This window comes from Sphaerisporangium perillae (assembly GCF_023276435.1).
In the GTDB taxonomy this organism is placed as follows: domain Bacteria; phylum Actinomycetota; class Actinomycetes; order Streptosporangiales; family Streptosporangiaceae; genus Sphaerisporangium; species Sphaerisporangium perillae.
Genome location: NZ_JALLPO010000002.1, coordinates 112,748 through 168,270 on the forward strand (window position 1 = coordinate 112,748; position 55,523 = coordinate 168,270).

The window sequence follows — 55,523 nt, forward strand, 5'->3', positions numbered from 1 at the left end:
GGTAGCGCTGAACCCCGGGATCGACGTCTTGGAGATCCGCGTGACCGATGAGGGCCGCCGCGCCGCCCCAGGTGATGACCCCGCGGACCCGCACCTACCGGCCCAGCATCCGACCAGCACCGGCAGCTCGGCCATGCCCGGCCGCGGGATCCCCGGAATGCGCGAGCGCTGTCAACTGCTGGGCGGAGAACTCGACGCCGGGCCGCTTCCGGGCGGCGGGTTCGAAGTCAAGGCACGACTGCCCCTCACGCCGACCGGGTCGCGCCTATGAACGCAGCGGCCGCGTCACCGTTGACCAACGCTCCGATCAAGGTGCTGCTCGCCGACGACGAGGGTCTCGTGCGATCCGGGTTCAAGGTCCTGCTCGAACTCGAAGAGGACATCACGGTGGTGGGAGAAGCCACCAACGGCGCCGAAGCCGTCGAGCGGGCCCGCGCCACCCGCCCCAACGTCGTCCTCATGGACATCCGCATGCCAAAGCTGGACGGGATTCAAGCCACCGCCCAGATCGCCGAGACGCACGGGTTGGAGCAGGTCCGAGTCCTCATCCTCACCACCTACGACACCGACGAGTACGTCTTCGACGCATTGCAAGCCGGCGCCAGCGGCTTCCTGCTCAAAGACGCCGGCCCGGCCGAGCTCCTGCAGGCCATCCGGGTGATCGCCGCCGGAGACGCGCTGCTCGCGCCGCGGATCACCCGACGCCTCATCGGCCAGTTCACTGCGCAATATAAAGCCGCCCAGGCCGCGGAGGACCGGCTCGCGGTGCTGACCGAGCGCGAGCGCGAAGTGCTAACCCTGGTGGGACAGGGCCTGAGCAACGACGAGATCGGTGCCGGGTTGTTCGTCAGCCCGGCCACCGTGCGCACCCATGTCAGCCACGCGATGGCGAAACTGGGTGCGCGCGACCGTGCGCAACTGGTCGTCATCGCATACCAAACAGGACTGGTCAGCCCCTGATAAGCGGGAACACCGCCGATCCAAATTACATCAAACCAGTTTGATGTATTGTGATGTAGGTGACGACTACTACCACCTGAATCTGGAGCGCTGTGCGCACGAGCTGGACGCCGTCGGCACCGCCCTGCACCCCGCGCTCCGTCTGGCCTCCGACCAGCCGGCGATCCCAGCCGACGACTCGCCGGGACTCTCCGTGCTGTTCCCGTGCACCGGCAACAGCGCCCGTTCACCCATCGCAGAGGCCCTGCCGCGGTCAGACCCGGCGCAGGCCGCGGATCGGCCGGATGAGCAGGAGGGCGGCGCAGACGGCGGCGGTGACGCCGGTCGAGACGAACAGCAGGTCCCGGGGTTCGACGATCGAGGAGACCGGGCCGACGAGGGCCTGGCCTACGGCCACGCCCGAGACCGAGCCCGCGACCTCGTAGGCGGTCACCCGGTTGAGGACGTCCGGGGCCACCTGCGTCTGGACGCTCGTCGACCACATCACCGACCAGAACGCCCAGGAGGCGCCGCCGATCAGATGGCCCGCCATCAGCGGGGGAAGCGGAAGCTCCAGGGCGGCCGACAGCGGGATGCAGGTGAAGCCGATCATGGCGACCGCGCCCGCGGCCAAGGGGCGGGCGGGGCGGAAGCGGATCGCGACCAGGCCGCCGATCACGGTGCCGCCGCCGAGGGCGGCCATCGCCCAGCCGTAGGCGGCGTCGCCCAGGCGGTCGCCGATCAGCCGGGAGCCGAGCGGGATGTAGGGGCCGAAAACGAGCATGCCGAAGAAGACCCAGACCAGGATCACCGACCACATCCAGCTGCGGGAGCGGAACTCCGCCCAGCCGCGCCGCAGGTCGAGCAGGACCGTCGAGGGCTCCGCGGCCTTGGCGGCGGGGGCGAGCCTGATCAGGGCAAGGCACAGGCCGCTGACCACGAAGGTGCCCGCGTCGAAGGCGTAGACGGCGCCCGCGCCGGTCAGCGCCATCAGCAGCCCGGCCAGGACCGGGCCGCCGAGCTGGGTGGCCGCGTCAGCGATCTTGAGGGTGCCGTTGGCCCGCTGGGGGTCCCTGGCGACCAGCGGGACCATGCCGTTGACGCCGGGCTGGAACATCGCGGCGGCCGTGCCGGACAGCGCGGAGGCGACCAGCAGCAGCCACAGCGGCGGGGCGCCGGCGAAGAACGCGACGGCGAGCACGCCCTGGGTGAAGATCCGCACCAGGTCCGCGCCGACCATCATCGCGCGTGCGCCGATCCGGTCGGCGAAGACCCCGCCGAACAGAACGAACAGCACGAAGGGCGCCGTCCAGACGGCAAGAACGTACCCCACGCCCGAAACCCCGTAGATGGCGCCGACCGCCAGCGCCGCCGCGACCGGCATCATGGCGTCGCCCAGCAGCGACACCACCCGGGCTGCGAAGTAGAACGAGAAATCCCTGGTCCAGAGCGTGGCCGGGACGCTCGGGGCACCTTCACGATCCAGGGTCGCGGTCATGTGACGATCTCCATGACCACCTATTCTGGACATCCGCGCGCAGCGCGACAGACGTCCGCAATGACATCATTGGGTACATTCTTGCCATGAAGCATCGCGTGGTCGCCCTGCTCGGCCCGACGCAGGAGATGTACCCGGTGACCTGCGCCTCCGCCGTGTTCGGCTACCACGGCCCCGACATCCCCCACCGCTACGACTTCCGGCTCTGCGCCGAGCGTCCCGGTCCGATCCCGACCACGATGGGCGCCGACATCGTCGTCAACGACGGCCTGGAGGCCCTGGCGGAGGCCGACACGATCCTCATCGCGGGCTGGTGCCCGGGCCCGGAGGGCTCCACCGAGCTCGGCGAGGCGGTCCTGGCCGCCCACGGCCGCGGCGCGCGGATCGTCGCGATCTGCTCGGGCATATACGTCCCGGCGAGCCTGGGCCTGCTGGACGGCCGCAGCGCCGCGGCCCACTGGGAGCTCACCTGCGAGCTCGGCCGGCGCTACCCGAGGGTCCGCGCCGACGCGACCGTCCTGTACGTCGACCACGGCGACGTCGCGACGGCGGGCGCCTCGGCCACCACCGTCGACCTGTGCCTCAACCAGGTCAGACGCGACCACGGCGCGGCCCTGGCCATGCGGATCGGCCGGCAGCTGTCGGCGGCCCCGCACCGGGAGGGCCGCCAGCGCCAGTACCCCGCGCTGCCGACGACCGGGCCGGTCCCCGACTCCCTGGCCCCGCTGCTCGACTGGATCACCGCCAACCTCGACCGGCCGCTGACCCTGGAGGACATGGCGGCCCGGTCGGGGATGTCGCCGCGCACCCTCAGCCGCCACTTCGCCGAGCAGCTCGGCATCTCCCCCGGCCGCTGGCTGCTCGACCGGCGCATCGCCAGCACCCGCGCCCTGCTGGAGGAGACCGACCTTCCGGTGGAGACGATCGCCCAGCGCGTGGGCCTGTCCTCGGCGGTCAACCTGCGCCGCCGCTTCCACAACGCGCTGAGCACCACCCCGGCCGCCTACCGGCGTTCGTTCCGCTGACCATAGGGTGTGGAACCGGACAGGCCGGAGATCGTCTTGTCCAGGCGGGCCGCGCGCCCGGCCGGGGTCCGGGCCTTGAGCAGCGGCAGGATCATCAGGTAACGCGCGGTCTTGCCGAGCGCTTCGAAGCGCGCGGCGGCCCGCGGGTGGGCCACGAGCGCGGCGGCCAGGTCGGGCGGGACGGCGGCGTTGCGCTGTGCGGCGTAGGCCACCGCCCAGCGGCCGTCCGCCTGGGCGGCGGCGACCTCCGCCAGGCCGGGCGCGCGCATCCGCCCGGCGGCGATCAGGGCCTCCACGCGCTCTACGTTCATCCGCGACCAGGGGCTGCCCGTGCGGCGGCGCGAATACCGCTGCGAGTAGAAGTGCTCGTCATGGGACTTGCGCTGACTGTCGATCCAGCCGTAGCACAGCGCGACCTCCAGCGCCTGCGCGATCGTGATCGACGCGACAGGCGAACCCTTCTTGGCGATCCGCAGCCAGACTCCGCCCTCGGTCTCGTGGTGCCCGGCCAGCCATGCCTCCCACTCCGCGGCGTCCTGGAAGTGCATCATCGGCCCAGGACCTCGAGGTAGTGCCGGTTGTACATGACGCCGAGGACGTTGCCGAAGGGATCGACCACGGACGCGGTGACGAAGCCGGGGCCGCGCTCGATCGGCTTCTGGTGTGCCGTGGCGCCCAGGGACAGCAGCCGCTCGAAGGCGGCCTCGATGTCGTCCACGTGCCAGTAGGTCACCGCGCCGTCGGCCGCCTCCGGACGAGGGCAGGGAGCGAAACGGCTGTCGACGATACCGAGCTCGTGCTGGTAGTCGCCGATGCGGAACTCGACGTAGGCGGGCGGCCCCTCGATCGGGCGCGTGAAGTACGGCTCGACGCCGAGCAGTTCGGTGTACCAGCGGGCGGCGGCGGTGACGTCGTGGGCGAAGAAGCTGACGGTTGTGAGGCCTCGCAGCATCGGTGGTTCCTTCCTCAGTGGGTGACACCATCCATGCTCCGATCCAAAGTGCTCACCTTCTGCGCACTTTGCGGGAGAATCTGGTGCCATGCGCGCTGACCGTCTCGTGGCCGTCCTGCTGCTGATGCAGACCCGTGGCCGAGTGACCGCGGCCGAGCTGGCCGCCGAACTCGAGGTGTCCGTCGCCACGGCCCGCCGGGATCTGGAGGCCCTGTCGGCGGCGGGCGTCCCGGTCTATCCGCAGCCCGGACGCGGAGGCGGCTGGTCCCTCGTCGGCGGTGCCCGCACCGACCTCAGCGGCCTGACGGCGGCCGAGGCGCAAGCGCTGTTCCTGCTCGTCGGCCCCGCCGCGTCCGTCTCGGCCGAGGCCAGAGCGGCGCTCCGCAAGCTCGTGCGCGCCCTGCCCCGCACGTTCCGGGCCGACGCCGAGGCCGCCACCGACGCCACGATGATCGACCCCACCCGGTGGGGCGAACGCGACCGTCCCCGGCCCGCGATGGTCGACCTGCTGCAGACCGCCGTGGTCCGCCGCCGCAAGGTCCGCCTCACCTACGCCGGCCGCGCCCGGGAACGGACGGAACGGCTCGTCGACCCGTGGGGCCTGATCGACAAGGACGACATCTGGTACCTCCTCGCCGGAACCGACCGAGGACGGCGAACCTTCCGCGTCGACCGGATCGTCGAGGCCGAACCGACCGGCCAGCCCGCCGAACGCCCCGACGACTTCACCCTCGCCACCGCCTGGCAGGAGATCGTCGACGAGATCGAGCAGCGCCGCTCCCGCACCTGGGCGACCGTGCTCATCGAGGAGCGGTTCGTGCCGATCCTGCGCGACCAGTTCGGACGGCACTGCCACACCGACGGCGAATCCGGCCCGGGGCGCGTCCGGGTCCGCCTCGCCGCCCCGACCCCCCTGGACATCGCCCGCCACCTCGCCGGCTGGGGCACGATGATCGAAGTCATCGAACCGCGCTCCGTCCGGAACGAACTCGCCCGCATCGGCGCCGAACTCGCCGGCCGCTACATCAGCGGATATTGACGTGGAACGGACTCGTGACGCAGAACCCGAGCGGCTTTACAAAGTAAGTTTCATTCGGCGACGTGGGCCGCGGCCACCGGCCGCAGGCGCATGCCCAGACGTTCGTACAGGCTGATCGCCGCAACACCGTCAGGAAGTCGTCCCCGCACGCGGTGACCACCTCGCCGAACCGGGCCGGCTCACAGATCACAAGATGGCGCCGGGACGGTAACCGGCCGCCTGCGGATGGCGGGCGGTCACCGCGCCGACTCGCGCGACGACCTCGGAGACCTGCGCCGCCGCGGCCCCGGTGAACGGCGCCGGGTCGGCCAGCAGGGCCTCCAGCGCGGCGCGGTCCAGCGGGAACCGCTCGTCGGAGCCCAGGCGCTCCAGCAGCGGGTTGGCCGACCCGCTCTCGCGCATCGCCAGCGCCGACGACACCGCGTGCTGCTTGATCAGCTCATGGGCCGTCTCGCGGCCCACCCCGGCCCGCACCGCCGCCATGAGCATCTTGGTCGTCGCCAGGAACGGCAGGTAGCGGTCCAGCTCCGCCCCGATGACCGCGGGGAACGCCCCGAACTCCGCCAGCACCGTGAGCATGGTCTCCACCAGCCCGTCGAAGGCGAAGAACGCGTCCGGCAGCGCCACCCGGCGCACCACCGAGCACGACACGTCGCCCTCGTTCCACTGGTCGCCCGCCAGCTCGCCGGCCATCGAGGAGTACCCGCGCAGGATGACCGTGAGACCGTTGACCCGCTCGCAGGAGCGGGTGTTCATCTTGTGCGGCATGGCGCTGGAGCCGACCTGGCCCTCCTTGAAGCCCTCGGTGACCAGCTCGTGCCCGGCCATCAGCCGGATCGTCTTGGCCAGGCTCGAGGGCGCCGCCGCCAGCTGCACCAGGGCCGTCAGCACCTCGTAGTCCAGGGACCGCGGGTACACCTGGCCGACGCTGGTGAGGCGCGTCGCGAAGCCCAGATGCCGCGCCACCCGCTCCTCCAGCTCGGCGAGCTTGGCCTGGTCGCCGCCGAGCAGGTCGAGCATGTCCTGCGCGGTGCCCACCGGGCCCTTGATCCCGCGCAGCGGGTAGCGGCCGATGAGCTCCTCCAGCCGGGCGAACGCCACCAGCAGCTCGTCGGCCGCCGTGGCGAACCGCTTGCCCAGGGTGGTGGCCTGCGCGGCCACGTTGTGGGAGCGTCCGGCCATCACCAGGCCGGCGTTCCCGGCCGCCAGCTCGGCGAGGCGTGCCAGCAGCGCCACGCACCGGTCCCTGACCAGCAGCAGGCTGTCGCGGCTCTGCAGCTGCTCGACGTTCTCGGTCAGGTCGCGCGAGGTCATGCCCTTGTGCACGTGCTCGTGCCCGGCCAGGTCGTTGAACTCCTCGATGCGCGCCTTGACGTCGTGGCGGGTGAGGCGCTCGCGCTCGGCGATGGAGCCGAGGTCGACCTTCTCGGCCACCGCCTCGTAGTCGGCGACGACTCCCGGCGGCACGGGCACGCCGAGCTCGGCCTGTGCGCGCAGCACGGCCAGCCACAGCTGCCGCTCGGCCACCACCTTGTGCTCGGGCGACCACAGGCGGGCCAGCTCCGGCGAGGCGTAACGGGCGGCGAGGACGTTGGGGATACGCGGCTTGGCGGTCACGTTGCCTCAGTCTATGGGGGCCGGAGGCGGCGCCCGTACCCGGTCGGCTCCCCGCGCGGCGCCGCCCCCGGCCCTGGCCTACCGGCTGGCCAGGGCCTGCTCGTCGTACACCGTCACCGGCGCGTCGGGGGCCCCGCCGCGGCGACGGCGGAAGCGCTCCTTGGTGGCCTCGACGATGGTGTACAGGGTCGGCACCAGCACGAGTGTCAGCAGGGTGGAGGACACCAGGCCGCCGATCACCACGACCGCCAGGGGCTGGGAGATGAACCCGCCCGACCCGGTGAGCCCGACCGCCATCGGGGTCAGGGCGCAGATGGTCGCGATGGCGGTCATCAGGATGGGCCGCAGGCGGCGCCGGCCGCCCTCCACGACGGCCTCCACCACGCCCATGCCCTGCTCGCGGTACTGGTTGATCAGGTCGATCAGCACGATGGCGTTGGTGACCACGATGCCGATCAGCATCAGCATGCCGATCAGCGCCGGGACGCCGAGCGGCGTGTCGGTAACCCGCAGCAGCCCGATGGCGCCGGTCGCCGCGAAGGGGATGGACACCAGCAGGATCATCGGCTGGGCGAAGCTGCGGAAGGTCGCCACCATGATCATGAAGACGATGGCGATGGCCGCCAGCATGGCCAGGCCCAGCTGCGAGAACGCCTCACTCTGGTCGGCGCTCACCCCGCCGATGCTGTAGCTCACCCCGGCGGGCAGCGTCAGCCCCTTCATCCTCTCGGTGATCTTGGCCGTGACGCTGCCGAGGTCGCTGGCCGTCGCCGCGGCCGACACCGACGCCGTGCGGTCGCCGTCCTTGCGGGTGATCTGCGTGGGGCCGGCGACCTGCCGCACCTCGGCCACGCTGGACAGCTTCACCAGCCCGGAGGCCGCCGGAAGCTGCAGCGCGCGCACCGCCGCCAGGTCATCGGGCGTCTTGGCGCCGGTCCGCAGGATGATGTCGCTGACCTGCCCGTCCAGGGAGACCTGGCCGAGCGGCGCCCCGCGGAAGGCCTGGGCGACGCTCTGGCCGATGCCCGCCTCGGTCAGCCCCTTGGCGGCCGCCTTCTTCCTGTCGACCCTGACCTCGATGCGGGGCGCGCTGGCCTCCAGGTTGGAGGTCACGTCGCGCAGTCCGTCGATCTGGCGCATCGCCGCCAGCACGGTGCCGGCGCCCGACTGCAGCGCCTGCAGGTCCGGTCCCTGGAGGATGACCTCGGCGCGGTCGGAGGCGAATCCGCCGCCGCCCTGCCCGCCGACGGTCACCTCGCCCACCTCGCGCAGCGCGGCCAGGCGGTCGCGCAGCGTCCGTTCCAGTGCCGGGGTGTCGGTGCCCTCCGCGACCGTCACCGAGTAGGAGGCCCGGTCGGCCGAGCCTCCGACGCCGCCGGAGAAGGTGCCGCCGGAGCCGACGTTGACCTGGTAGGAGGCGATGCCGCCGATCGAGGCGAGCACCTGCTCGACCTTCTTGGCCGCCGCGTCGGTGGTCGCCAGGTCGGTGCCGGCCGGCATCTTCTGGGTGACCGAGATGGTGTCGTTGCCCGAGGAGTCGATGAAGTTGGTCTTCAGGCCCGGCGCCAGCGCCAGCGTCCCGGCGAACACCGCGAATCCGATGAGCAGGGTCACCAGCCGGCGCCGCGTCGCGAACCGCAGCACGGGCAGGTAGATCCGCTGGAGGGGGCTGCGCAGCTCCTTGGCCTCGGCCCGGGCGCGCACCGCCCGCGCCTCCTCCGGCGACAGGTGCGGGGCCTTGAGGAACCAGTACGCCAGCACCGGGATCACCGTCAGGGAGACCAGCAGCGACGCCAGCAGCGCCACCGTAACGGTGATCGCGAACGGCGCGAACAGCTGGCCGATCATGCCGCCGACGAAGGCGATGGGCAGGAAGACCGCCACCGTGGTGAGCGTGGAGGCGGTGACCGCGCCGCTCACCTCGCGCACCGCCGCCAGCACCGCCGCGCGTTTGGCCTCGCCGTACCCGAGGTGCCGCTTGATGTTCTCCAGCACCACGATCGAGTCGTCGACCACCCGGCCGATCGCGATCGTCAGCGCGCCGAGCGTCAGCAGGTTCAGCGAGTAGTCCCCCGCCCACAGCGCGATGAGCGCGATGATCACCGACAGCGGGATCGACACCGCGGTCACGATCGTCGAGCGCAGCGACAGCAGGAACAGCAGGATGACGATCACCGCGAAGATCAGGCCGAGCAGGCCCTCGGTGGACAGGTCCTCGATCGAGCGCTCGACGTAGGGCGCCTGGTCGAACACCACGGTGATCTCCGAGGCGTCGCCCAGCGCCCGGGTCAGCCCGGACAGCTTGTCGCGCACGTCGTGGGAGATCTGGACGGCGTTCCCGTCGGGGGTCATCGTGATCGACATGCCGAGGCTCGGGGTGCCGTTGGTCCGGGTGATCGTGGTGGCGTCGGCCGGCTTCTCCTCGATCGTGGCGACGTCGCCGAGCTTCACCGGCTTGGGCGCCGGCGGGACCGCCCGGGCCTGGCCCGCCGTACCCGAGGACGCCGTGCCCTGCCCCTGGCCTCGGGCTTGTCCCTGGCCCTGCGCCGCCTGGCCGCTCTGCCCGGGCGAGGAGCTCTGCGGCCGGGAGGCGTTCTGGGACTGCGCCGCGGGGGCCTGCGGCGTGAGGTAGAGGTTCCGCAGGTCCTCCACCGAGGAGATCCGCCGGCCGATCTGCACGGTCAGCGTCTTGCCGTCCTCGGTGAGGCTGCCGGCCGGGATCGGCGTGCCGTTGGACCGCAGCACCTCGGGGATCGACGCCGGCGACAGCCCGAGCAGGGCCATCCGCACCAGGTCGGGGGTGATCACCACTGTCTGCTCGCGCGCCCCGGTGACCGACACATCCCGCACACCGGTGACGCCGCCGAGCTCGGGGACCGCGATGCGCTCCAGCTTGTCCAGCATGTCGCGCTGGTCGCCGCCGTCGCCCACCGCCAGCACCATCACCGGGATGTCGTCGGTGTTGCCCGCCACCACCGTGGGCTCCACGCCCGCGGGCAGGCGGGCGCCGAGCCGGGTGATCGCCTGCTGCAGCTTGCCGACCGCGGCCTCCACGTCGGTGCCGTACTCGAACGACACCTGGACCTGCGCCACGCCCTCCCGGGAGGTGGAGGTCACCTCGGTGACCCCGGCGATGCCCTGCAGGCCGCTCTCGATAGGCTTGGTGACCTGCTCCTCGACGATGTCGGGAGAAGCGCCGGTGTAGGGCGCCACCACGAAGGCCCCGGGGAACGACAGCGAAGGCAGCAGCTGCTGCTTCAGCGAGGGGATCGCGAAGGCACCGAACGCGCTGATCACAACCGCGATCATGATGACGAGGCTGCGATTGGCGAGGCTGAGCCTGGCCAGAGCGGTCATAGACGTGGACCTTCCGGGAGCGCGTGAAGCCAAGAGTTTCGGGCAATGCTAACACTTCGCGTAATACGAATATTTAGCGTTGTCTTGAACAACTGGTAACCTGACCACGCCCGGGCGGAAGGTGGACGTGGACGAAAGACAAGAGCTCATCGCCCGGATCGGCGAGGCGCAGCACACCCTCGGGCGGTTGTTCTCCCACGACCGCTCGATGCCCCTGCTCGCCCTCAACCTGACGATGCAGCAGCTCAAGGTGGCCCTCATCCTCGCAGGCCGGGGCTCGGTCCCCGGCCAGGAGCTCGCCACCGCCCTCGGCACCGGCCTCGGCACCGTCACCGGCATCGTCGACCGCCTCGTCGCCCAAGGGCTGGTCGCCCGCCGCGAGGACCCCAGCGACCGCCGCATCCGCCGCGTCGAGCTCACCGACGCCGGACGGCGGATGACCGAGGAGCTCATCGACGCCGGCATGACCGGCTACCGCCGGCTGCTGGACCGGCTGGACACCGGCACCCTGCGCGACCTCGACGAGGTCATGGGCAAGCTGTGCGCCGCCGCCGCCGAGCTCTACGGCCCCTGCTGATAATTTCGGTCCCCATGCACCCGCAGGACACCCCCGCCCCCACTAACCCCGCGCAGAACGGCAGCCTCCAGGAGCTGTTCTCCCTGTCCGGCCGCACCGCCCTGGTCACCGGCGGCAGCTCGGGCATCGGACAGGCCATGGCCGAGGCGATCGGCCGCGCCGGCGCCGCCGTCGTCATCGTCGCCCGCAGGCAGTCCGAGCTCGACCGCGCCACCGGCCGCCTGCGCGACCTCGGGGTGCGCGCGGCCTCCATCGCCGGCGACCTCGGCGAGGCGGCCGACGTGCGGCGGGTGTGCGACCAGGCCGCCGCCCTCTTCGGCGAGATCGACATCCTGGTCAACGTGGCCGCCAACAACATCCGCCGGCCCATGGGCGAGCTCACCCCCGAGGACTACGACCTCACCATGCGGGTCAACATCACCGCCCCGTACACACTCGGCCAGCACTTCGGGCCGCGCATGGCCGAGCGCGGGTGGGGCCGCATCATCAACGTCGGATCCCAGCAGTCCATCAGCGCGTTCGGCGACAGCGGCGCCTACGGCGTCAGCAAGGCCGCCATCACCGGCCTCAGCCGCTCCCAGGCCGAGGCGTGGTCGCGCCACGGGGTGTGCAGCAACACCGTCGTGCCGGGCTTCGTGCTCACCCCGCTCACCGCGCCCGCCCAGGCCATCCCCGGCCGCGTGGAGGCGCTCGCCGCCCGCTCGATGGCCGGCCGCAACGGCCTGCCCGCCGACTTCGCCGGCATCGCCGTCATGCTCGCCGGCGACGCCTCGGCCTACATCACCGGCCAGACCATCTGCGTCGACGGCGGCTTCTCGGTCCACTGACCGCCCTCAGCATCGAGCGCGACCGCATCCTGACCGACGTCTCGCTGTACTGGCTGACAGGCACGGCCGGATCGGCGGCGCAGTGCCGGGCTCGTGGGTGCTCGGTTTGGAACGAGCAGGCCCCGAGGTGACAGCGGTCTCGCTGAAATCCCGCACCCGGCCGAGCGGCTTTACAAAGTAAGTTCACTGGGTGCGTTTGACTTGGAGCGCACTCCAAGGGCGAGACTGAAGGCCATGGACGAGGGCATCACCATCGCCGAGGTCGCTCACCGCACCGGCCTCACGGCGCACACGCTCCGCTACTACGAGCGTGCCGGGCTGCTGCCCTCCCCGCCCCCACGGGGAACCGGCGGCCACCGGTCCTGCACCAAGCGCGACCTCGACTGGGTCGTGCTGCCGTCCCGGCTGCGGACCACCGGCATGTCGATCGCCGACATGCGCCGGTACGCCGAGCCGGCCCGGGACAGCATGCCGGCCGCCGCCCAGCGCCTGGAGCTGCCGCTCGTCCACCGCGCGCAGGTCGCCGCCCGCATCGAGCAGTTGCGGGGCGACCTGGCGCTCATCGACCGCAAGATCCAGACCTACCGCGAAAGCATCGAGGAGCACACCCGATGAAGCAGCGAACCCTCGGTCAGGGCCTGACCGTCTCCGCTCTCGGACTCGGCTGCATGGGCATGAGCGAGTTCTACGGCACCGGCGACGAGGCCGAGTCCACCGCGACCCTGCACCGGGCCCTGGACCTCGGCGTCACCTTCCTGGACACCGCCGACATATACGGGCCGTTCACCAACGAGCAGCTGGTCGGCAAGGCGATCGCCGGGCGCAGGGACGAGGTCGTCCTGGCCACCAAGTTCGGCATCGAGCGCAGGCCCGACGGCACCCGCGTCGGCGTCAACGGCCGTCCGGACTACCTGCGCCAGGCCTGCGACGCCTCCCTGCGGCGGCTGGGGGTCGACCACATCGACCTGTACTACCAGCACCGCGTCGACTCCTCGGTACCGATCGAGGACACCTGGGGCGCGCTGGCCGAGCTGGTCGCCGCCGGAAAGGTGCGCCACCTCGGCATCTCCGAGGCCACGCCCGACGCCGTGCGCCGCGCCCACGCGGTCCACCCGATCACCGCGGGCCAGTACGAGTACTCCCTGTTCACCCGGGACCCCGAGGAGCAGATCCTGCCCCTCTTCCGCGAGCTCGGCATCGGCCTGGTCGCCTACAGCCCGCTCGGCCGCGGGTTCCTCACCGGCACGATCACCAGCCCCGACCAGTTCGACGCCGGCGACTTCCGCGCCTCCAACCCCCGATTCCAGGGCGAGAACTTCGCCGCCAACCGGGCACTGGTCGCCGAGCTCGAGCAGGTCGCGCACGGCAAGGGCGTCACCCCGGCCCAGCTCGCCCTGGCCTGGGTGCTCGCCCAGGGGCAGGACGTGGTCCCCATTCCCGGCACCAAGCGCCGCGCCTACCTCGAGCAGAACGTCGCCGCGCTGGACATCGCCCTGACCGCCGAGGAGCTCACAGTGCTGGAGAAGGCCGCCCCCAAGGGCGCGGTCGCCGGAGAACGCTACGCCGCCGGCAACGTTCCGCAGATCAGGTCCTGACCACCCGGGCGCCGCGGTCAGGACAGATGGCGGCCGAACAGGCGGGCCACCCGGGCCAGCGTCTCGCGCACGTTGGCCTCCGTCGTCGCGGCGCGGGCCTCCTGGACGGACAGCCACCTCAGCGGCGCCTCGGGGTTCTCCGGGCGGGCCGCGTCCGGGGTGGCGGTCGCCAGCAGGAACCGCAGGTCGGCGTGCTCGTGCGCGGGCTCGCGCGCGCCGGCCGTCACCGGGACGACGACGATGTGCGCGATCGAGGCCCGCGAGGGGTCGGGCCACGGCGTCAGATCGCCGAGGCCGGTCTCCTCGCGGCTCTCCCGCAGCGCGATGGCGAGCGGATCGGTCTCGCCCGGATCGGCGTGCCCGCCGACCTGGAGCCACGCCCGCTGGCGCGCGTGCCACCGCAGCAGCACCCTGCGGGTCGGCGGATGGACGATCAGCGCCGAGACGGTCGCGTGCAACGCCGTCGAACGGCCCCAGGGGTCACCGGCCGCCGGCAACGCGCGAGCGCGCTCCAGATCGGCCGCCTCCAGCGCCGTCGAGGGCCGGTACGCGGCCAGCGCCTCGACCAGCGGATCGACGACCTCCACACCGTCCGGCGCCGCCATTTCCCACCCCCGGGATCAGATGTCCGGCGCGGCCGTCCACGGCCACCGCCGCGTTCCGCGCACGACCGCCCGAGACTCGCATACGGCGGCGCCCGGCGACAAACCGTTTACGCCGCCGCCGGCCCCGGCTACGGCTTCGGGGGCTCGGCGGCCTCCGCCACCGGGGCGCCGCACGCGGCGGCCCGTCGCAGCAGCAGCTCGCGCTCGCGGTCGTTGCGCGTGAGCGAGGCCGCCCGCTGGAACTCCTCGCGCGCCTCGGCCGCCCGGCCGAGCCTGGCCAGCAGGTCGCCGCGCACGCTCGGCAGCAGGTGGTAACCCTTCAGGGCGGGCTCGTCGGCCAGCTCCTCCACCAGCGCCAGGCCGGCGGCCGCGCCGAAGGCCATCGACAGCGCCACCGCGCGGTTGAGCTCCACGACCGGGGAGGGCACCTGCCGCACCAGCGCCTCGTACAGGGCGGCGATGCGGATCCAGTCGGTCTGCTCGGCGGTGCGCGCCCGGGCGTGGCAGGCGGCGATCGCGGCCTGCAGGCCGTAGGGGCCCAGGGGACCGCCGGGCGCCTCGGCACGCTCCAGCGCCGCCAGGCCCTGCTCGATGAGGGTGCGGTCCCACCGCTCCCGGTCCTGGTCGAGCAGCAGGACCGGCTCCCCCGACGGCCCGACGCGGGCGCCGGAGCGGGAGGCCTGGATCCGCATGAGCGCGACCAGGCCGTGCACCTCGGGCTCGGCGGGCATCAGCCCGGCCAGGAGCCGGCCCAGCCGCAGCGCCTCCTCGCACAGCGCCGGGCGCATCCAGTCGTCGCCCGTGGTCGCGGTGTAACCCTCGTTGAACACCAGGTAGACGACCTCCAGCACCGACGACAGCCGGCCGGCCAGCTCCGCGCCGGCGGGGACCTCGAAGGGGACGCGGGCCTGGGCCAGGGTGCGCTTGGCCCGCACGATGCGCTGGGCCACCGTCGCCTCCCCCACCAGGAACGCGCGCGCGATCTCCTCGGTCTTCAGCCCCCCGAGCATCCGCAGCGTGAGCGCGACCCGGGCCTCGGTGGACAGCACGGGGTGGCAGGCGGTGAAGATCAGCCGCAGCAGGTCGTCCTCGATGGCGCCTTCCAGGGAGTCCTCCAGGGACGCGTCGTCCTCCCCCTCGGTCAGCAGCTCATGGCCGAGCTCCTCCACCTTGCGCTCCAGCCGCTGCCGCCGGCGCAGCAGGTCGACCGCGCGGCGCTTGCCGACGGCCATGAGCCAGGCGCCGGGGTTGCGCGGGACGCCTTCGCGCGGCCACTGCTCCAAGGCCGCCACCAGGGCGTCCTGGGCCAGTTCCTCGGCCACTCCGATGTCGCGCACGATGCCCGCCAGGCCGGCGGTGACCCGCGCCGACTCGGCTCTCCAGACCGCGTCGACCGCCCGATGTGCCTCAGAGACCGCCACGGCGACCTATCAGAGCATCCCGCCGCCGCCCTGGCAACCAGGGCGGGACCGGGTTCACCTCATCGGCGTGGACATCATGTGCTCGACCAGCGAGGTGGTGTGCTTGGCGTACCGGAACAGCGGGTGGGCCAGCACCTCGCGCAGGAACGACAGGTCGGTGCACAGCCCGGGCCCCTGGACGGTGAACTCCTCCAGCGCCCGGTCGGCCCTGGCCAGCGCCTGCGCGCGCGAGGGCGCCCACACCGACACCTTGGCGATCAGCGGGTCGTAGTCGGCCGTGATCCGCAGGCCGGCGGCGGCGTGGGTGTCGACCCGGGTGAACGGGCCGCCCGGCGGGACGAACCGCTCGATGAGGCCGGGCGTGGGCAGGAACCCGCGCGCGGGGTCCTCGGCGTTCACCCGGCACTCGATCGCCACGCCCGAGGAGGCGATGTCGGACTGGCCGAACGACAGCGGCTGCCCGGCCGCGACCAGCAGTTGCTCGCGTACCAGGTCGATGCCGGTCACCATCTCGGTGATGGGGTGTTCCACCTGCAGCCGGCAGTTCACCTCGATGAAGTGGCAGGCGCCCCGCTCGTCCAGCACGTACTCGAAGGTGCCCGCGCCGACGTATCCGGCGGTGCGGGCGGCGTGCACGGTGAGCTCGCCGAGGCGTTCGATGGTGGCCATGGGAAGGTTGGGCGGCGGGGTCTCCTCGATGAGCTTCTGCCGGCGCCGCTGCACCGAGCAGTCGCGTGCGCCCAGGTGGACGACGTTGCCGTGGCCGTCGGCCAGGACCTGCACCTCGACGTGCCGGGCCGCGTCCAGGTACTTCTCCACGTACACCCGGGGGTCGCCGAACAGGACCATCGCCTCGCGGCGGGTGGTGGCGAACGCGCGGGCGAACTCGCCGGGCTCGTGCACCACCGTCATGGCGCGGCCGCCGCCGCCGGCGGAGGCCTTGATCACGACCGGATAGCCGACGGCGTCGGCCGTGCGGGCGGCCTCGGTGGCGCCGGCGGCGGGTCCGGTGCCGCCCGGCAGTACGGGAAGTTTGGCGGCGATGGCGAACTCCCTGGCCGACACCTTGTCCCCCAGCCGCGCGATCACCTGCGGAGGCGGACCGATCAGGGTCAGCCCGTGCGCCTGGCAGATCTCGGCGAACTCGGCGCTCTCCGACAGGAAGCCGTATCCGGGATGGATCGCGTCGGCCCCGGTCTGCAGGGCGGCGGCGACGATCGCGGCCGGGTTGAGGTAGCTGTGCCGCGGCGCGGCCGGTCCGATCTGGACCGACTCGTCGGCAAGGCGCACCGCCGGGGAGTCGCGGTCCACCGTGGAGTGGGCGACCACCGTGCGGACTCCCATCTCGCGGCACGTCCGAAGCACGCGCAGGGCGATCTCGCCCCGGTTGGCGATCAGAACTGTGGTGAACATCGGGCTCCAGGCTCCAAGCTGCGGGTGAAGTGTTCAGTGACCGTCGTGTGGCACCAGGGCCAGCAACGGCTCCTCGTACTGGACCGGTGAGCCATCGGTGGCGACGATCCGGCTGACACGCCCGCCCTGTTCGGCCTGGACGGCGTTCATGAGCTTCATCGCCTCGATGATCCCGACCTGCTGGCCGGGCTCGACGATGTCGCCCACCTCGACGAAGGGCGGCGCGCCCGGCTCGCCGGCGCGGTAGAAGGTGCCGACCATCGGCGAGGTGATCACGATGGTGCCGTCCTGGCCGTCGCCGGCCTCCTCGGCGCCGTCCGGACCGCTCTGGCCGCTCTGCCCGGTCTGTCCGGCGGGCGCCGGGGCGCCGGCGCCGGGCGGCCCGGTGTCGGCCCACTCGACCTGCAGCGCCAGGGTGGCGGTGGAGACGGTGATCCTGCGCAGGGGGGCGGGGCCGGCGTGGCCGAGCCGGGCGGCGTGGCGGACGACCCAGTCCAGCACGCGCTCACGCTCGTCCACGGGTGCGGGTTCGGCTGACATGCATGTCCTCCTTCGACTGCGGCGGATGCGGGGCGGGCGGGGCCCGCGGGCTAGGCGCTGATCCCGAAGCGGCGGAAGCGCCGCCTGCGCGCGGACACCAGCTCGGCCGGCGCCTGCCGCGACAGCTCGTGCAGCGTCGCGGTGAGGGCCTGGCCGACCAGGCGGGCGGTGAGCGCCGGGTCGCGGTGCGCGCCGCCGTCCGGCTCGGGGACGACGGCGTCCAGGACGCCCTGGCCGAGCAGGTCGCGGGCGCCGATCCGCAGGGCGGCCGCGGCGCGCGGCGCGGCGGCGGCGTCGCGCCACAGGATGGCCGCGCAGCCTTCAGGGCTGATCACCGAGTAGACGGCGTTGCCCAGGGCGAGCACCCGGTCGGCGACGGCCAGGGCGAGCGCGCCGCCGCTGCCGCCCTCTCCGGTGACGACGGCGACCACCGGCACCGGGAGCCGCGCCATCAGCCGCAGGTTCTCGGCGATGGCGTGCGCCTGCCCGCCCACCTCCGCCTCGACGCCGGCGCAGGCTCCCGGGGTGTCGACGAGCGTGACGATCGGCAGGCCGAGCTTGGCTGCGAGCCGCATCAGGCGGGCCGCCTTGCGGAACCCGGCCGGGGAGCCCATGCCGAAGCCGCGGGCGACCAGTTCGCGGGTGTCGTGGCCCTTCTGGTGGCCGACGAGCATCACCGGAACGCCGCCCAGCCGCCCGATGCCGCCCACGATCGCCGGGCAGTCGCCCGACATCCGGTCCCCGTGCAGTTCCTGGAAGTCCTCCAGCAGGTAGCAGGCGTAGTCCAGGGTGGTGGGGCGGCCGGGGTCGCGGGCCAGCGCGACGGTCTGCCAGGCGTCCTGTTCGGGGAGCTCGCGCGGGTCGCGCACCAGGTGCGGAGCGGCCTCGCCCCAGGCGGCGGGGACGGTCCGGCCGTCCCTGGCCCACGCGGCGGCCGACAGCAGGTGGGCCAGCGCCGGCCTGAGCTCGGCGCGCCTGCGCACGCCGTCCACCAGGCCGCCGGCCAGCAGCGTCTCGGCGGTCTGGAATCCCTCGGGCAGCGTCTGCCCGAGGGTGCCGGCGATGACGCGGGGGCCGGCGAAGCCCATGTGCGCGCCGGCCTCGGCGACGATGACGTCGGCCAGGGTGGCGTAGGAGGCGGCGACGCCGCCGTAGGTGGGGTCGGTCACCAGCGAGACGGTGAGCAGACCGGCGTCGTCCAGGTCGGCCAGCGCCTGGGCGGTCTTGGCCATCTGCATCAGGGCCAGCGCGCCCTCCTGCATGCGGGCCCCTCCGGAGGCCGCGACGATCAACAGGGGGATGCGGTTCTCCAGGGCGTGCTCGGCCGCGGCGGTGATGCGCTCGCCGACGGCGCAGCCGAGGCTGCCGCCCATGAAGGCGAAGTCCATGACGGCCGCGACGACCGGGTGGCCGTCGACCGACGCCGAGGCGCACACCACCGCCTCCTCCAGGCCGGTGCCGCGCCGGGTCTGCTCCAGGCGGGCGAGGTAGGGGCGGGTGTCGGTGAACTCCAGCGGGTCGACCAGGGTGGGCGCGGCCGCCAGCGTGCTCGGCGAGCCGGGGTCGAACAGCTGCTCCAGCCGCTCCCGCGCGCCCAGCCGGTCGTGGTGCCCGCAGCCGGGGCACACCCGCAGGTTCCTGCGGTGGTGCTCGCCGAACACCGGCCCCTGGCACCCCGGGCAGCGCATCCAGGGCGAGCAGTCGGTGGCGGCGCAGGTCGCGGTCACGCGGCGGGCTCCGCGCTCGGCGCGCCGGCCGTGATGGGGCAGGCGGGCGCGGCGGGCCCCGCGCTAGGTGTGCCGGGCGCGCTCGCCGCCAAGCAGGCGTCTGGTCGCATGTGCATTCCTCCCGTGACCTCCCGCGGGTGCGCCGGTGCCTGCGGCGCGCGGCGGACCTCCCTCGTGCCGCCACCATCGCGCGGGCCGCTGGTCGGGCGATGGAAGGGCGATGGTGGCGGCCTGGTCCGGGCCCGGGAACCACGGTGCGCGCGGAGAAAGGGAGGCGCGCGATCCTGCCTCGCCGCCGGGACCCCCGCCGACCTATTTATGCCGAAATAAGATGTTTTTTCATATTAAACGCGGCAGGGCGCGACCGAGATTTCCCGGTGAGGTCCGGTAGATGATTATTCGGAAATCATGCGCAAGGTAAAGAATATAGTACTAGACCAGGACTTTTTCGGAGATTTTGTGCTCATGAGCCATTTTTCCGGAAGTTCCGATAAGCGGGTTCATCTAAATTCGAGAGGTCCACCAGGCGCCGGGCACGTGCCGGCGCCGCGCGCCGGCCGGCCCGGGCGACGTCGCCGATCAACTGCGGAGATCACATGGAGTTCCGGGTTCTGGGTTCGCTGCAAGTCGTCGACGACACCGCCGATCTGACGCCGAGCGCCGCCAAGGTCCGCGCGGTCCTGGCGATGCTGGTCCTGCGGCACAACCAGATCGTGTCCACGCGCGAGCTCATCGACGAGCTGTGGGGCGAGCGCCCTCCGGCGACCGCCCTGCCCACCTTGCACACCTACGTCTACAAGCTGCGCAAGATGCTCGGCGCCGGCGACCTGGCCGCGGTCGTCACCAAGCCCTACGGGTACTTGCTGGCCACCGCCCCCGAGACCATCGACGTGTACCGCTTCGAACGGCTGGTCGCCGACGGCTGGAGCGCCCTGGAGCGCGACGACGCCGGGCACGCCACCGAGGCCCTGTCGGAGGCCCTCGCCCTGTGGCGGGGGCCCGCCCTGGCCAACCTGGCGGCGGGCGAGCTGCTGTCGGCGCAGATCACCCGCCTGGAGGAGAGCCGGCTGCGCGCCCTGCAGCTGCGCCTGGACGCCGACCTGCGCCTCGGCAGGCACCGGGAGCTGATCAGCGAGCTCAAGGAGCTCATCGCCACCCATCCGCTCAACGAGGACTTCTACGCCAAGCTGATGACCGCGCTCTACCAGGCCGGGCGGCGCGGCGAGGCGCTGGAGGTGTACCAGAACCTGCGCCAGACCCTGGTCGGGCAGCTCGGCCTGGAGCCCTCCCCCGCCCTGTGCCGCCTGCAGCAGCGCCTGCTGTCGGCCAACCCCGGCCTCGACCAGCCCGACCTGGACCCGGCGCCGCAGGCCGCCCCCAGGGCCGCCGCGCCGGCCGCGACCGTCAAACCCGCCCAGCTGCCCCCCGACATCGCCGACTTCGTCGGCCGCGGCCAGGTCGGCGAGCAGATCGCCGCCGTCCTGGCCCGCCCCGCCGAGTCCGGCACCGCCGTGCGCGTCATCTGCATCAGCGGCATGCCCGGGGTCGGGGAGACGACCCTGGCCGTCCACGCCGCCCACCGGGCCCGCGCCGCGTTCCCCTCCGGCCAGTTCTTCGCCGAACTCGGCGGGCCGGGCGCCGCCGCCGACCCTGGCGAGGTGCTGGCCGGCTTCCTGCGGGCCGCGAGCGTGCCGCCAGGCGACATCCCTGGCGACCGCGACGAGCGCAGCAAGCTCTTCCGCACCTGGTGCAGCGACCGGCAGGTCCTCATCGTGCTCGACGACGCCGCGAGCTCCGCCCAGATCCAGCCGCTGCTGCCCGGATCGGCGGGCTGCGCGGTGATCGTCACCAGCCGGTTCGCCCTGCACGGATTCGCCGGCGCCCACATGGTGGAGCTGGACCCCCTCGCCCAGGAGGAGGGCCTGGAACTGCTCGCCAGGATCATCGGCCTGGCACGGGTGGAGGCCGAGCGCGCGGCGGCCGAGCAGGTCGTCCGCCTGTGCGGGCGGCTGCCGCTGGCCCTGCGGTGCGCCGGCTCGCGCCTGGCCGCCGGCCAGGGGCTGACCCTGGGCAAGCTCGCCGAACGGCTGGAGGACCCCCGTACCCGCCTTTCTGACCTGCGCGTCGCCGACCTTGACGTGCGCACCTCCTTCCACGCCACCTACGAGCGGCTCGGCGAGCCGGAACGCAGCCTGTTCCGGCTGCTCGGGCTGCTGCAGACGCCCTACGTCACCATGAGGCAGGCGGGCGCCCTGCTCGGCTGCGACCCCGGCCACGCCGAGCGGCTGCTCGCGCGCCTGGCCGACTGCTCCCTGCTCTCGGCGCGGCCCACACCGCTCGGCGAGGTGCGGTACGCCATCCACGAGCTGGCCCGGCTGTACGCGCGCGAGTGCCTGGAGACCGAACTGGACACCTTCGGCGAGACCGTGGCCGAGGCGCGGGCCACCGAACCCGCCGAGGACGCCCAGCACGCCGAGCCGGAGGAGCCCGCGGTCTCCGGCGGCAACGGGGCTCCGGTTCCCACCCTCGCCGGGCGCGACGAGGGCGTCCCGCCGGGGCAGGGCACGGCGGAGCGGCCGTTCTCGCTGGTCACGGCGCCCGCCGAATGTGTCAACGGCAGCGCGGGCCGCGTTCTCGGCCCCTAGACCCACGGGCGATATCCGGCACTAGCGCTACATCAGCAGCAAACCAGGCGTTCCGGACACCATTGCACTCGACGAAACGAAAGGAGACTTGTGGTGCATCGGACGCTAATCGTGGCGAGGATGGAGCCCTCAGAGACCGAAGCGGTGGCCAAGATCTTCGCGGACTCGGACGCGAGCGACCTGCCGCATCTCATCGGGGTGTCACGCCGGACGCTCTTCCGCTTCCACGACCTCTACTTCCACCTGGTCGAGGCGGACCACGACATCACCCCGAACCTGTACAAGGCGCGCAGCCACCCGCTGTACGGCGAGATCAACCAGCGGCTCAGCGAGCACATCCGCCCCTATGACCCCGGCTGGCGCGAGCCCAAGGACGCCATGGCCGAACCCTTCTACACCTGGGAGGCCGACGGCCATGAGTGAGATCCGCCTGAACAAGTTCAACGCCGCCCAGGTCGAGCCCAACCACCGCCGCGGCGGTGACATCCGCGTCCTGCTCGGCCCGAAGACGGCCGGCGCCACCTCCGGCTTCATGGGCGTCGCCTACCTCAAGCCCGGCGAGCACTTCGTCGAGCACTACCACCCCTACTCCGAGGAGTTCATGTACCTGGTGCGCGGGACCGTGACGGCCCGCATCGACGGCGGCCAGGAGATCACCCTCGAGCCCGGCGACGCGCTCATGGTGCCCAAGACCGTCAGGCACCGGGTCGACAACACCGGCTCGGAGGAGGCGTGCATGGTGTTCCACGCCAGCCCCCTCGCGCCCAGGCCCGACCTCGGCCACGTCGACACCGAACCGGCCGCACGGGACGCCGCGGCAGGGAGCCCTCGGTGAACCTGACCGGCACCCGTCCGACGGCGCGGCGCCGCACCCGGGCACGACCCGGCGCGCGGCCCGCACCGCGCACGCGGCGCGGCCGCCGGGTCGTCATCACCGGAATGGGCGTCACCGCCCCCGGCGGCATCGGGGTCAAGGCCTTCTGGGACCTGCTCACCGCCGGGCGCACCGCGACGCGGGCCATCAGCCTGTTCGACGCCACCGGGTTCCGTTCGCGCATCGCCGCCGAATGCGACTTCGACCCGGCCGCCCAGGGACTCTCCCCGCAGGAGATCCGCCGCATGGACCGCGCCGCCCAGCTCGGCGTGGTCAGCGCCCGCGAGGCGCTCGCCGACAGCGGCCTGGGTGCCGCCGAACCGCCGCCCGAACGGCTCGGCGTCACCATCGGCAGCGCCGTCGGATGCACCATGGGCCTGGAGGAGGAGTACGTCGTCCTCAGCGACGGCGGCAGGAACTGGCTGGTCGACCCGGCCTACGGCGTGCCACAGCTCTACGGGTACATGGTGCCGAGCACCATCGCCACCGAGATCGCCTGGGCCGGCGGGGCCGAGGGCCCCGTCGCGCTCATCTCCACCGGCTGCACCGCCGGCCTGGACTCCATCGGGCACGGCTACCAGCTGGTCAAGGAGGGCAGCGCGGACGCCGTCGTCGCCGGCGCCACCGACGCCCCGATCTCACCGATCACCGTGGCCTGTTTCGACGCCATCAAGGCCACCTCGCCCAGCAACGACGACCCCGAGCACGCCTCACGCCCGTTCGACCTGGACCGCAACGGCTTCGTCCTCGGCGAGGGCTGCGCGATCCTGATCCTGGAAGAGCGCGAGGCCGCCCTGCGCCGCGGGGCGCGGGTGTACGCCGAGATCGTCGGGTTCGCCAGCCGCAGCAACGCCTACCACATGACCGGCCTCAAACCCGACGGCCGCGAGATGGCCGAGGCCATCCGGGCCGCCATGCGCCAGGCGAAACTGCGACCCGACGACGTCGACTACATCAACGCCCACGGCTCGGGCACCCGCCAGAACGACCGCCACGAGACCGCCGCGTTCAAAAGCGCCCTCGGCGACCGCGCCTACGAGGTGCCGGTCAGCTCCATCAAATCCATGATCGGGCACTCGCTCGGGGCGATCGGTTCCATCGAGGTCGCCGCCTGCGCGCTGGCCATCAAGCACAACGTCGTCCCTCCCACCGCCAACCTGCACACCGCCGACCCCGAATGCGACCTGGACTACGTGCCGCTCACCGCCAGGGAGCAGCCCGTGGACGTGGTCCTCAGCGTCGGCAGCGGCTTCGGCGGGTTCCAGACGGCCATGCTGCTGGCCCGCGACCAGGGGGACACCGGCCGGAGAGGCGACCACCATGACTGAAGCGACCCGCAGGGCCGGACCCCGCCCGGTGGTGACCGGCATCGGCGTCGCCGCGCCCAACGGCCTCGGCACCCAGGCCTACTGGGCCGCCACGCTCGACGGCAAGAGCGGCATCGGCCGGATCACCCGGTTCGACGCCGAACGGTATCCGGTCCACGTCGCCGGAGAGGTGTCGGAGTTCGACGACACCGAGCACGTGCCGAGCCGCCTGGCCGTGCAGACCGACCACTGGAGCCACCTCGGCCTCACCGCCGCCGACATGGCCCTGCAGGACGCGGGCGTCCAGCCCGCCGAGTTGCCCGAATACGAGATGGCCGTCGTCACGGCCAGCTCCTCCGGCGGCACCGAGTTCGGCCAGCGCGAGATCGAGAAGCTGTGGAGCCAGGGGCCGGAGTACGTCGGCGTCTACCAGTCCATCGCCTGGTTCTACGCCGCCACCACCGGCCAGATCTCCATCAGGCACGGCATGCGCGGGCCGTGCGGGGTCATCTGCGCCGAGCAGGCCGGCGGGCTGGACGTCCTCGCCCAGGCCAGGCGGCTGCTCCGCCAGGACGCCACCGTCGTGGTGACCGGCGGCACCGACGCCTCGCTGTGCCCTTACGGCCTCGTCGCGCAGATCTCCACCGGCCTGCTCAGCCCGCGTGACGACCCCGAACGGGCCTACCTGCCCTTCGACGCCGACGCCTGCGGGTACGTCCCCGGCGAGGGCGGGGCCATGCTGATCGTCGAGGACCAGGCCACCGCCCGCGCCCGCGGCGCCCGTCCCTACGGGGCGATCACCGGATACGCCGCGACCTTCGACCCCCGGCCCGAGCCGGGCCGCGAGCCGAGGTCCAACCTGGGCCGCGCCATCGCCCTGGCGCTGAAGGAGGCCCGCGTCACACCCGAGCAGGTCGACGTCGTCTTCGCCGACGCCCTGGGCGTGCGGGAGAGCGACCTGGCCGAGGCCCGCGCCATCTCCGCCGTCTTCGGCCCCTACGGGGTGCCCGTCACCGCGCCCAAGACCATGACCGGGCGCCTGTACGCCGGCGGGGCGGCGCTCGACGTGGCCACGGCGCTGCTGGCGATCCGCGACGGCGTCATCCCGCCCACCGTCGGCGTGCGCGCCGCCGACCCCGCCTGCGAGCTGGACCTGGTGCGCAGCGCGGCCAGGGACGGACCGGTGCGCAACGCCCTGGTGCTCGCCCGCGGCCACGGCGGTTTCAACGCGGCCCTGCTCGTCACGGCCCCTTGACAGACCCGACCTCGCGACAACGGAGGACGACATGACGACGACATTCACCCTCGACGACATGAGAAGCATCATGGGCGGCTGCGCGGGCGTGCCGGACACCATCGACCTCGGCGACGACATCGGCGAAGTGTCCTTCGTCGATCTCGGCTACGACTCCCTGGCCGTCCTTGAGATGGCCGCGCGCATACAGCAGCAGCTCGGCGTCCGCATCCCCGACGACGCCGTCGATGAGATGAAGACTCCGCAGGCGGCCGTCGACTACGTCAACCGCCGGCTCGCGGACTGAAACCGGAGGAACGCCATGGCAGGACACACCGACAACGAGATCATCATCGCCGGCCCCATTGACCTGGTGTGGAACATGACCAACGACGTCGAGTCGTGGCCCACGCTGTTCAGCGAGTACTCCGCGGCCGAGATCCTCGAACAGCGCGGGCCCACCATCCGCTTCCGGCTCACCATGCACCCCGACGCCGACGGCAACGAGTGGAGCTGGGTCTCCGAGCGCACCCCCGACCCGGCGACCAGGACCGTCCGCGCCCACCGGGTCGAGCCGGGCTGGTTCAAGTACATGAACCTGTTCTGGGAGTACACCGAGGTCCCCGACGCCGTGCGGATGCGCTGGGTCCAGGACTTCGAGATGCGGCCCGACGCGCCGCTCAGCGACAAGCAGATGACCAAGCGGCTCAACGACAACACCGTGATCCAGATGAACCGGATCCGGCAGCTGGTCGAGGAGGCCGCCGACCAGTCCCCCGCCCGGGCCTGACACCCGAGCGCCGTGAAGGCCGTTCAGGCCCTCCAGATCTCCGGGCCCGACTCGCGCCCGGACCGCGCCCCCGGCACCACCGCCCCCCTTCCTGGCAGACAGCACGACCGAAAGAAGAGAGTGGGCATGAACCACAAGGACAGCGTCTACCGCGTCATGGTCAAAATGCGGATCCACCCCGGCATGGAGCGAGACTTCGAGAAGACCTGGCGGGAGGTCGCCTCCACCATCGCCCGCCAGCCCGCCAACGTGGGCCAGTCGCTGGCCAAGAGCCCCGACGAGGACGGCGTCTACTACATCGTCAGCGACTGGGAGAACGAGGACCGGTTCCACGAGTTCGAGCACAGCGCCGAGCACGCGGCCAACCGCATGCGGCTGGACCCCTACCGCGACCCGGCGGGCACCTCCATGACCCCGATGCTCGTGTCCGCCCGGCTGGGATCCCAGCCCGGCCCGGAGCCGGGCCGCGTGCGCGTCGCGCTGTACCTCAACGAGCCCGAGTCCGACAAGGGTTCGATCGAGAGCGCCTACCACCAGATCAGCACGACGCTCGCCGGCCGGGCCGGGCTGCGCGGCAACGAGCTGCTGCGCTCCCTGCGCGACCCGCGCCGGTACGCGGTGCTGAGCGAGTGGGACGACGTCCCCACCTACCGCGAGTGGGAGCGCAGCCCCGAACACCTCCCGACGACCTCGCCGCTCGCGCGCTACCACGACAAGAACCTCGGGATCTTCGGCTCCTACGAGGTCGTGGCCGCGTACTGACCAGGCGAGAAACCCGGCCGGCCTCGCGGGGTCCCACCCGCCGGCGCGGACCCCGCGAGGCCGCCCACCCGGTGCCGACCGGCACCGGTGACAACGACGGAGGTATTCGATGCCGTACGCAATGATCACCTTCCGGGTGAAGCCCGGGCACGAGCAGGAGCTCGCCGAGCTCTTCGGCGAATCACCGCCCCTTGAGTCGCCCGTCGTCACCGACGAGCAAGGCCAGGAGACCGCCCGGCTGCTCGGCACGGGGGTGTTCGTCAAGGACGACGTACTGGTACGGCTGATCCACTATGAAGGCGACTTCGCCGGCATCGCCCGGCACCTCGCCGGCCAGCGGCACGTCCACGTCATCGAGGACCGCATCACCCCCTATCTGGCCGACGCGCGCGACACCGCCACCTCCGACGGTTTCGCGGCGTTCTTCCGCAACTCGATGATGCGGTGCATCACGCAGACGTCCAGCGAGACGCACCCGACCCGGCTGTGACATCGGCCGCGGAAGGCGGAGCCGGCACCCGCCGCTCCGCCGCCCCGGGGCCCGGGCGGAACGCACCTCGCCCGGGCCCCGCAGCCGCGAATGGAGTGAGCATGACCATGCCGACCATGCGCAACGACGATGGCATCGATGTCCTCGAGGCCGTCGAACGCGAGACCACCGGCCTGTTCGAGCAGGCCGACCGCCTGGTGGAGGCCCTGGCCGCGCGCGCCGGGCTCGACGCCGCGCGCTTCCGGTGCCTCACGCTGCTGTCCCGCCAGGGCCCCCTGCCGGTGCGGCGGCTGGCCTGGCTGGCCGGGCTCGGCGATCGGGAGGTCGCCGAGGCGCTCGACCGGATGGAACGCGACGGGCACGTCATACAGCGCTGCGAGGAGGAGGGTCGGAGGGTGCTCGTCCACGCGGGCGTCACCGCCCACCGCGCCCGCGTCGAGCCGGCCCTGAGAGAGCTGCGGGAGGCGTGGTATCCGCTGGTCAGGCACAGGTGCGACGATCTGGCGCTCATCGCGGGGTTCATGGCCCGCAGCCGCCGCTTGTCGGACCTGGTGGGCACGATGCGCACCCTGCCGGACGCCTTTACATTGTAGATTCGAGACTGCCGGTTAGGATCGGCGCGTGGACGTCCCCGCCGTACCCGGCGACGGCCTCGGCGCCGTCACACCCGCGGGCGACCCCTACGTCGTCTATCTCGGCGCCCTGACCAGCGCCGAGTCCCGCCGCACCATGCGCGGCTGCCTCGACAGGGTCGCCCGCGTCATCTCCGGCGACCCGGCCGCCACCGGCGCCGGGCAGCCGTGGCACCTGCTGCGCTACGAGCACACGGTGCGCATCCGCGCGATCCTGACCGAGCGGGGATGGTCGCCCGCCCACGTCAACAAGCACCTGGTCGCGCTGCGCCGGGTGATGCGCGAGGCCTGGCGCCTCGGCCTGATGAGCGCCGAGGACTACCACCGCGCCGCCGACCTGCCCACCCTGCCGCACACCCGGCTGCCCGCCGGCCAGCACGTCCCGCCGGAGGTGGCCGGCGCGGCGCTCGCCGCGTGCGACCAGGACGACTCCCCCGCCGGGGTGCGCGACGGCGCGCTGCTGGCCGTGCTGTACTCCACCGGCTGCCGCCGCGCCGAGGTCGGTGGGCTCGCCCTCGCCGACTACGACGTCGCCGCGCGATCCCTGCGCGTGCGCGGAAAGCGCGACAAGGAACGCCTGGTCTACCTCACGGCCGAGGCGGTGGCCCGCACCGAGGCATGGCTGGCCGTGCGAGGGCGGGCGCCGGGCGCGCTGTTCTGCCCGATCAACAAGGCCGGGCGGCTGCGCGCCCCCGGCGGGCGGCCGGCCGCTATGACCGGGCAGGCCATCGCCGACATCCTCGCCAGGCGCCTGGCCGCCGCCGGGGCCTCCAGACGCACGCCCCACGACTTCCGGCGCACCTTCATCGGCGAGCTGCTGGACGCCGGGGTCGACCTGGCCACCACCCAGGCGCTGGTGGGGCACGCCTCGCCGGTCACCACCGCCCGCTACGACCGCCGTCCCGAGAGCCGCCGCCGCGAGGCCGTGGACCGCCTGCGCATGCCCGACGCGCGTCCCCTGCGCCCAGGCGCCCCCTGACCCCGAGCACGCCGCCGCCCGGGCCCGGTGACCGCCGGGGCGTCCGGCCGCGCCGCGTTCGGCTCAGGCGCGGCGCCCGCGCCAGGTGGCGGCGTCCAGGCGGTAGAGCACGTGGCGGCGCAGCGGGCTGCCCTCCTCCAGCGCGGGGTGGTCGAAGTCGTCGCCGGGGTCGCGGGTCATGCCCAGGCGCCGCATGACCGCCTGCGAGCGCAGGTTGGTGGTCGTCGTCATGGAGACGACCTGCGCCAGGCCCGCGGCGCCGAAGGCGTGGTCCAGGCTCGCGGTCGCCGCCTCGGTGGCGTAGCCGTACCCCCATGCCTTGCGGCGCAGCCGCCAGCCGACCTCCACCGCGGGGGTGAAGTGCGCCTCGAACCGCTGCACCGCCAGGCCGGTGAACCCGGCGAACTCCCCGGTCTCGCGCACCTCCACCGCCCACAACCCGTACCCGTGCTCCTCGAAGCCGCCCTCGATGCGCTGGACCATCGCGTCGCTCTGGTCCCGGGTCAGGGTGGAGGGGAGGTGCTCCATCACCTCGGGGTCGGCGTTCAGCTCGGCGAAGGGCGCGAGATCCTCCTCGCGCCACCGGCGCAGGAGGAGCCGCTCGGTCTGAAGCATGAGGACATCATGGCGCAAGGCGGCCGCGTGCGCGCGCGGGGCGGGCGGCGGGACACCGGGCGCGCCGGGAGAGGCGGATGTGGAATAACGACCCCCTGAAGTGGGTTACAGTCGACAGTGCCGATGTGGTTTGTGTCCCCCGGGCCGCAATTACCGCCTTCACGGAATACCGTTCGGCTGGAGCCGTGTTGTGCATCTCGCCGAGGAGGCGACCGCCACATCGGCCTAAACGAAGCGCCCCGCAAGCTCGCCTTGCGGGGCGCTTCGTTGTGCGACGATGTAACACTTTGTGGGCTGCCGTAACACAAGGTTGCCTCTCCGGGTCGTATGGTTGGCATTGGCCGTCCGCACACCGGGAGAGTCCGTGCTGTATCGCATCACCAAGATGATCAGTAGTCCCTTCCTTCGGCTGCTGTGGCGCCCCCAGGTGACGGGGGCGGCGAACGTTCCCGCCTCGGGGGCGGCGATCCTCGCCTCCAACCACCTGTCCATCCTGGACTCGGTGTTCCTTCCGCTCATGTTGCCGAGGAAGGTCACCTTCGTCGCCAAGGCCGAGTACTTCACCGGCAACCGCCTGATGGCCATGTACATGCGGAGCACCGGCCAGGTGTCGATCGACAGGCAGAGCGCCGCCGCGGCGCAGGCGATGCTCGACACGGCCGTCCAGGTGCTCAAGAGCGGGGGGCTGTTCGGCATCTACCCCGAGGGCACCCGCTCCCCCGACGGCAGGCTCTACCGCGGCAAGATCGGTGTCGCCTGGCTGGCGCTGACCGCCGGCGTGCCGGTCATCCCGGTCGCCATGGTCAACACCGAGCGCGTGCTCCCGCCCGGGGCGTCGGTGCCGCGGATCGCCCGGATCGGCGTGCGCATCGGCGAGCCGATGACGTTCACCGGCGACCCCGGCAGGGCCAGGGACCGGCGGGCGGTCACCGACGAGGTGATGAAGGCCATCCAGCGGCTGTCGGGCCAGGAGTACGTGCCCACCTACGCCTCCAGCCAGAAGGAGCGGGCCGAGGAGGCCGCCTGAGCCGATCGGGTCCCGGCAAAGGCGCGAGCACCGGCGATCTGCCGCGCTAGGCTCGTCTCCACGTCGAGACACCCGGGGGGAACGCGTGCCGCGCGGCCGTATCATCGTGATCGCTTCCACGGCCACCGTGCTGGCGGTGGGGGCCGCCGCAGGCGGCGCCTACTACGTGCTGCACACCAGGGGCAGCGCCACGGAGACCGCGAGCCACTTCACCGCGGCGTGGGCGCGGGGTGACCTGGCCGCCATGAAGGCCGACCTCGCCTCGCCGGCGCCCGGGTTCGACACCGCCTACGCCGAGCCGGCCGCCCGGCTCGGCGCCCAGAAGACCGCGGTCAGGCTCGGCGAGGTCACTCCGGCCGGCGACGACCGGGCCAAGGCCGCCTACACCGCCACGCTGTCACTGAGGGACATCGGCGAGTGGACCTACACCGGCTCCATCGACCTGGTGGTGAAGGATCACCACTGGAAGGTCGCCTGGACGCCCGCGGCCGTCCATCCGGCCATGACCGGCTCCACCCACCTGGCCCTGAAGACCTCCTGGCCCCAACGGGCGGCACTCGAGGACGCGCGCGGCGGCCGCATCGACACCGGCGACGCCGGCGGCTCGGTGCAGCAGCTCGTCGGCTACCTGGACAAGGCCACCGCCAAGGACGTCGCCAAGCTCGGCTCGCCCTACAAGCCGGGTGACGCGATCGGCAGGGGCGGCCTGCAGGAGACCTTCCAAGAGCGGCTCGCCGGCGTGCCCACCACCGAGATCACGGTGGTCGACGGCTCGAAGAAGGCCCTCAAGACGCTGAAGACCATCGAGGGCTCCCCCGGCGAGGCCGTGCGCACCAGCCTGGACCCGGGCGTGCAGAAGGCCGCGGTCGAGGCCGTGCGCGACCTCCCGAAGCCCGCCTCGCTGGTCGCGGTGCGCCCCTCCACCGGCGAGATCCTCGCGGTCGTCAACAACCGCGGCGGCTTCAACCGCGCCCTGGACGGGCGCTACCCGCCGGGGTCGACCTTCAAGACCGTCACCGCCGCCGGCCTGCTCGCCGAAGGGCTGACCCCCGGCCAGAAGGTCAGCTGCCCGGAGAAGGCGAACGTCGGGGGCCTGCCGATCCGCAACTCCGACCACGAGTCGTTCGGCTCGCTGACGTTCCTGGACTCCTACGCCCACTCCTGCAACACGACGTTCGCCCCGCTGGCCGCGCAGCATCTCGGCGGCGGCAAGCTGTACGAGATCGCCTCCATGATGGGCTTCAACCAGCCGCTCACCATCGGCGTCCCCGCCGCCAAGGGCAGCATGCCGAAGCCGACCAGCGAGGCCGACCTGGCCGCGGAGTCCTTCGGGCAGGGTCGCATCACCGCGAGCCCCCTGGTGATGGCGACGGTGGCCGCGTCCGTGGCCGACGGCACCTGGCGCCCGCCGACGCTCGTGCCCTCGCTCACGCAGAAGGCACAGCCCCGGCAGCTCCCGGCCGCGGTGACCGAGCAGCTTCGCACGATGATGGCGGCGGTGGTCACCAAGGGAACGGCCAAGGGCGCCGGCCTGCCCAAGGGCACGGCGGGCAAGACGGGCACCGCGGAGTTCGGCACCGGTCCGAAGCTCGACTCCCACGCCTGGTTCATCGGGTTCCGCGGCGATGTGGCGTTCGCCGTGGTCGTCGAGGCGGGAGGGATGGGCGGCAAGGTGGCCGCCCCGGCCGCCGCCGCCTTCCTGCACGGCCTGGGCTAGCGGGCCGGGCGGCCGGCGAGTCCAGCCGGGCGCCCCATCCCGGTCGCGGCGCGTCAGAGCCAAGCCCCACAGTCTCCAGGTCGATCGGTGGTGGTCACACGTCCGTGATCATTATCGTAGAAGGCGTTCCCGGAACTGGGCATCACGTCGCGCGCCGAGTTGCCGGGCATCGATCTCGGTCGTCGCCTCCCCGGAGGACCATCCGATCGCGCGCTCGCGCCGAATGACCGGTGAAGCCGGGCAGGACAGGGGACCTCCGGGCGCGTCGGCCATGACGGTCGATCGGACGGTTCCGGCGCTCAGCCGGCTCACATCGGCAGCGCGGCCGCGTCGTTGTGGAAGACCATGATCAGCAGGGTGGCGATCAAGGTGGCGATCAGCATCCAGCTCACCATGATGATGATCGTCGATCTGCTGGGACGGCGCCGGCTCCGGCCCGCCCGGGCGGCGCGCTTCTGCCGCTCGGTCTCCTTGCGCTCGACGCGCTCGTTGAACGACTCCAGCCGGGCGGCGAGTCGCGGATCCTCATCGGTGAGGTAACTCTCGATCTGGGCAAGCATTCGCTCCTCGTCCTGCGACCAGGCCATGCCGCACCTCCCGGCAACGCAAGCGGTGTGCCGACGTTCTGCCCAACCACGAAGATCTTTAGCCGTTTCCAGGCCTGCTTTTTGCCGCCACTTTCCGCGGTTGCGATCTGTGTCGAACCTCTGTTCTAATCAAGCCATGCGCTGGGACAACCTGCGCCTGACCGACGCCGGCCAGGGCACTCCTGACGTGCCGCTGTTCGCCCGCGGCGCGGTCACACGGACCTTCGACACCCCCGAGTTCCGCGGCATGACCTTCTACGAGATCCATGCCCGCTCGATCGTCAACCGCGTGCCGGGCGCCTCGCACGTCCCGTTCGAGTGGACGATCAACCCCTACCGCGGGTGCTCCCACGCCTGCGTCTACTGCTTCGCGCGCAAGACCCACAACTACCTCGACCTCGACTCCGGCCGCGACTTCGACTCCAAGATCGTGGTGAAGGTGAACGCCCCCGAGCTGCTGCGCAAGGAGCTGGCCTCGCCGCGCTGGGGCGGCCATCCCATCGCCATGGGCACCAACGTCGACTGCTACCAGCGGGCCGAGGGGCGCTACGGCCTGATGCGGGGCATCCTGGCCGCGCTGAGGGACGCCGGGAACCCGTTCTCCATCCTCACCAAGGGCTCGCTCATCCTGCGCGACCTCGACCTGCTGTGCGAGGCGGCCGAGCGCGCCGAGGTCTCCACCTCGCTGTCGATCGGCTTCACCGACGAGCAGATGTGGCGGTCGGTCGAGCCCGGCACGCCGCGCCCCGGCGTGCGGCTGGAGGTCTGCGCCACCCTCACCGGGCACGGGCTGCCGTGCGGGGTGCTGATGGCGCCGATCCTGCCCTATCTCACCGACTCGCCGCGGGCGCTGGAGCAGACGGTCCGGCTGATCGCCGAGGCCGGCGCCACCCACATCGTGCCGATCGTGCTGCACCTGAGACCGGGGGCCCGCGAGTGGTTCCTCGACTGGCTGGGCCGCGAGCATCCCCGGCTGGTCCCCCGTTACCTCGAGCTGTACGGCCGCGGCGCGTACGCGCCCAAGGCCTACCAGGCGCGCGTCGCGCGGCAGGTCAAGGAGCTGGCCGAGCGCCACGGCGTCGGCCGGTCCTCCCGGGCGGGCGCGCGCCACCCGCGCCCCTCGGCGCCGGCGCCGGGGCCGTCCGGGCCGGAGCAGCTCACGCTGCTGTGAGGCCGAAAGGCCTATATGGGTGATTGACTCCGCTGTTGGGTATTTAACGCGCGTGATGCGTCGAATATGGCGCATTGTCGTGCAAGGAGACCCATGAACAGGGGGAATCATGGCCGGAGCGAAGAAGAAGTCCAGCAAGGCCACCGGAAAGGCCAAGAAGGCGGCCATCAAGGCCACGCGCGAGATCAAACAGAATAAACGCGAGGAAGAGGACACACGGGCCACCGCACCCGAAGAAGCCCGGTGATCGTGACGGTGGCGATCCACCGCGCCGCACCGGCGGGCACCGCCCGCAGGTAGGGCGTCCGGGTGACCCGCGTGATCAGGCACCCGCCTCGCATCGCCGAGCCGGCGGGTGACCGCGTCCAACGCCCCGGGCGATCCGCGTGGCACGTCCGCGGCGCCCGGCGCGCGGCCCTCCGCGGCGCGAGACGGGATCTTTCACGGTCTCGACGCGGCGGCCCGGGTGCCTGATCATGGAGACCCCGGCCCCCGAACGCGAGGATCGATGTCCGCTTACCTCCGCTTCCCCACGATCTTCGGCGAGGTGGTCGTCTTCGCCGCCGAAGACGACCTTTGGATGGTGTCCGCCGACGGCGGCAGGGCCTTCCGCCTGACCGCCGGAGTCGCCGAGGCCGGGTATCCCCGCTTCTCCCCCGACGGCACCCAGATCGCCTTCGTCGGGCGGGAGGAAGGCCCCGAAGAGGTGTACGTCATGCCCGCCGACGGCGGAGCCGCCCGGCGGATGACCTACGACGGAGCCCTGTGCACGGTCACCGCATGGGACCCGGACGGCGCGGTGATCTTCGCCAGCGACGAGGGCCAGCCGTTCGACCGGCGCAAGTGGCTGCACCGCGTCGACGCCGACGGCATCACCCGGCGCCTGCCCTACGGGCCGGCCAACTCCATCTCCTACGGGCCCGCCGGGGCCATCGTCCTCGGCCGCAACACCGCCGACCCGGCACGCTGGAAGCGCTACCGCGGCGGCACCGTCGGCGACCTATGGGTCGACCGCGAGGGCAAGGGGCTGTTCACCCGGCTGATCTCCCTGGCGGGCAACCTCGCCTCCCCCTGCTGGGCCGGGCCGCGCGTCTACTTCCTGTCCGACCACGAGGGCATCGGCAACGTCTACTCCTGCACGCCCACCGGCGAGGACCTCCAGCGGCACACCGACCACACCGACTACTACGCCCGGAACCTCGCGAGCGACGGCAGGCGGCTGGTCTACCACGCGGCGGCCGAGTTGTACGTGCTCGACCCGGCCGAGGGCGAGTCGCGCCGCGTCGAGGTGCGGCTCGGCAGCTCGCGCACCCAGCGCAATCGGAGGTTCGTCCCGGCCGGCGGTTACCTCGACAGCGCCCGGCTGACCCCGGACGGCAGCGGCCTGGCGATCATCACCCGCGGCAAGGCGTATTCGTTCGGCAACTGGGAGGGGCCGGTCCGCCAGCACGGCGAGCCCGACGGCGTGCGCTACCGCCTGCTCACCTGGCTGCCGGACGGCGAGCGCCTGGTGGCGGCGGCCAGCGACGACGGCGACCGCGAGGTGCTCGTCGTGCTGACCGCCGACGGCGGCGCCGCCCCGGTGCGCCTGTCCGAGCTGGACACCGGGCGCGCCATCGGCCTTGAGGTGTCGCCGGCCGGCGACCGCGTGGCGGTGACCAACCACCGCAACGAGCTCCTGGTCGTCGACCTCCCCCCGGCCACGGCCGCCGGTGACGGGGCGGGCCCCGGTGCGGCGGCGGGCTCCGGGGAGGCGGCGGGTGCGGGCCGGGGAGGGGACACCACGGCCGGCGCGGCGACGGCTGCGGGCCAGGGCAGGCTGACCGTCGTCGACAGCAGCCGGTTCGGCAGGATCGAGGACGTCGTCTGGTCCCCCGACGGGCACTGGCTCGCCTACACCTGCCCCGACACCGCGCAGACCACGGCCATCAAGCTCTGCAGGGTCGCGACCGGAGAGGTCTCCCGCGCGACCCGGCCGGTGCTGCGCGACAGCCGGCCCGCCTTCGACCCCGAGGGCAGGTACCTCTATTTCATCGGGCAGCGGGTCTTCAACCCCGTCTACGACTCCCTGCAGTTCGACCTGGGCTTCCCGCTCGGCACCCGCCCGTACGCGATCGCGCTGAGGGCCGACGTCGGCTCGCCGTTCGTGCCCGAGCCCCGGCCCCTGTCAGGAGGCGACGGCCCCTCCGGCAAGGAGTCCTCCACCGGCGAGGAGGCCGCCGGCACGCAGGACGGGGAGCGGCACGGCGCCGCCGCCGAGGCGGAGAGCACGGCCGCGGACGGAGCCGGCGGTGAGCCGAGGGGACAGGAGCCGGACGGCGCGGCCGAGCCCGCCCTGGAGATCGACCTGGAAGGCATCGAACAGCGGGTCATCGCCTTCCCGGTGCCCGAGGGCCGCTACGAGCGCGTGGCCGGCATGAAGGACAAGGTGCTGTTCACCTCCTTCCCCGTCCAGGGCAGCCTCGGCGACGAGTTCGTCCCCGAGCCGGCCTCGGGCACGCTGCAGGCGTACGAGTTCGCCAAGCAGAAGTGCGAGACCCTCGCCTCGGGCGTCACCGACTTCCGGCTGGGCCAGGACGGGACGACGCTGCTCTACCGCTCCGGGCAGCGGCTGCGCGTGGTCAAGGCCGGCGAGTCGCCGCCCGACGATGACGCCCCCGGCAGGGCCGCCGGGTGGATCGACCTGGACCGGGTCAAGGTGTCGGTCTGCCCGGAGGCCGAATGGCGGCAGATGTTCCGCGAGGCCTGGCGGCTGCAGCGGGAGAACTTCTGGGTGCAGGACATGGCCGGCATCGACTGGGACGGGGTCTACGAGCGCTACCTGCCGCTGGTCGACCGTGTCGGCACCCGTGGTGAGTTCTCCGACCTGCTGTGGGAGCTCCTCGGCGAGCTCGGCACCTCCCACGCCTACGAGAGCGGCGGCGAGTACCGGCCCCGGCCGCACTACTGGCAGGGCAAGCTCGGCGTCGACTGGTCCTACGCGGACGGCGTGCACACGATCGCGCGCATCGTCGCGGGCGATCCCTGGGATCCTGAGGCCACCTCCCCGCTCAACCGACCCGGCCTGGACATCCGGCCCGGCGACGCGGTCGTGGCGATCAACGGCCAGCCCGTCGGGGCCGCGTCCGGGCCGGCCCGGCTCCTGGTCAACCAGGCCGACCAGGAGGTGGAGCTGACGGTCAGGCGCGGCGACGGGCCGCCGAGGACGGTGACCGTCAAGGCCATCTCCGACGAGCAGCCCGGCCGCTACCGCGACTGGGTGGAGGCCAACCGCGCCCGCACCCATGAGCGCACCGGCGGCAGGGTCGGCTACCTGCACATCCCCGACATGGGCCCCGACGGCTACGCCGAGTTCCACCGCGGCTTCCTCGCCGAGTACGACCGTGAGGGGCTCGTCGTCGACGTCCGCTTCAACGGCGGCGGCCACGTCTCGGGCCTGCTGCTGCAGAAGCTGGCCCGGCGGCGGCTCGGGTACGACTACCCGCGCTGGGGCGTCCCCGAGCCCTATCCCGCCGAGTCGCCGCGCGGCCCGCTGGTGGCCGTCACCAACGAGTGGGCCGGCTCCGACGGCGACATCTTCAGCCACACCTTCAAGCTGCTCGGGCTCGGGCCGCTCATCGGCAAGCGCACCTGGGGCGGGGTGATCGGCATCTGGCCGCGCCACCGGCTCGCCGACGGCACGGTGACCACCCAGCCGGAGTTCTCCTTCGCGTTCGACGACGTGGGCTGGCGGGTGGAGAACTACGGCACCGATCCGGACATCGAGGTGGACATCACCCCGCAGGACTACGCGCGGGGAGTCGACACCCAGCTCGAACGGGCCATCGACGTGGCGCTGGAGCGCCTGGCCCAGTACCCTCCGCACACCCCCGACCCGGCCGACCGCCCCCGGCTGGGCACCCCGATGCTGCCTCCGCGCCGGTGACCGTGCCCGCCGGCGTGCCGGCCCCCGATGGGGTCGCCGTCTACGATCACCCGGACCTGGTCCCGGGCTCCGGGCACTGCTTCGCCGGCGCCGCCATCTCACCGATCATCGAACGCTCGATCGGCTTCCTGGCCGGCGTGCTCCGGTAGGGGATGCCGGCGGTTCAGCGGGCGGCGTAGGAGCGCAGGCGGCCGGCCAGGGCGGTGACCTCCTCGCGCAGGGCGTCCGGGGCGAGCACGGTGAAGGGCAGGCCGAGGCCGGCGAGCATCGTGGCCATGCCGTCCAGCCGTTCGGCGCGGGCCACCATGAGCACGCCGTCCTCGGCCTGGCTCAGTGTCGCGACCGTGGGCGGCAGCCGCCGGCGGGCCTCGGCCAGGGAGATCTCGAGCAGGACGCGGATCTCGTGCCGGTAGGGGACCGACGACAGCGACTCCACCACGCGCGCCACCGGGTCGAAGGCGCCTGGGTCGGGGAAGCGCTCCTCGAGCGGCGCGGCGGAGACGACGCGGTCCAGCCGGAAGGTGCGGATCGCCTCCCGCAGCCGGTCCAGGCCGGTGACGTACCAGCGGCCGGCGTGGAAGACCAGGCCGTAGGGGTCCAGCTCGCGCTCGGTCTCCTCCCCCCGCCAGGAGCGGTAGCGCAGCCGCACCCGCCTGCGGGCCCGCGCCGCGGCGGCGAGGGTCAGCAGGGTGTCGGCGGCCGGGCGCGCCGCCGGGACCGCGCGGGAGGTGTGGCCGACGGTGTCGGTGACCGCTTCCACCCGCTCGCGGAGTCCTTGGGGAAGCACCCGCCGGATCTTGGCCAGGGCGCTCTCGGTGGCGCTCTCCCCGACCGCGAGCCCGGTGCGGTGGCCGGCGACCAGGCCGAGCACGACGGCGGCGGCCTCGTCCTCGGTGAACATCAGCGGCGGGAGCTTGTAGCCGGGCAGCAGGCGGTAGCCGCCGTACCGGCCGCGGCCGGCCTCGACCGGGACGCCGAGCTCGCCCAGGCGCGCGGCGTAGCGCCGCAGGGTGCGCTCGTCGACCTCCAGCCGCCGGGCCAGCTCGACGCCGGTCAGCCCGGGCCGCGCCTGGAGCAGCTCCAGCAGGGCCAGCACCCGCGTCACGGGATGAGACATGAGATCTCCTTCTTTATCCGGACGGATTCTGCCCGGATTCGATCCTATGGTGAGGAACGAAGAACCCACCCGAAGGAGAAGACATGAGCACGTTCGTCCTGGTCCCCGGATACTGGCTGGGCGCGTGGGCCTGGGAGGGCGTCACCGGGCCGCTGCGCGCCGCAGGGCACACGGTGCACCCGATCACGCCGACCGGCCTCGCCGACCGCGTCCACCTGGGCGGCCCGGGGACCGGCCTGGACACCCACATCGACGACATCGCCGGCACGCTGGTCCAGGAGGACCTGCGTGACGTGGTGCTCGTCGCGCACAGCGGCGCCGGGGCGGCGGTCACCGGTGCGGCCGGCCGGGTGCCCGAGCGGATCTCCAAGATCGTCTACCTGGAGAGCGGCCCGATCGGCGAGGGCACCTCCACGCTGGACCTCTACCCGCCGGAGGGCCGGGGGTTCGTGGAGGCGCACCTGACCGGCGGCTGGCGCTACGAGCCGCCGAGCTGGGAGGAGCAGGAGATGCTCGGCGCGAGCACCGAGGGCCTCGACGAGGCGGACAAGGCCCGCGTCGCCGCCCGGATGACCCCGCAGCCCTACGGCACACTCACCGGGCGGCTGCCGGCGGGCACGGAGGCGGGCACCGCGAAGCTCCCGAAGGCCCTCATCAGCTGCTCCTTCCCGCTCGACGAGGTCAGAGGGCTGATCGAGCAGGGGCATCCCATGTTCGCGCCGCTGTCCGGCCCGGAGTGGGAGTTCCACGAACTGCCGACCGGGCACTGGCCGATGTTCTCCCGTCCGGCCGACCTCGCCCGCCTGCTCGGCACGCTGTGACGGCTCCACGTCTTTACTTTGTAGATTAAGAGCGGTCCGCGGTAGTACTTTTGTCGTGCCGAACAGGCCTCGCGCCCGGCGACGAGCGGCAGGCCGCGCTGTACATCATGGTCGGCATGGCCGCCTACGGAGGCATGGGCGCGGCCTTCAACAACGGCACCGGGCTCGGCGAGGACAAGGCCCTCGGCTGGCTGCGCCAGCTGCGGCTCACCCCCTGGCGCCCGCGACCATCGTGGCCGGCAAGACCATGACCGGGATGGTGATCGTGGTGCCGGCGATCGCCGCGGTCCTCGCCGCCGGCGCGCTGGTCAACCACGTCACCCTCGCCCCCGGCCGGTGGATCTCCATCATCATCCTGCTGTGGGCCGGCACGATCCCGTTCACGCTGTTCGGCCTCGGCAACGGCTATTCGGCGCCTACGCGCTGTACGGCTACCGGCGGGCCGGCCGCACGGCATGAGCGGCGGAGCCGGGACGACGCTCCGTCCGGGACCGGTTAGGTTGTCCCGGTGAACAAGCCGCACGCCCCGGGTCCTGGCCCCCTCGACCGCGCCTTCGCGGCGCAGGGCCCGGACGCGCGGGGCATGTCCCCATGGCTGATCCTGCTGGCCGGGCCGCTGTGGGAGGTGGTCCGGGGCGAGGCCCGCCCGATGTGGCTCGCGATCCCCGGCCTGGTCGCCGCGGCCGCGCTCTACCTCTGGACCATCAGGCTCGCCTTCATCGACCCCCGCAAGGCGGAACGGGGGCCGCTGCCCGCGATGGGGCTGCTCACCCTGGTGCTGGTCCTTGCGATGCACAGCTTCTGGTACACGCTGTTCCCCCTGTTCGCGATCGCGTGCGGGGTGGCGATCAAGGGGCTCGGCAGGGCCGCGGCCGTCCTGATGGTGACCATCGCCGTGGCGTGCGCCCTCTCGCTGCGCGACGGCGGCGACTGGGGCGAGGTGCTGTCCCTCGGCTGGGGGACCTTCACCGCCGGCCTGGTCACCGCGATCATGTTGCGGCTGTTCGAGGTGATCGGCCAGCTCAGGCAGACCCGGGAGGAGCTCGCCAGGGCCGCCGTGGCCGAGGAGCGGCTGCGCTTCTCCCGCGACCTGCACGACCTGCTCGGCCACACCCTGTCGGTCATGGTCGTCAAGGCCGAGGCCGTGCGCCGCGTGCTGCCGTCGGACGCCGGCGCCGCCGCCCAGCAGGCCGGCGACATCGAGCGCATCGGGCGCGAGGCCCTGAAGGAAGTGCGCGCCGCCGTCACCGGATACCGGGGGCGCAGCCTGTCCGCCGAACTGGAGTCCGCCCGCACCGTCCTCGGTGACGCGGGTGTGCGCCTCACCACGCGCTTCCCGGTGACCGACCTCGCGCCCGAGACCGACGCGCCGGCGCGCAGACCAGCGAAGGAGAAGTGGACCTTGAGGGTCTCCTGACTCGGGTCTCCTGATAGAAGCGGATCGCAGAACGCCACCTGTGAAAACAGGTGCAAAGACAGCCACTTACTTCGCCCGGATCCACGGCCAGGCCGTCACAGTCCGCGACAACTACAAGATCAACTACTTGGCGGCTGGTGACACGTTCGTTACCGGCACCCCCAGTAGGGCGAAGCGGTGGCGGTCGCCATCGAACCACCGGCGCGCGTGGGGCGGGCGCCCTGGCCTCCGGGGCCGGGGCGCGGACGGGCGTCAGGGGGCGACGGCCTGGGGGTCGGGCGTCGCGGCGTCGGGTGTGAGCGGGGCGGGATCCCACGGGAAGCCGTGCTTGAAGGTCGTCTGGGCGAGCGCCCGCTGCCCGTCGGCGTTGGGGTGGAAGAAGTCCCACTTGCTGATGTGGTCCAGCGTGAAGGGGTAGGCGAACACCGCGCCGCCGTCGGACCGGCACCCGGGGCCGTAGGCCGCGCACGCCTGCTCCAGCTGCTCGTTGTAGTCCTGCACGCGCTCCCTGACGCGGTCCCTGCGGGCCTGGTCCTTCTTGGCGTTGGAGGCGGCGTCGGCCAGCATCGTCGGGCAGATGTGGCCGAGCGCCCAGAACGAGCGCGCCACGACGTTGTCCTTGCCGATGCGCCACAGGCGCTTGACGTCGGGGATGCTGGCGACGAACACCCTCGCGCCGGTGGGGGCCAGCACGGCGAGGGCGCGGTCGACCCGGGCGCGGTAGGCGGCGACCGGCGTCATCCGCGACTCGCTGGACACGCAGGCGTCCTGCGCGCCGATGAGGATCGTGACGTAGGACGCCCTGGCCGCCACGGCCTTCTGGGCCTGAACCACCAGGTCGGCGCTGGTGGACCCCGGCACCGCGAAGTTGAGGTTGTGGCCCTTGATGCCCTGGCCGAGGGCGAGCAGCCGCAGGTAGTGGCTCTCGACCCCCGGATGGTCCCCCGCCGACCACGACCGGGAGGTGCACTTGACGTACCAGCCGCAGGCGTTGAACCCGGCGCTGATCGAGTCGCCGAGCGCCGCCATCACCACGGGCAGCGGCTCGGCCGCCGCCGTGGCCGTGCCGGGCACGCACACCACCGCGGCGGCGAGAACGAGCGCGATCTTCCGGACCATGGTCACCTCCACACCTGGGACGATCGATCCCGGGCGGGAGATCGAGAACCCAAGGTAGAGATCGGCAAGGGTGCGCTCTATTACCTCCAGGGGACGCGTTGCTACCGTTGACCAAGTTCCTATCGCGGCTTGACAGGGCGGGACCTCTGTGGGGACGCCCATGACGCCCGATCACCCGCGGCGGGTGGGACCGCCGAACCGGGGCCCGATGTCGAACGCGTTCAGTTTCCGCATAAGGTGGGCAGAGTGAGTGTCGCGCTCGGGATAACCCGCCCCCCGCTGGTTCGCACCATCTCCATCCATCACCCCGGAGATCTGATCGCGCGACTGCCGCAGGCTCCCCCCTACGCCTGGGTCCACCGCGGTGAAGGCCTGGTCGCCTGGGGTGAGGCGGCACGGGTGAGCGTTCCTCCCGGGCCCGACCGCTTCGACTGGGCCAGGGCGTGGCTGGCGACGGCGTTCGGCGAGGCCCACATCGACGACGACGTGGACGTGCCCGGCTCAGGGCCGGTCGCCTTCGGCTCGTTCACCTTCGACCCCGACGCCCCCGGCTCGGTGCTGGTCGTCCCCCGTGTCGTGCTGGGCCGCCGGAACGGCCGCGCGTGGCTGACCACGGTCGGCGAGGCGCCGATCGACCTGGTGGCGCCCATCGGCTCCCCCGGCCGCATCGTGTACGGCGACGGGTCGCTCACCGCGCCGGAGTGGCAGCACGCCGTGGGCCGCGCGGTGCGCGAGATCAGGTCGGGCCGGCTGGAGAAGGTCGTGCTGGCCCGCGACCTGGTGGCCACGGCCGAGCACGACATCGACGTGCGGGTGCTGCTGGACCGCCTGGCCGCCGCCTATCCCGACTGCTACACCTTCTCCTGCGCGGGCCTGGTCGGCGCCACCCCCGAGCTGCTGGTGCGCCACACCGGCAAGGCCATCGAGTCGCTCGTGCTGGCCGGCACCACCTACCGGGGAGCGGGCCCCGCCGAGGACCGTGCGCAGGCCGCGGCCCTGTTCGCCTCGCGCAAGGACCGCCACGAGCACGCCTGCGCGGTCGCCTCGGTCCGCGAGGCGCTCACGCCCCTGTGCGCCTCCCTCACGGTGCCGGACGAGCCCGAGCTGCTGGTGCTGCCCAACGTGCAGCACCTCGCCAGCCGGGTGCGCGGCCGGCTGGCGGACGGCGCGTCGGTGCTGGACGTGGTGGCGGCCATGCATCCGACCGCGGCCGTCGGCGGCACGCCCACCGGCGTCGCGCTGGACGTGATCCGCGAGCTCGAGGGCATGGACCGCGGCGGCTACGCCGGACCGGTCGGCTGGATCGACGGCCGCGGCGACGGCGAGTGGGGCATCGCCCTGCGCTGCGCCCAGATCGACGGCCGCCGGGCCCGGCTGTTCGCCGGCTGCGGCATCATGGGCGACTCCGACCCGGCCGCCGAGCTGGCCGAGGCGCAGGCCAAGTTCCGCGTGATGCGGTACGCCCTGGAGGGCTGAGCGCGGCTCAGTCCTCCACCGGCCTCCTCCCCAGCGCCGGCTCCCCGCCCGCGCCCTGGCCCGGCGGCTCGTCGCCGTTCACCGGCTCCTTCTCCGCCGCCGAGCCCTCGGCCGGGGCCGGCCCCGCCACGCCGTGGCGGTCGAGCTCGTGGGCGAGGTCGTCCAGCTCCGCGCCTCCGGCCATCAGCGAGGTGAGCTCCTCGCGGGTGATCGCGTCCTTGTCGAACTGCCCGAGGCTGGTCCCCCGGTTGAGCAGCAGGAAACGGTCCCCCACGGGGAAGGCGTGGTGGGGGTTATGGGTGATGAACACCACGCCGAGCCCCCGGTCGCGGGCCCGCGCGATGTAGCGGAGCACCACTCCGGCCTGCTTGACGCCGAGCGCCGAGGTCGGCTCGTCGAGGATGAGCACCCGCGCCCCGAAGTACACCGCCCGCGCGATGGCGACCGACTGCCGCTCGCCGCCGGACAGCGTGCCGACCGGCTGGTCGACGTCGCGGATGTCGATGCCCATCGCGCGCAGTTCCTCGCGTGCGACCCGCTTGGCCAGGGCCACGTCGAAGCGGCGCAGCGGCCCGGCGACCGGCTCGGAGCCGAGGAAGAAGTTCCGCCAGACCGACATCAGCGGGATCATCGCCAGGTCCTGATAGACCGTGGCGATCCCGCGGTCGAGGGCCTCGCGCGGCCCGCCGAGCCGCACCGGCGTGCCGTCGAGCAGGTACTCGCCGCTGTCCTGGGCGTGCACCCCGGAAAGGATCTTGATGAGCGTCGACTTGCCGGCGCCGTTGTCCCCGAGGACGCAGGTGACCTCGCCCGCCCGCACGAGCATCGAGACGCCCCGGAGGGCGATCACGCTGCCGAAGGTCTTGCCGATCTCGCGGGCTTCCAGCAGCGGCGGGGTCATCGTCGCACCTCCTCGGCGTAACGGCGGACCAAGCGGTTGGCGAGCGTCGCCAGCAGCAGCATCGCGCCCAGGAAGAACTTGAACCAGTCGGCGTCCCATCCGGCGAACACGATGCCCTTGTCGGCCATGCCGAAGATCACCGCGCCGATGGACGCGCCGATAGCCGAGCCGTACCCGCCGGTCAGCAGGCAGCCGCCGATCACGGCGGCGATGATGTAGATGAACTCCTGCCCGATCCCGGCGTTGGCCTGGACCGAGGTGAAGCGCAGCGCCATGATCGAGCCGACCAGCCAGGCGGCGGTGGCCGTGGTCATGAACAGCGCGATCTTGGTACGGGCCGCCGGCACGCCGACTGCGCGCGCCGCCTGCTCGTTCCCTCCGACCGCGAAGATCCAGTTGCCGGCGCGGGACCGCATCAGCACCCAGGTGGCCAGGGCCGTCACCCCGATCCACCAGAGGATCGCCACCCGGAAGTCCACCCCGCCGACCGTCACCGACCCCGCCAGCAGCGCCTGCGCCCCGTCGTACCCCTCGGCCCGGCGCAGGCCGCTGACCTGCACGGTGCCGGTGAGCGCCTTGGTGACGCCGAGGTTCAGCCCCTGCAGCATGAGGAAGGTGCCGAGGGTGACGATGAAGCTGGGCAGCTTGGTGCGGACCACGAGCAGCCCGTTGGCGAAGCCGATGGCCAGGGCCAGGACGAGCCCGGCGAGCATGGCGGCCCACAGGTTCCAGCCGTACTTGGTGGCCAGCGTGACCATCACCAGCCCCGTCGTACCGGTGAGCACTCCGGCCGACAGGTCGAACTCCCCGCCGATCATGAGCAGGGCGATGGCCACGGCCATGATGCCCAGCGTGGATGCCGGGTCCAGCCAGTTGGCCACGCCGTCCGCCGACCGGAAGACCGGCGACTGGGAGGAGAAGAAGGCGAAGACGGCGATCGCGCCGACCACCGAGCCCAGCTCGGGGCGGATCAGCAGGCGCCGGAGCAGCCCGGCGCCCGCGATCCGCTCGTCGGCCGGGAGGCTGGTCACCGGGTGCCGCCCTGCGCCAGCTTGGCGACCTGCGCCGCGTTGTCCTTGGTCACGAACCCCGGGCCGGTGTTGACGGGCAGGCCGCCGCCGACGGTGTTGAGGTTCTTCTTGTACAGGTAGAGGAAGGTGATCGGCAGCCAGCCCTGCAGGTACTGCTGCTGGTCGACGGCGAACAGGATCTCCCCCGCCTCGATGGCGTCGACGACGTCGGCCGACAGGTCGAAGGTGGCGAGCTTGGCCGTGGATCCACCGTCCTTGATCGCGTCACGGGCGGCGATCGCGACCGCGGGGTTCAGCGTCAGCACGCCGTTCAGCGAGGAGTCCGTCTGGAGCTTCGCCTTGATCTTGGAGGTGGCGTCGGCGAGGTTGCTCACGTCCACCTGCAGCCGCTCGACGGTGCCGCCGAGGGTCGCCGTGGCGCCGTTGCAGCGCTGGTCCAGGCCGACGTTGCCCGCCTCGTGGATGACGCAGAGGAGCTTGGTGACCCCCTCGGCCTTGAGCTTCTCCCCGGCGCCGCGCCCGGCGACCTCCTCCGACTGCCCCACGTGGGTGATCGCGCCGAACTCCTTGGACTTGTCGGCGCCGGAGTTGATGGTGACGACCGGGATCTTGGCGGCCACCGCCTTGGTGATCGACTCCTTCAGGGCGTCGGGGTTGGCCATGGAGACCACCACGCCGTCGACCTTCTGGCTGACCGCCTGGTCGATGAGCTGGGCCTGCTTGGCGGGGTCGCCGTCGCCCTGGTAGGTCACCTTGGCGCCGTACTGCTTGCCGGCGGCCTCGGCGCCGTTCTTCACGACGTCCCAGAACGCGTCTCCGGCGCCGCCGTGGGTGATGACGGCGAAGGTGCCGCCGCTCTCGCCGCCCTGCCCGCCCGCCGCGGACGACGCGGGGGCGCCGGACGCCGGGGTGGTCGCGTCACCGCTGGAACATCCGCCGAGCGCCAGCGTTCCCAGGGCTATCGTCGCCATCAACCGTGTGGTCAACCTCATGGATTACCTCCCGTACCGTCCCGGGGGACGGGATCGGCCGCATGCCAGCGTTTGTAACCTCAGGTAACCTCCCTGTCAATCATTTGTCGTGACATTCTGACGTACAGGCCTTTCGCGCCGGATCCGCCGGAAACGTTGCAGGGCAGGACGATGGACTCTGACCTGCGGGAACACGCGAAAAAGCCCGGCAAGAGACTCTCACCGGGCCCGGGGGGGACGTCAGGGTCTAACTCAACTTGCGCACGATCCGGAGGATCTCGTCCAGCTTCTCCGATTGCTCATCCAGCTTCTCCGATTGCTCATCCAGCTTCTTGGTGTGCCCTTCGACGGTCGCGGTCAGGCCGTCGAGTCGCTTCGTGTGGCCGTCCAGGATCTCCGAATGCCTTTGCAGAGTGAGTCTTTGCAGCTCCTGCTCGGACCGGATTCCTTTGACGTCAGCCACCAGGAACTGGTAATACGCACCGACTCCCTCGGCGGCCTTTCTGGCCTCGCCGGCCACGTAGGACACCGCGATGGTTTGATCCTCCAGCGTGCCGAGCCTCTGCTCGATCTTGGTAAAGCGCTCTTCAAGCTCAGCTGTTGACATCACCATTACCTCCTGCCCCAGAGATTACCGTCCACCGTGACGATGTGCGACGACTTCGCGACCCTACGTGAAGATCTCTCATGCTCGCCGTGATCGCCCCTGCCCTGACGACGTCGCGCCACCTGGGTGGATATTTGTCAGGACATTCTGATGTCCGCTAATCTCGTGCCAAAGCGATCAGTTACAGAGCCGGGAGAAGGCATGGGCACTCGACTCGACATCGACCTCGATCGCTCCAGCCCGGTGCCTCTCTACTTCCAGGTGGCCGAGCAGATCGCCGAGGCGATCCGCAGGGGCGACCTGGTGCCCGGAGCCCGGCTCGACAACGAGATCTTGCTCGCCGACCAGCTCGGGTTGTCACGGCCCACCATCCGCCAGGCCATCCAGTATCTCGTGGACAAGGGCCTGCTCGTGCGCAAGCGCGGCGTCGGCACCCAGGTGGTGCACGGCCAGGTGAAGCGGACGGTGGAGCTCACCAGCCTGTACGACGACCTGCGCCGCGCCGGCCAGGAGCCGACCACCAAGGTGCTGTCGCTGAGTCCCGTCAAAGCGGACGAGCAGGTCGCGGCCGTCCTCGGGCTCGCGACCGGCACCGAGGTGCTCCACCTGGAGCGGGTGCGGTACGCCGCCGGAGAGCCGCTGGCGCTCCTGCACAACTGGCTGCCCGCCGGGCTCGGACCGCTGACGGCGCAGGCCCTGGAGGAGCGCGGGCTGTACGAACTGCTGCGCGCCGGGGGCGTGCGGATGCGGGTGGCCAACCAGCGCATCGGCGCCCGCGCGGCCACCCCGGCCGAGGCGCGACTGCTCGACGAGCGCCGGGGCGCGCCACTGCTCACGATGGTCCGCACGACCTACGACGACCAGGGCAGGGCCGTCGAGCACGGCTCCCATGTCTACCGGGCCTCGCACTACTCGCTGGAGGTCACGCTGATCGAGCGCTGACCGGCGGCCCGCTCACCGCTCGCGGGCTCCTCTCCGGCCTCGGTCTCGGTCTCGGTCTCCTCGACGCGCCCGGCGCGGTGCTTGATGTACAGAGTGGTGCCGATGCCGAACAGCACCGCCACGACGAGCCCCACCCACGAGAAGCCCTTGAGCCACCGGTCGGCGACGATGCCGAGGTAGTAGATGACCGCGGTCGTGCCGCCCGCCCACATGATGCCGCCGAGCACGTTGGCGACCAGGAAGCGCCAGTACGGCATGCGCAGCGCGCCCGCCAGTGGCCCGGCGAGGATGCGCAGCAGGGCGATGAAGCGGCCGAAGAAGACCGCCCACATGCCCCACCGGTCGAAGGCCTTCTCGGCCTTGGCGAGGTGGTTAGGACCGAAATGCTTGGGGAAGCGCCTGCCGAGGCGGTCGAACAGCGGCTGCCCGCCCTTGCGCCCGATGGCGTAGCCGATCGAGTCGCCGATGATCGCGCCGGCGCTCGCGCACACCCCCACCCACACCGGGCTCACGACGTGCTGCGCCGACAGCAGCGCCGCGCTGACCAGGACGACCTCTCCGGGCAGCGGGATGCCGAGGCTCTCCAGGCCGATGACGGCGGCCACGATGACACAGATCCAGACAGGGGGGATCGCCTGGAGCCATTCCTCGACATGCATGGCTCACACCCTATGCCGTGTGATGCCCTTGGCTTTACCGCATCGCGGATCGCCGTGGCCGCTCTAGGGCGAGCCGAGGGCGCGGACCGCCTCCTGGGCGGCCTCGCGCATCGCCGTGTGCACGCGGGCGTTCTCCGCGCGGTCGGTGCGGATCTCCACGATGCGCAGCCCCTCACCCCTGATCGCCTTGGGCAGATCGTCGATCGAGGGGAGCATGGTGTGCGGGGTGCCCGTGGCGGCGGCCAGGTAGGACAGGTCGACGCCGTGCGGGGTGCCGAAGACCCGCTCGAAGGAGTCAGGCAGCCCGGCCTGCGGGAGCAGGGAGAAGATGCCGCCGCCGTCGTTGTTGACGACCACGACGCAAAGGTCGGGCCGGGGCTCGCGGGGGCCGAGCACCAGGCCGTTCTGGTCGTGCAGCAGCGTCAGGTCGCCGAGCAGGGCGTAAGCGGGCCCGTTGTGGGCGAGGGCGGCGCCGATCGCGGTGGAGACCAGGCCGTCGATGCCGGAGGCGCCGCGGTTGGCGAGCAGCCGCAGGCCCCGCCTGGGCCGCATGGCCTGGTCGAGGTCCCTGATCGGCATCGAGGACCCGCAGAACAGCAGGGCGTTGTTGGGCAGCGCCTCGGCCAGGTCCCTCGCCAGGCGCGGCTCGGTGGTCCCGGCGTCGTCCAGCACGGCGTCGACGGCCGCGCGGGCGGCAGACTCGGCCGCCCGCCAGGACCGCAGCCAGGTGTCGTCACCGGCCGCCACGGGGATCTCGACGGCCTCGGCCACCTGGGTGGCCGACCGGGTGGGATCGGGCCAGCGCGACAGGTCGGGGGTGACCACGATGTGCTCGCCGGCCTGCCGGAGCCACGACAGCAGCGGCCGGGAGAGGCTGGGCCTGCCGAGGGTCACCACCACGTCGGGACGGTGGGCGTCGGCGAACTCGGGCGTGCCGAGCAGGAAGTGGTAGGCGGAGACGGCGTGGTCGCCGTAGCGGGCTCCCCCGGTGGGCTCCGACAGCACCGGCCAGCCGGCCATCCCCGCGGCGGCGACGTACCGCCGCACGTTGGTCGCGCCGTCGCCGACCACGAGCACGCCGCGGCGGGTGGGCGGGACGTGCAGGCCCGCCGAGGGCGGCGCCACCCGGGCCCGCACCCACGGGCCCTTCGCGTCCCTTTCGAGGGGCTCGCACCAGGAGGAGTCGCCGTCGGGGATGAGCGGCTCGCGGAAGGCGAGGTTGAGGTGCACGGGACCGGGATCGCCCGGGCCGAGGGACCGCTGGTAGGCCCGGCAGGCCAGCGAGCGCCAGTAGGCCACCTGGCCCGGCCGTTCCTCCGGCACGCCGACCTCGCTGAACCAGCGGACCGACGCGCCGTACAGCTTGAGCTGGTCGATCGTCTGGCTCGCCCCGGTGGAGCGCAGCTCCGGCGGCCGGTCGGCGGTCAGCACGAGCAAAGGCACGCCCGACTCGCCTGCCTCGATCACGGCGGGGTGGAAGTTCGCCGCGGCGGTGCCCGAGGTGCACACCAGCGCGACCGGGCGCTCGGACCTGCGGGCCAGGCCGAGCGCCAGGAACGACGCCGAGCGCTCGTCGATGCGCACGTGCAGGCGGATGCGCGAGTCGCCGTGGGCGGCGATGGCCAGGGCGGCCGACCGGGAGCCGGGAGCCAGCACCACGTCGGTCAGGCCGCAGCGCACCAGCTCGTCGATCAGGACACCGGACAGCGCGGTGGCGGGGTTCACCTGCCCTCCTCGGACACGGCCCGCCGGGCGGGCCACCCGGCCAGGCGGGCACTCGCGGGAACGGGGAAGGCCCTCATCTAGGGGCGGCGCGGGAAGCGGGAGAAATCGGGACGGCGCTTCTCCTTGAAGGCGTCGCGGCCCTCCTGCGCCTCCTCGCTCATGTAGTAGAGGAGCGTCGCGTCTCCGGCGAACTGCTGCATGCCGGCGGCGCCGTCGCTGACGGCGTTGATGGCCCCCTTGAGCATGCGCAGGGCCAGCGGCGACTTGTCGAGCATCTCGCGGCACCACTGGACGGTCTCGGCCTCGAGCCGCTCCAGCGGCACGACCGTGTTCACCAGGCCCATGTCGAGGGCCTCCTGGGCGTTGTAGAACCGGCACAGGTACCAGATCTCGCGGGCCTTCTTCAGCCCGACGGTCTCGGCGAGCAGCCACGCGCCGTAGCCGCCGTCGAAGGAGCCGACCTTGGGGCCGGTCTGGCCGAACATGGCGTTGTCGGCGGCGATGGTGAGGTCGCAGCAGACGTGCAGCACGTGGCCGCCGCCCACGGCGTAGCCGGCGACCATGGCGATGACCGGCTTGGGCAGGCGGCGGATCTGGATCTGCAGGTCCAGCACGTTGAGGCGGCCGATGCCGTCGGGGCCGATGTAGCCGTCGTCGCCGCGGATCTTCTGGTCGCCGCCGGAGCAGAAGGCCTCGGTGCCGGCGCCGGTGAAGATGATCACACCGACGTCGCCGTCGTCGCGGGCGGCGGAGAAGGCGTGCTGCAGCTCGAAGAGCGTGGTCGGGCGGAAGGCGTTGCGCCGCTCGGGGCGGTTGATCGTGATCTTGGCGATGCCTTCGGCCGTCTCGTAGATGATGTCCTCGTAGTCACCGGACCGCTTCCAGTCGACAGTGCTCACGGTCACGCTCGCTCCTCACTCACCTGCGCGCCGCCGGGCAGGACCACGGACAGGGGGCGCCTCTCAACGGGACTAACCTTACGACCGTGAGTGAGCGTCCTGTGCACGCGGTGGTTCTACCTCCCGGTCCGGCCCTGTTCGACCTGGTTCGCCAGGCGCTCCTCTATGACGGCCCCGCCGTGCTCCCCCTCGCTCCCGACCTGCCCGCCCCGGCGCTGGAGGCGACGATGGAGGCGATGCGCCCGACCCATGTGGTGACCGCCGGGGGCGTGGAGCGCCGTCCGGACGGGGTGCCGGCCGCCGGGGACACCGCGGTGATCATCGCGACCAGCGGCTCGACGGGCGTGCCCAAGGGCGTGGAGCTGGGCGCCGCCGCCCTGACCGCGTCGGCGTCGTCCTCGCTCGAACGGCTCGGCGCCCGGCGGGGCGAGCGCTGGCTGTGCTGCCTGCCGGTCTCGCACGTCTCGGGCCTGCAGGTGCTGGTGCGATCACTGCTGGGCGGCGCGGAGCCACTGATCCACGAGCGCTTCTCCCCCGGCGCGGTGGCGCGCAGCGGCGCCGACCACGTGTCGCTGGTCCCGACCCAGCTCAGGCGGATGCTCGACCTCGGCGCAGACCTGTCGCTGTTCCGCACGATCCTGCTCGGTGGCGCCGCCGCGCCGCCGGGCCTGCTGGAGGAGGCGCGCGGTGCGGGCGCGCGCGTGGTGACGACGTACGGCATGAGCGAGACGTGCGGCGGATGCGTCTACGACGGCGTGCCGCTCGGCGGCGTTCGCCTGGCCGTGCGGGATGATCAGCGGGTGCGTCTGGCCGGCCCGGTGCTGTTCTCGGGGTACCGGCTGCGTCCCGATCTCACCGAGGCCGCGATGGACGAGGGCTGGTACCTCACCTCCGACCTCGGCGCGCTCGAGGAGGGCCGGCTGCGGGTGCTCGGCCGCGCCGACGATGTGATCAACACCGGGGGGCGGAAGGTGGTGGCGGGGACGGTGGCCGCGATCCTTTCCGGTCACCCCGGGGTCCGGGAGGCCGTCGTCGTCGGCCGGCCGCATCCGGAGTGGGGCGAGGAGGTCGTGGCGGTGGTGGTGGCCGCCGACCCGGCCGCTCCCCCGGCCCTCGGAGAGCTGCGCGCCCTGGTGAAGAGCCGGTTGCCGGCGTACGCGGCGCCGCGCGCGCTGGCGCTGCTGGACCGGCTCCCCCTGCTGCCGAATGGCAAGCACGATCTTGTCGCCATACGCCGGGATATTTCCGGGTTTGTTGGCGCAAGGGATGTTTATTGACCACAATGTCCCGTCAAGGGAACCGGAAGCCGCATCCAGCGCGTCATACGGACAGCTGGATCCAGGAAGGACGCCTTGATGAACCCAACCCGCAAGATGTGGATCTCCGCCGGAGTGGTGGGAGCGGTCCTCGCCGGAGGCATCTCCGTCGCGGCGGCCGCCGCGTCGGGACGGGTCCAGACCGACAAGGTCAGCCAGGAGAGCGAGAGCTCCAAGACCTACGCTCCGGGCGAGGCACCCGGCCAGATCCCCGGCCCTGACGTTCCCGCGAACGCCGAGCCGACGCGGGCGCCGAAGGACTTCGTCGTCAGCGAGGACAACCTGAACCCCGACCCCAAGAAGGTGGCGGAGTTCTGGACCGAGAAGCGCATGGAGAAGGCCGAGCCCCTTCCGATCCCAGTCATCACCGGGGAGAAGAAGCCGAGGTAGTAGGTCTCCGGCAACGGACCACAGGGAGGCGGGCCGCCTGCGGGCGGCCCGCCTCCCTTCCTGTGGGGCGCCGGCCCGCGCGGGTGTCCGCCGGGCGGGGGGAGCGCGCGATCCCGGGAAGGGGGCGACGGAAGCACCGTCGACGAAGAGAGGTACCGTGGAGCCTCCGCACACACCCCGGCCCGCCCGGTGACCGGCGGCGACGTGCGCGGTCGCCACAAGGCGTCCGGCCAGAGCAGTGCGGGCGGCGGGAACAAACCACGGCGCCTGACGTTATTGATACTGGTGCGCCGAACCTCGAACGCCGCGCCATCCCACTGACCAAAGACGACTCCGTGTAGGAGGAGGTGTGCTCATGCCCCGAACTGCCGCGGCGACCTCGCCCTCCCGCGAGGCGACCTCGACGGCGCTCGATCAGGTGCTCGACCGAGGGCGAGCGCAAGGTCACCTTTCCCTCGCGGAGCTCCGCGAGGCGTTCTCCTCGGCGCAGATCAGTCCGGCCAAGGGCCGTTCGATCCTGCGCGAGCTCGCCGAGGCCGGCGTCAACCTGGCCGCGGAGAACGAGCCCACGCCTGGTGGCCCGGCGCGAAAGACCCGTAAGAGCACTCCAGTGAAGACTACCGCGAAGAGCGCAATGACCCGCACCACGATGACGTCCGCCGACCCGGCGGCCACGGCCGAATCCTCCGAGGGAACCGTCGCGACCCGCCGCCGCCACACCACTCGCCGCACGGCCCACAAGGCGCCTGAGACGGCGCCCGCCCCGGCCGCCTCCACCGTCCCCGCCCCGGCCAATGCCCCGGCGGCCCAGGACGGGCCGCCGGAGGCCGAGGACGGCTGGAGCGAGCCGGACGAGAACGAGCTGCAGAGCGAGACGCTCGACCTGGACGACCAGTCCTCGGTCATGGGCGACTCGGTGCACACCTACCTCAAGTCGATCGGCCGCCGCACGCTGCTGACCGCCGCCGAGGAGGTCGAGCTGGCCAAGCGCATCGAGGCCGGCCTGTACGCCGAGCACAAGCTCGAGAGCGAGCCGTCGCTGACCGACGACCAGCGCTCCGACCTGGAGTGGGTCGCCGAGGACGGCAGGCGCGCCAAGGACCACATGCTGGAGGCCAACCTGCGGCTGGTCGTCTCGGTGGCCAAGAAGTACACCGACCGTGGCATGGCCCTGCTGGACGTGGTCCAGGAGGGCAACCTCGGGCTGATCCGCGCGGTGGAGAAGTTCGACTACTCCAAGGGCTACAAGTTCTCGACGTACGCCATGTGGTGGATCCGGCAGGCGATCCAGCGCGGCTTCGCCGACTCGGCCCGCACGATCCGGCTTCCCGTGCACGTGCTGGAGATGCTGTCCAAGCTCTCGCGCATCGAGCGCGACATGCACCAGCGCTTCGGCCGCGAGCCCACCCCCGAGGAGCTGGCGGTGGAGCTGGACAAGACGCCGGACCAGATCGAGGAGCTGCTGCGCACCAGCCGGCAGCCGATCAGCCTCAACGCCACCATCGGCGAGGACGGCGAGACCACCATCGGCGACCTCATCGAGGACGTCGACGCCCCCGAGGCCTCGGAGGTCGTGGACCGGCAGCTGCTGGGCGCGGAGCTGCGGGGCGTGCTGGGCAACCTCACCCCGCGCGAGGCCAAGATCATGGCGCTGCGCTTCGGCCTGATCGACGGCAAGCCGCACACGCTGGACGAGATCGGCAAGCACCTCGGGCTCACCCGGGAGCGGATCCGCCAGCTGGAGAAGGAGTCGCTGTCCAAGCTGCGGCACCCGAGCAACACCCGCCCGCTGCTCGACTGGGCCAGCTGAACGAGCCCGCCCGGTCCGTCCGCGGCGTAGGGGACCTCCGGCGGGCCGGTCACGACGGACCGGTCCAGCGGACCAGGCGTAGTCACGGCGGAGCAGGCAAGGTCACATCAGAACGGCCTCCCCCTCACGGGTGGAGGCCGTTCTGATGTCCACGTGCCCGCGGCGTGCGGACCGCCCGCCGGCGGGCGGTCCTCGCTCAGCGCGCGGCGGCGGAGGGGCGCGGCACCCGCGCGATGCCGGTCAGCCGGTTCTCCTCGCGCAGCGTGCGCAGGTGGTCGACCTCGTCGGTCCACTTGGCGCCCTCAGGCGTCGCCCGGCCCTTGCGCCGCCGGATGCGGTCGTCGTAGGCCTTGACGCCGAAGGTGGCGCGCTGGGCGGCCTCCGCGGCCCGCAGGGCGTCGGTCAGCGCGCGGTCGTAGGCGAGCCCCGCCGCCC

56 protein-coding genes (2 of these 56 running past the window's edge) are annotated in these 55,523 nt (G+C 72.3%); 34 read left to right on the top strand and 22 right to left on the bottom strand.

Annotation, left to right across the window (positions count from 1 at the left end; all coding sequences use genetic code 11):
* Nucleotides 1-271, top strand: the end of a protein-coding gene (locus tag MYF83_RS02485; RefSeq protein WP_248958485.1) for a sensor histidine kinase. Its footprint begins 974 nt before the window's first position; only the last 271 of its 1,245 coding nucleotides appear in the window; its start codon lies beyond the left edge, outside the window; its stop codon occupies nt 269-271.
* Complete coding sequence (locus tag MYF83_RS02490; RefSeq protein ID WP_248958486.1) at nt 268-960, top strand: response regulator; 693 nt, start codon at nt 268-270, stop codon at nt 958-960. The genes MYF83_RS02485 and MYF83_RS02490 overlap by 4 nt, the downstream gene beginning before the upstream one ends.
* A 253-nt stretch (nt 961-1,213) precedes the next feature.
* Here MYF83_RS02490 and MYF83_RS02495 read toward each other — a convergent pair whose 3' ends face one another.
* Nucleotides 1,214-2,437 carry an MFS transporter gene (locus tag MYF83_RS02495; protein WP_248958487.1) on the bottom strand — a complete coding sequence of 408 codons (1,224 nt, stop codon included), beginning with the start codon at nt 2,435-2,437 and terminating at the stop codon, nt 1,214-1,216.
* Nucleotides 2,438-2,523: 86 nt separating this feature from the next.
* On the opposite strand from MYF83_RS02495, the gene MYF83_RS02500 reads away from it, so the two are divergent.
* Nucleotides 2,524-3,462 (top strand): GlxA family transcriptional regulator, encoded by a 939-nt coding sequence (locus MYF83_RS02500; protein ID WP_248958488.1) that lies wholly within the window; start codon nt 2,524-2,526, stop codon nt 3,460-3,462.
* Here the strand turns inward: MYF83_RS02500 and MYF83_RS02505 are convergent.
* Nucleotides 3,441-4,013: a YdeI/OmpD-associated family protein gene (locus MYF83_RS02505; RefSeq protein ID WP_248958489.1), complete on the bottom strand. Its 573-nt coding sequence runs from the start codon at nt 4,011-4,013 to the stop codon at nt 3,441-3,443. The genes MYF83_RS02500 and MYF83_RS02505 overlap by 22 nt on opposite strands.
* Nucleotides 4,010-4,414, bottom strand: coding sequence for a VOC family protein (locus MYF83_RS02510; protein WP_248958490.1), 405 nt, complete (start codon nt 4,412-4,414; stop codon nt 4,010-4,012). The genes MYF83_RS02505 and MYF83_RS02510 overlap by 4 nt, the downstream gene beginning before the upstream one ends.
* 88 nt (nt 4,415-4,502) lie before the next feature.
* Between MYF83_RS02510 and MYF83_RS02515 the strand changes: the two genes are divergently transcribed.
* Nucleotides 4,503-5,453 (top strand): helix-turn-helix transcriptional regulator, encoded by a 951-nt coding sequence (locus MYF83_RS02515; RefSeq protein WP_248958491.1) that lies wholly within the window; start codon nt 4,503-4,505, stop codon nt 5,451-5,453.
* Nucleotides 5,454-5,639: 186 nt separating this feature from the next.
* On the opposite strand, the gene purB is transcribed toward MYF83_RS02515, so the two are convergent.
* Nucleotides 5,640-7,070 (bottom strand): adenylosuccinate lyase, encoded by a 1,431-nt coding sequence (gene purB, locus MYF83_RS02520; RefSeq protein ID WP_248958492.1) that lies wholly within the window; start codon nt 7,068-7,070, stop codon nt 5,640-5,642.
* Between the two features lie 78 nt (nt 7,071-7,148).
* On the bottom strand, nt 7,149-10,427 hold the full coding sequence (locus tag MYF83_RS02525; RefSeq protein ID WP_248958493.1) for an efflux RND transporter permease subunit: 3,279 nt from the start codon (nt 10,425-10,427) through the stop codon (nt 7,149-7,151).
* A gap of 127 nt (nt 10,428-10,554) precedes the next feature.
* On the opposite strand from MYF83_RS02525, the gene MYF83_RS02530 reads away from it, so the two are divergent.
* The 4 genes from MYF83_RS02530 to MYF83_RS02545 all read left to right on the top strand — a co-directional run bounded on the left by MYF83_RS02530 (nt 10,555) and on the right by MYF83_RS02545 (nt 13,426).
* A complete protein-coding gene (locus tag MYF83_RS02530) occupies nt 10,555-11,004 on the top strand; it encodes a MarR family winged helix-turn-helix transcriptional regulator (RefSeq protein WP_248958494.1) in 450 nt (149 codons plus the stop codon).
* 14 nt (nt 11,005-11,018) lie between these two features.
* Nucleotides 11,019-11,831 (top strand): SDR family NAD(P)-dependent oxidoreductase, encoded by an 813-nt coding sequence (locus MYF83_RS02535; protein WP_248958495.1) that lies wholly within the window; start codon nt 11,019-11,021, stop codon nt 11,829-11,831.
* Nucleotides 11,832-12,065: 234 nt separating this feature from the next.
* Entirely contained in the window at nt 12,066-12,446 is a 381-nt protein-coding gene (locus MYF83_RS02540) for a MerR family transcriptional regulator (protein ID WP_248958496.1), read from the top strand.
* Nucleotides 12,443-13,426, top strand: coding sequence for an aldo/keto reductase (locus MYF83_RS02545; RefSeq protein ID WP_248958497.1), 984 nt, complete (start codon nt 12,443-12,445; stop codon nt 13,424-13,426). Before MYF83_RS02540 ends, MYF83_RS02545 begins: the two co-directional genes overlap by 4 nt.
* Before the next feature lie 17 nt (nt 13,427-13,443).
* Here the strand turns inward: MYF83_RS02545 and MYF83_RS02550 are convergent, their stop codons facing one another.
* From MYF83_RS02550 to MYF83_RS02570, 5 genes are all read right to left on the bottom strand, one after another.
* Nucleotides 13,444-14,031, bottom strand: a complete 588-nt coding sequence (locus MYF83_RS02550) for an NUDIX hydrolase (RefSeq protein WP_248958498.1) — start codon at nt 14,029-14,031, stop codon at nt 13,444-13,446.
* A 128-nt stretch (nt 14,032-14,159) separates the two neighbouring features.
* Nucleotides 14,160-15,452: an RNA polymerase sigma factor gene (locus tag MYF83_RS02555; RefSeq protein ID WP_248958499.1), complete on the bottom strand. Its 1,293-nt coding sequence runs from the start codon at nt 15,450-15,452 to the stop codon at nt 14,160-14,162.
* Nucleotides 15,453-15,506: 54 nt separating this feature from the next.
* Entirely contained in the window at nt 15,507-16,865 is a 1,359-nt protein-coding gene (locus MYF83_RS02560; protein WP_248958500.1) for an acetyl-CoA carboxylase biotin carboxylase subunit, read from the bottom strand.
* A 33-nt stretch (nt 16,866-16,898) separates the two neighbouring features.
* Nucleotides 16,899-17,405, bottom strand: coding sequence for an acetyl-CoA carboxylase biotin carboxyl carrier protein (locus MYF83_RS02565; RefSeq protein WP_248958501.1), 507 nt, complete (start codon nt 17,403-17,405; stop codon nt 16,899-16,901).
* 50 nt (nt 17,406-17,455) lie between these two features.
* Nucleotides 17,456-19,132, bottom strand: coding sequence for an acetyl-CoA carboxylase carboxyltransferase subunit alpha (locus tag MYF83_RS02570; protein ID WP_248958502.1), 1,677 nt, complete (start codon nt 19,130-19,132; stop codon nt 17,456-17,458).
* Between the two features lie 596 nt (nt 19,133-19,728).
* Between MYF83_RS02570 and MYF83_RS02575 the strand changes: the two genes are divergently transcribed.
* From MYF83_RS02575 to MYF83_RS02625, 11 genes are all read left to right on the top strand, one after another.
* Nucleotides 19,729-21,777 carry an AfsR/SARP family transcriptional regulator gene (locus MYF83_RS02575; RefSeq protein WP_248958503.1) on the top strand — a complete coding sequence of 683 codons (2,049 nt, stop codon included), beginning with the start codon at nt 19,729-19,731 and terminating at the stop codon, nt 21,775-21,777.
* Between the two features lie 93 nt (nt 21,778-21,870).
* Nucleotides 21,871-22,200, top strand: a complete 330-nt coding sequence (locus MYF83_RS02580) for a TcmI family type II polyketide cyclase (protein WP_248958504.1) — start codon at nt 21,871-21,873, stop codon at nt 22,198-22,200.
* Nucleotides 22,193-22,612: a cupin domain-containing protein gene (locus MYF83_RS02585; RefSeq protein WP_248958505.1), complete on the top strand. Its 420-nt coding sequence runs from the start codon at nt 22,193-22,195 to the stop codon at nt 22,610-22,612. Before MYF83_RS02580 ends, MYF83_RS02585 begins: the two co-directional genes overlap by 8 nt.
* Nucleotides 22,613-22,707: 95 nt before the next feature.
* A complete protein-coding gene (locus tag MYF83_RS02590; protein ID WP_308201393.1) occupies nt 22,708-23,979 on the top strand; it encodes a beta-ketoacyl-[acyl-carrier-protein] synthase family protein in 1,272 nt (423 codons plus the stop codon).
* Nucleotides 23,972-25,213: a ketosynthase chain-length factor gene (locus MYF83_RS02595; RefSeq protein ID WP_248958506.1), complete on the top strand. Its 1,242-nt coding sequence runs from the start codon at nt 23,972-23,974 to the stop codon at nt 25,211-25,213. The genes MYF83_RS02590 and MYF83_RS02595 overlap by 8 nt, the downstream gene beginning before the upstream one ends.
* A gap of 31 nt (nt 25,214-25,244) precedes the next feature.
* Nucleotides 25,245-25,499: an acyl carrier protein gene (locus tag MYF83_RS02600; protein ID WP_248958507.1), complete on the top strand. Its 255-nt coding sequence runs from the start codon at nt 25,245-25,247 to the stop codon at nt 25,497-25,499.
* Between the two features lie 15 nt (nt 25,500-25,514).
* Entirely contained in the window at nt 25,515-25,982 is a 468-nt protein-coding gene (locus tag MYF83_RS02605; RefSeq protein WP_248958508.1) for an SRPBCC family protein, read from the top strand.
* Nucleotides 25,983-26,108: 126 nt separating this feature from the next.
* The gene (locus MYF83_RS02610) at nt 26,109-26,744 is read left to right on the top strand and encodes an antibiotic biosynthesis monooxygenase family protein (RefSeq protein ID WP_248958509.1); all 636 of its coding nucleotides are present in this window, start codon (nt 26,109-26,111) and stop codon (nt 26,742-26,744) included.
* 109 nt (nt 26,745-26,853) lie between these two features.
* Nucleotides 26,854-27,234 (top strand): SchA/CurD-like domain-containing protein, encoded by a 381-nt coding sequence (locus MYF83_RS02615; RefSeq protein WP_248958510.1) that lies wholly within the window; start codon nt 26,854-26,856, stop codon nt 27,232-27,234.
* Nucleotides 27,235-27,335: 101 nt separating this feature from the next.
* Nucleotides 27,336-27,827 carry a winged helix DNA-binding protein gene (locus MYF83_RS02620; RefSeq protein ID WP_248958511.1) on the top strand — a complete coding sequence of 164 codons (492 nt, stop codon included), beginning with the start codon at nt 27,336-27,338 and terminating at the stop codon, nt 27,825-27,827.
* Between the two features lie 28 nt (nt 27,828-27,855).
* Nucleotides 27,856-28,845, top strand: coding sequence for a tyrosine-type recombinase/integrase (locus MYF83_RS02625; protein WP_248958512.1), 990 nt, complete (start codon nt 27,856-27,858; stop codon nt 28,843-28,845).
* Nucleotides 28,846-28,908: 63 nt separating this feature from the next.
* Here MYF83_RS02625 and MYF83_RS02630 read toward each other — a convergent pair whose 3' ends face one another.
* Nucleotides 28,909-29,460, bottom strand: coding sequence for a GNAT family N-acetyltransferase (locus MYF83_RS02630; protein WP_248958513.1), 552 nt, complete (start codon nt 29,458-29,460; stop codon nt 28,909-28,911).
* Nucleotides 29,461-29,824: 364 nt separating this feature from the next.
* Here MYF83_RS02630 and MYF83_RS02635 point away from each other — a divergent pair, with 364 nt between their 5' ends.
* On the top strand, nt 29,825-30,487 hold the full coding sequence (locus MYF83_RS02635; protein ID WP_248958514.1) for a lysophospholipid acyltransferase family protein: 663 nt from the start codon (nt 29,825-29,827) through the stop codon (nt 30,485-30,487).
* Nucleotides 30,488-30,593: 106 nt separating this feature from the next.
* Nucleotides 30,594-32,204 (top strand): penicillin-binding transpeptidase domain-containing protein, encoded by a 1,611-nt coding sequence (locus tag MYF83_RS02640; RefSeq protein ID WP_248958515.1) that lies wholly within the window; start codon nt 30,594-30,596, stop codon nt 32,202-32,204.
* A 308-nt stretch (nt 32,205-32,512) separates the two neighbouring features.
* On the opposite strand, the gene MYF83_RS02645 is transcribed toward MYF83_RS02640, so the two are convergent.
* Nucleotides 32,513-32,791 carry a DUF3040 domain-containing protein gene (locus tag MYF83_RS02645; RefSeq protein WP_248958516.1) on the bottom strand — a complete coding sequence of 93 codons (279 nt, stop codon included), beginning with the start codon at nt 32,789-32,791 and terminating at the stop codon, nt 32,513-32,515.
* Between the two features lie 136 nt (nt 32,792-32,927).
* Between MYF83_RS02645 and MYF83_RS02650 the strand changes: the two genes are divergently transcribed.
* The 4 genes from MYF83_RS02650 to MYF83_RS02665 all read left to right on the top strand — a co-directional run bounded on the left by MYF83_RS02650 (nt 32,928) and on the right by MYF83_RS02665 (nt 38,036).
* The gene (locus tag MYF83_RS02650) at nt 32,928-33,962 is read left to right on the top strand and encodes an Rv2578c family radical SAM protein (RefSeq protein ID WP_248958517.1); all 1,035 of its coding nucleotides are present in this window, start codon (nt 32,928-32,930) and stop codon (nt 33,960-33,962) included.
* A gap of 109 nt (nt 33,963-34,071) precedes the next feature.
* Nucleotides 34,072-34,209 carry a hypothetical protein gene (locus tag MYF83_RS02655; protein ID WP_248958518.1) on the top strand — a complete coding sequence of 46 codons (138 nt, stop codon included), beginning with the start codon at nt 34,072-34,074 and terminating at the stop codon, nt 34,207-34,209.
* A 261-nt stretch (nt 34,210-34,470) separates the two neighbouring features.
* Nucleotides 34,471-37,887 (top strand): S41 family peptidase, encoded by a 3,417-nt coding sequence (locus tag MYF83_RS02660; protein ID WP_248958519.1) that lies wholly within the window; start codon nt 34,471-34,473, stop codon nt 37,885-37,887.
* Nucleotides 37,884-38,036 (top strand): hypothetical protein, encoded by a 153-nt coding sequence (locus tag MYF83_RS02665; protein WP_248958520.1) that lies wholly within the window; start codon nt 37,884-37,886, stop codon nt 38,034-38,036. The genes MYF83_RS02660 and MYF83_RS02665 overlap by 4 nt, the downstream gene beginning before the upstream one ends.
* Nucleotides 38,037-38,050: 14 nt before the next feature.
* Here the strand turns inward: MYF83_RS02665 and MYF83_RS02670 are convergent, their stop codons facing one another.
* Complete coding sequence (locus MYF83_RS02670; RefSeq protein WP_248958521.1) at nt 38,051-39,004, bottom strand: helix-turn-helix transcriptional regulator; 954 nt, start codon at nt 39,002-39,004, stop codon at nt 38,051-38,053.
* Nucleotides 39,005-39,087: 83 nt separating this feature from the next.
* Between MYF83_RS02670 and MYF83_RS02675 the strand changes: the two genes are divergently transcribed.
* From MYF83_RS02675 to MYF83_RS43570, 4 genes are read left to right on the top strand one after another with little or no spacing between them, the layout of a single operon-like run.
* A complete protein-coding gene (locus tag MYF83_RS02675; protein WP_248958522.1) occupies nt 39,088-39,825 on the top strand; it encodes an alpha/beta fold hydrolase in 738 nt (245 codons plus the stop codon).
* Nucleotides 39,826-39,875: 50 nt separating this feature from the next.
* Nucleotides 39,876-40,076 (top strand): hypothetical protein, encoded by a 201-nt coding sequence (locus tag MYF83_RS02680; RefSeq protein ID WP_248958523.1) that lies wholly within the window; start codon nt 39,876-39,878, stop codon nt 40,074-40,076.
* Nucleotides 40,058-40,324 carry a hypothetical protein gene (locus tag MYF83_RS02685; RefSeq protein ID WP_248958524.1) on the top strand — a complete coding sequence of 89 codons (267 nt, stop codon included), beginning with the start codon at nt 40,058-40,060 and terminating at the stop codon, nt 40,322-40,324. The genes MYF83_RS02680 and MYF83_RS02685 overlap by 19 nt, the downstream gene beginning before the upstream one ends.
* A 9-nt stretch (nt 40,325-40,333) precedes the next feature.
* Nucleotides 40,334-41,242 (top strand): sensor histidine kinase, encoded by a 909-nt coding sequence (locus tag MYF83_RS43570; RefSeq protein ID WP_248958525.1) that lies wholly within the window; start codon nt 40,334-40,336, stop codon nt 41,240-41,242.
* A gap of 252 nt (nt 41,243-41,494) precedes the next feature.
* Here the strand turns inward: MYF83_RS43570 and MYF83_RS02695 are convergent, their stop codons facing one another.
* Complete coding sequence (locus MYF83_RS02695; RefSeq protein WP_248958705.1) at nt 41,495-42,361, bottom strand: SGNH/GDSL hydrolase family protein; 867 nt, start codon at nt 42,359-42,361, stop codon at nt 41,495-41,497.
* A gap of 246 nt (nt 42,362-42,607) precedes the next feature.
* Here MYF83_RS02695 and MYF83_RS02700 point away from each other — a divergent pair, with 246 nt between their 5' ends.
* Nucleotides 42,608-43,837 carry an isochorismate synthase gene (locus MYF83_RS02700; RefSeq protein WP_248958526.1) on the top strand — a complete coding sequence of 410 codons (1,230 nt, stop codon included), beginning with the start codon at nt 42,608-42,610 and terminating at the stop codon, nt 43,835-43,837.
* A gap of 7 nt (nt 43,838-43,844) precedes the next feature.
* On the opposite strand, the gene MYF83_RS02705 is transcribed toward MYF83_RS02700, so the two are convergent.
* The 4 genes from MYF83_RS02705 to MYF83_RS02720 form a co-directional block, all read right to left on the bottom strand.
* Nucleotides 43,845-44,738 carry an ATP-binding cassette domain-containing protein gene (locus MYF83_RS02705; RefSeq protein ID WP_248958527.1) on the bottom strand — a complete coding sequence of 298 codons (894 nt, stop codon included), beginning with the start codon at nt 44,736-44,738 and terminating at the stop codon, nt 43,845-43,847.
* On the bottom strand, nt 44,735-45,769 hold the full coding sequence (locus MYF83_RS02710) for an ABC transporter permease (protein WP_248958528.1): 1,035 nt from the start codon (nt 45,767-45,769) through the stop codon (nt 44,735-44,737). The genes MYF83_RS02705 and MYF83_RS02710 overlap by 4 nt, the downstream gene beginning before the upstream one ends.
* The gene (locus MYF83_RS02715) at nt 45,766-46,761 is read right to left on the bottom strand and encodes a sugar ABC transporter substrate-binding protein (protein WP_248958529.1); all 996 of its coding nucleotides are present in this window, start codon (nt 46,759-46,761) and stop codon (nt 45,766-45,768) included. Before MYF83_RS02715 ends, MYF83_RS02710 begins: the two co-directional genes overlap by 4 nt.
* Nucleotides 46,762-46,987: 226 nt before the next feature.
* Nucleotides 46,988-47,347, bottom strand: a complete 360-nt coding sequence (locus MYF83_RS02720; RefSeq protein ID WP_248958530.1) for a hypothetical protein — start codon at nt 47,345-47,347, stop codon at nt 46,988-46,990.
* A 201-nt stretch (nt 47,348-47,548) separates the two neighbouring features.
* Between MYF83_RS02720 and MYF83_RS02725 the strand changes: the two genes are divergently transcribed.
* Nucleotides 47,549-48,289: a GntR family transcriptional regulator gene (locus tag MYF83_RS02725; protein WP_248958531.1), complete on the top strand. Its 741-nt coding sequence runs from the start codon at nt 47,549-47,551 to the stop codon at nt 48,287-48,289.
* Here the strand turns inward: MYF83_RS02725 and MYF83_RS02730 are convergent.
* From MYF83_RS02730 to menB, 3 genes are all read right to left on the bottom strand, one after another.
* The gene (locus tag MYF83_RS02730) at nt 48,256-48,948 is read right to left on the bottom strand and encodes a DedA family protein (RefSeq protein WP_248958532.1); all 693 of its coding nucleotides are present in this window, start codon (nt 48,946-48,948) and stop codon (nt 48,256-48,258) included. The two genes, MYF83_RS02725 and MYF83_RS02730, sit on opposite strands and share 34 nt — an antisense overlap.
* A gap of 63 nt (nt 48,949-49,011) precedes the next feature.
* The gene (menD, locus tag MYF83_RS02735; protein ID WP_248958533.1) at nt 49,012-50,673 is read right to left on the bottom strand and encodes a 2-succinyl-5-enolpyruvyl-6-hydroxy-3-cyclohexene-1-carboxylic-acid synthase; all 1,662 of its coding nucleotides are present in this window, start codon (nt 50,671-50,673) and stop codon (nt 49,012-49,014) included.
* Nucleotides 50,674-50,750: 77 nt separating this feature from the next.
* Nucleotides 50,751-51,572, bottom strand: coding sequence for a 1,4-dihydroxy-2-naphthoyl-CoA synthase (gene menB, locus MYF83_RS02740; RefSeq protein WP_248958706.1), 822 nt, complete (start codon nt 51,570-51,572; stop codon nt 50,751-50,753).
* A gap of 86 nt (nt 51,573-51,658) precedes the next feature.
* Between menB and MYF83_RS02745 the strand changes: the two genes are divergently transcribed.
* The 3 genes from MYF83_RS02745 (at nt 51,659) to MYF83_RS02755 (ending at nt 55,088) form a co-directional block, all read left to right on the top strand.
* A complete protein-coding gene (locus MYF83_RS02745) occupies nt 51,659-52,849 on the top strand; it encodes an AMP-binding protein (RefSeq protein ID WP_248958534.1) in 1,191 nt (396 codons plus the stop codon).
* A 78-nt stretch (nt 52,850-52,927) separates the two neighbouring features.
* Nucleotides 52,928-53,278 carry a hypothetical protein gene (locus MYF83_RS02750; RefSeq protein WP_248958535.1) on the top strand — a complete coding sequence of 117 codons (351 nt, stop codon included), beginning with the start codon at nt 52,928-52,930 and terminating at the stop codon, nt 53,276-53,278.
* A 355-nt stretch (nt 53,279-53,633) separates the two neighbouring features.
* On the top strand, nt 53,634-55,088 hold the full coding sequence (locus MYF83_RS02755) for an RNA polymerase sigma factor (RefSeq protein ID WP_248958536.1): 1,455 nt from the start codon (nt 53,634-53,636) through the stop codon (nt 55,086-55,088).
* A 196-nt stretch (nt 55,089-55,284) separates the two neighbouring features.
* On the opposite strand, the gene MYF83_RS02760 is transcribed toward MYF83_RS02755, so the two are convergent.
* Nucleotides 55,285-55,523: the 3' portion of a hypothetical protein gene (locus MYF83_RS02760; protein WP_248958537.1), read on the bottom strand. Its footprint extends 160 nt past the window's final position; only the last 239 of its 399 coding nucleotides appear in the window; its start codon lies off the right edge, out of view; its stop codon occupies nt 55,285-55,287.

Bases quoted from the DNA above. Each gene is read 5' to 3' on its own strand.
- MYF83_RS02490 (WP_248958486.1), top strand. From the start codon at position 268: ATGAACGCAGCGGCCGCGTCACCGTTGACCAACGCTCCGATCAAGGTG.
- MYF83_RS02495 (WP_248958487.1), bottom strand. From the start codon at position 2,437: ATGACCGCGACCCTGGATCGTGAAGGTGCCCCGAGCGTCCCGGCCACG.
- MYF83_RS02500 (WP_248958488.1), top strand. From the start codon at position 2,524: ATGAAGCATCGCGTGGTCGCCCTGCTCGGCCCGACGCAGGAGATGTAC.
- MYF83_RS02505 (WP_248958489.1), bottom strand. From the start codon at position 4,013: ATGATGCACTTCCAGGACGCCGCGGAGTGGGAGGCATGGCTGGCCGGG.
- MYF83_RS02510 (WP_248958490.1), bottom strand. From the start codon at position 4,414: ATGCTGCGAGGCCTCACAACCGTCAGCTTCTTCGCCCACGACGTCACC.
- MYF83_RS02515 (WP_248958491.1), top strand. From the start codon at position 4,503: ATGCGCGCTGACCGTCTCGTGGCCGTCCTGCTGCTGATGCAGACCCGT.
- MYF83_RS02525 (WP_248958493.1), bottom strand. From the start codon at position 10,427: ATGACCGCTCTGGCCAGGCTCAGCCTCGCCAATCGCAGCCTCGTCATC.
- MYF83_RS02535 (WP_248958495.1), top strand. From the start codon at position 11,019: ATGCACCCGCAGGACACCCCCGCCCCCACTAACCCCGCGCAGAACGGC.
- MYF83_RS02540 (WP_248958496.1), top strand. From the start codon at position 12,066: ATGGACGAGGGCATCACCATCGCCGAGGTCGCTCACCGCACCGGCCTC.
- MYF83_RS02545 (WP_248958497.1), top strand. From the start codon at position 12,443: ATGAAGCAGCGAACCCTCGGTCAGGGCCTGACCGTCTCCGCTCTCGGA.
- MYF83_RS02550 (WP_248958498.1), bottom strand. From the start codon at position 14,031: ATGGCGGCGCCGGACGGTGTGGAGGTCGTCGATCCGCTGGTCGAGGCG.
- MYF83_RS02560 (WP_248958500.1), bottom strand. From the start codon at position 16,865: ATGTTCACCACAGTTCTGATCGCCAACCGGGGCGAGATCGCCCTGCGC.
- MYF83_RS02565 (WP_248958501.1), bottom strand. From the start codon at position 17,405: ATGTCAGCCGAACCCGCACCCGTGGACGAGCGTGAGCGCGTGCTGGAC.
- MYF83_RS02575 (WP_248958503.1), top strand. From the start codon at position 19,729: ATGGAGTTCCGGGTTCTGGGTTCGCTGCAAGTCGTCGACGACACCGCC.
- MYF83_RS02585 (WP_248958505.1), top strand. From the start codon at position 22,193: ATGAGTGAGATCCGCCTGAACAAGTTCAACGCCGCCCAGGTCGAGCCC.
- MYF83_RS02595 (WP_248958506.1), top strand. From the start codon at position 23,972: ATGACTGAAGCGACCCGCAGGGCCGGACCCCGCCCGGTGGTGACCGGC.
- MYF83_RS02600 (WP_248958507.1), top strand. From the start codon at position 25,245: ATGACGACGACATTCACCCTCGACGACATGAGAAGCATCATGGGCGGC.
- MYF83_RS02605 (WP_248958508.1), top strand. From the start codon at position 25,515: ATGGCAGGACACACCGACAACGAGATCATCATCGCCGGCCCCATTGAC.
- MYF83_RS02610 (WP_248958509.1), top strand. From the start codon at position 26,109: ATGAACCACAAGGACAGCGTCTACCGCGTCATGGTCAAAATGCGGATC.
- MYF83_RS02615 (WP_248958510.1), top strand. From the start codon at position 26,854: ATGCCGTACGCAATGATCACCTTCCGGGTGAAGCCCGGGCACGAGCAG.
- MYF83_RS02620 (WP_248958511.1), top strand. From the start codon at position 27,336: ATGACCATGCCGACCATGCGCAACGACGATGGCATCGATGTCCTCGAG.
- MYF83_RS02630 (WP_248958513.1), bottom strand. From the start codon at position 29,460: ATGCTTCAGACCGAGCGGCTCCTCCTGCGCCGGTGGCGCGAGGAGGAT.
- MYF83_RS02645 (WP_248958516.1), bottom strand. From the start codon at position 32,791: ATGGCCTGGTCGCAGGACGAGGAGCGAATGCTTGCCCAGATCGAGAGT.
- MYF83_RS02650 (WP_248958517.1), top strand. From the start codon at position 32,928: ATGCGCTGGGACAACCTGCGCCTGACCGACGCCGGCCAGGGCACTCCT.
- MYF83_RS02655 (WP_248958518.1), top strand. From the start codon at position 34,072: ATGGCCGGAGCGAAGAAGAAGTCCAGCAAGGCCACCGGAAAGGCCAAG.
- MYF83_RS02660 (WP_248958519.1), top strand. From the start codon at position 34,471: ATGTCCGCTTACCTCCGCTTCCCCACGATCTTCGGCGAGGTGGTCGTC.
- MYF83_RS02670 (WP_248958521.1), bottom strand. From the start codon at position 39,004: ATGTCTCATCCCGTGACGCGGGTGCTGGCCCTGCTGGAGCTGCTCCAG.
- MYF83_RS02675 (WP_248958522.1), top strand. From the start codon at position 39,088: ATGAGCACGTTCGTCCTGGTCCCCGGATACTGGCTGGGCGCGTGGGCC.
- MYF83_RS02695 (WP_248958705.1), bottom strand. From the start codon at position 42,361: ATGGTCCGGAAGATCGCGCTCGTTCTCGCCGCCGCGGTGGTGTGCGTG.
- MYF83_RS02705 (WP_248958527.1), bottom strand. From the start codon at position 44,738: ATGACCCCGCCGCTGCTGGAAGCCCGCGAGATCGGCAAGACCTTCGGC.
- MYF83_RS02715 (WP_248958529.1), bottom strand. From the start codon at position 46,761: ATGAGGTTGACCACACGGTTGATGGCGACGATAGCCCTGGGAACGCTG.
- MYF83_RS02720 (WP_248958530.1), bottom strand. From the start codon at position 47,347: ATGTCAACAGCTGAGCTTGAAGAGCGCTTTACCAAGATCGAGCAGAGG.
- MYF83_RS02725 (WP_248958531.1), top strand. From the start codon at position 47,549: ATGGGCACTCGACTCGACATCGACCTCGATCGCTCCAGCCCGGTGCCT.
- MYF83_RS02730 (WP_248958532.1), bottom strand. From the start codon at position 48,948: ATGCATGTCGAGGAATGGCTCCAGGCGATCCCCCCTGTCTGGATCTGT.
- MYF83_RS02750 (WP_248958535.1), top strand. From the start codon at position 52,928: ATGAACCCAACCCGCAAGATGTGGATCTCCGCCGGAGTGGTGGGAGCG.
- MYF83_RS02755 (WP_248958536.1), top strand. From the start codon at position 53,634: ATGCCCCGAACTGCCGCGGCGACCTCGCCCTCCCGCGAGGCGACCTCG.